This window comes from Halorubrum sp. SD690R (assembly GCF_005435035.1).
GTDB lineage: Archaea > Halobacteriota > Halobacteria > Halobacteriales > Haloferacaceae > Halorubrum > Halorubrum ezzemoulense.
On sequence record NZ_SGTV01000007.1, the window covers coordinates 1 to 57,671 of the forward strand.

44 protein-coding genes and 5 pseudogenes (1 of these 49 running past the window's edge) are annotated in these 57,671 nt (G+C 57.4%); 24 read left to right on the forward strand and 25 right to left on the reverse strand.

Going from position 1 to position 57,671, the window contains the following annotated elements; genetic code table 11:
- Positions 1-221, forward strand: a 221-nt coding sequence (locus EXE41_RS05895; RefSeq protein ID WP_199240857.1) for a transposase, incomplete at its 5' end; no start/stop codon positions are given.
- A gap of 243 nt (positions 222-464) precedes the next feature.
- Here EXE41_RS05895 and EXE41_RS05900 read toward each other — a convergent pair.
- On the reverse strand, positions 465-1,991 hold the full coding sequence (locus EXE41_RS05900) for a DUF6498-containing protein (RefSeq protein ID WP_137690514.1): 1,527 nt from the start codon (positions 1,989-1,991) through the stop codon (positions 465-467).
- Between the two features lie 1,122 nt (positions 1,992-3,113).
- Here EXE41_RS05900 and EXE41_RS05905 point away from each other — a divergent pair.
- Positions 3,114-3,530 carry a hypothetical protein gene (locus EXE41_RS05905; protein ID WP_199237905.1) on the forward strand — a complete coding sequence of 139 codons (417 nt, stop codon included), beginning with the start codon at positions 3,114-3,116 and terminating at the stop codon, positions 3,528-3,530.
- Positions 3,531-3,663: 133 nt separating this feature from the next.
- Positions 3,664-4,419, forward strand: a complete 756-nt coding sequence (locus EXE41_RS05910; protein ID WP_094494286.1) for a hypothetical protein — start codon at positions 3,664-3,666, stop codon at positions 4,417-4,419.
- A 92-nt stretch (positions 4,420-4,511) separates the two neighbouring features.
- Here the strand turns inward: EXE41_RS05910 and EXE41_RS05915 are convergent, their stop codons facing one another.
- Together EXE41_RS05915 and EXE41_RS05920 are read right to left on the reverse strand one after the other, a co-directional pair.
- Positions 4,512-4,727, reverse strand: a complete 216-nt coding sequence (locus tag EXE41_RS05915) for a hypothetical protein (protein WP_137690515.1) — start codon at positions 4,725-4,727, stop codon at positions 4,512-4,514.
- A gap of 69 nt (positions 4,728-4,796) precedes the next feature.
- A pseudogene (locus tag EXE41_RS05920) lies at positions 4,797-5,060 on the reverse strand (zinc ribbon domain-containing protein); the annotation flags it as partial.
- A 115-nt stretch (positions 5,061-5,175) separates the two neighbouring features.
- Here EXE41_RS05920 and EXE41_RS05925 point away from each other — a divergent pair.
- Positions 5,176-6,450, forward strand: coding sequence for an IS4 family transposase (locus tag EXE41_RS05925; protein WP_137690516.1), 1,275 nt, complete (start codon positions 5,176-5,178; stop codon positions 6,448-6,450).
- 13 nt (positions 6,451-6,463) lie between these two features.
- On the opposite strand, the pseudogene EXE41_RS05930 reads toward EXE41_RS05925, so the two are convergent.
- The 3 genes and pseudogenes from EXE41_RS05930 to EXE41_RS05940 form a co-directional block, all read right to left on the reverse strand.
- Positions 6,464-7,522: pseudogene (locus EXE41_RS05930) on the reverse strand (RNA-guided endonuclease InsQ/TnpB family protein); the annotation flags it as partial.
- 111 nt (positions 7,523-7,633) lie between these two features.
- Positions 7,634-7,867: a hypothetical protein gene (locus tag EXE41_RS05935; protein ID WP_137690517.1), complete on the reverse strand. Its 234-nt coding sequence runs from the start codon at positions 7,865-7,867 to the stop codon at positions 7,634-7,636.
- A 361-nt stretch (positions 7,868-8,228) separates the two neighbouring features.
- Positions 8,229-8,480, reverse strand: coding sequence for a hypothetical protein (locus EXE41_RS05940; protein WP_137690518.1), 252 nt, complete (start codon positions 8,478-8,480; stop codon positions 8,229-8,231).
- Between the two features lie 193 nt (positions 8,481-8,673).
- Between EXE41_RS05940 and EXE41_RS05945 the strand changes: the two genes are divergently transcribed.
- The 5 genes from EXE41_RS05945 to EXE41_RS05965 all read left to right on the forward strand — a co-directional run bounded on the left by EXE41_RS05945 (position 8,674) and on the right by EXE41_RS05965 (position 21,271).
- A complete protein-coding gene (locus tag EXE41_RS05945) occupies positions 8,674-9,111 on the forward strand; it encodes a hypothetical protein (RefSeq protein ID WP_094494283.1) in 438 nt (145 codons plus the stop codon).
- Between the two features lie 286 nt (positions 9,112-9,397).
- A complete protein-coding gene (locus tag EXE41_RS05950) occupies positions 9,398-10,390 on the forward strand; it encodes a hypothetical protein (RefSeq protein WP_094494282.1) in 993 nt (330 codons plus the stop codon).
- 93 nt (positions 10,391-10,483) lie between these two features.
- Positions 10,484-11,119, forward strand: a complete 636-nt coding sequence (locus EXE41_RS05955) for a hypothetical protein (RefSeq protein ID WP_094494281.1) — start codon at positions 10,484-10,486, stop codon at positions 11,117-11,119.
- 2 nt (positions 11,120-11,121) lie between these two features.
- Complete coding sequence (locus EXE41_RS05960; RefSeq protein ID WP_094494280.1) at positions 11,122-12,507, forward strand: hypothetical protein; 1,386 nt, start codon at positions 11,122-11,124, stop codon at positions 12,505-12,507.
- A gap of 13 nt (positions 12,508-12,520) precedes the next feature.
- Complete coding sequence (locus tag EXE41_RS05965) at positions 12,521-21,271, forward strand: hypothetical protein (RefSeq protein ID WP_137690519.1); 8,751 nt, start codon at positions 12,521-12,523, stop codon at positions 21,269-21,271.
- Between the two features lie 286 nt (positions 21,272-21,557).
- Here EXE41_RS05965 and EXE41_RS05975 read toward each other — a convergent pair.
- The 5 genes and pseudogenes from EXE41_RS05975 to EXE41_RS05990 all read right to left on the reverse strand — a co-directional run bounded on the left by EXE41_RS05975 (position 21,558) and on the right by EXE41_RS05990 (position 27,026).
- A pseudogene (locus EXE41_RS05975) lies at positions 21,558-22,607 on the reverse strand (RNA-guided endonuclease TnpB family protein).
- A 73-nt stretch (positions 22,608-22,680) separates the two neighbouring features.
- Entirely contained in the window at positions 22,681-23,295 is a 615-nt protein-coding gene (locus tag EXE41_RS05980) for a hypothetical protein (RefSeq protein ID WP_241987193.1), read from the reverse strand.
- 153 nt (positions 23,296-23,448) lie between these two features.
- Positions 23,449-23,643: pseudogene (locus EXE41_RS20015) on the reverse strand (HNH endonuclease); the annotation flags it as partial.
- A gap of 48 nt (positions 23,644-23,691) precedes the next feature.
- Positions 23,692-24,552, reverse strand: coding sequence for a hypothetical protein (locus tag EXE41_RS05985; RefSeq protein ID WP_094494275.1), 861 nt, complete (start codon positions 24,550-24,552; stop codon positions 23,692-23,694).
- Entirely contained in the window at positions 24,549-27,026 is a 2,478-nt protein-coding gene (locus EXE41_RS05990; RefSeq protein ID WP_137690521.1) for a tubulin-like doman-containing protein, read from the reverse strand. Before EXE41_RS05990 ends, EXE41_RS05985 begins: the two co-directional genes overlap by 4 nt.
- A 339-nt stretch (positions 27,027-27,365) precedes the next feature.
- Between EXE41_RS05990 and EXE41_RS05995 the strand changes: the two genes are divergently transcribed.
- Positions 27,366-27,740: a hypothetical protein gene (locus EXE41_RS05995; RefSeq protein WP_094494273.1), complete on the forward strand. Its 375-nt coding sequence runs from the start codon at positions 27,366-27,368 to the stop codon at positions 27,738-27,740.
- Between the two features lie 78 nt (positions 27,741-27,818).
- Here the strand turns inward: EXE41_RS05995 and EXE41_RS06000 are convergent, their stop codons facing one another.
- Positions 27,819-28,529: a hypothetical protein gene (locus EXE41_RS06000; protein WP_137690523.1), complete on the reverse strand. Its 711-nt coding sequence runs from the start codon at positions 28,527-28,529 to the stop codon at positions 27,819-27,821.
- 789 nt (positions 28,530-29,318) lie between these two features.
- On the opposite strand from EXE41_RS06000, the gene EXE41_RS06005 reads away from it, so the two are divergent.
- Genes EXE41_RS06005 through EXE41_RS06025 form a run of 5 tightly spaced genes read left to right on the forward strand, consistent with a single transcriptional unit; the run spans position 29,319 to position 32,830 of the window.
- Positions 29,319-29,549 carry a hypothetical protein gene (locus EXE41_RS06005; protein ID WP_094494271.1) on the forward strand — a complete coding sequence of 77 codons (231 nt, stop codon included), beginning with the start codon at positions 29,319-29,321 and terminating at the stop codon, positions 29,547-29,549.
- Positions 29,546-30,061: a hypothetical protein gene (locus EXE41_RS06010; protein WP_137690524.1), complete on the forward strand. Its 516-nt coding sequence runs from the start codon at positions 29,546-29,548 to the stop codon at positions 30,059-30,061. Before EXE41_RS06005 ends, EXE41_RS06010 begins: the two co-directional genes overlap by 4 nt.
- The gene (locus tag EXE41_RS06015) at positions 30,058-30,456 is read left to right on the forward strand and encodes a hypothetical protein (RefSeq protein ID WP_137690525.1); all 399 of its coding nucleotides are present in this window, start codon (positions 30,058-30,060) and stop codon (positions 30,454-30,456) included. Before EXE41_RS06010 ends, EXE41_RS06015 begins: the two co-directional genes overlap by 4 nt.
- Positions 30,457-30,458: 2 nt before the next feature.
- Positions 30,459-30,878 carry a hypothetical protein gene (locus EXE41_RS06020; RefSeq protein ID WP_094494268.1) on the forward strand — a complete coding sequence of 140 codons (420 nt, stop codon included), beginning with the start codon at positions 30,459-30,461 and terminating at the stop codon, positions 30,876-30,878.
- A gap of 2 nt (positions 30,879-30,880) precedes the next feature.
- The gene (locus EXE41_RS06025; RefSeq protein ID WP_137690526.1) at positions 30,881-32,830 is read left to right on the forward strand and encodes a ThiF family adenylyltransferase; all 1,950 of its coding nucleotides are present in this window, start codon (positions 30,881-30,883) and stop codon (positions 32,828-32,830) included.
- A 452-nt stretch (positions 32,831-33,282) separates the two neighbouring features.
- Here EXE41_RS06025 and EXE41_RS06030 read toward each other — a convergent pair whose 3' ends face one another.
- The 3 genes from EXE41_RS06030 to EXE41_RS06040 all read right to left on the reverse strand — a co-directional run bounded on the left by EXE41_RS06030 (position 33,283) and on the right by EXE41_RS06040 (position 35,147).
- The gene (locus EXE41_RS06030; RefSeq protein ID WP_094494266.1) at positions 33,283-33,510 is read right to left on the reverse strand and encodes a hypothetical protein; all 228 of its coding nucleotides are present in this window, start codon (positions 33,508-33,510) and stop codon (positions 33,283-33,285) included.
- Positions 33,511-33,682: 172 nt separating this feature from the next.
- Positions 33,683-34,069, reverse strand: a complete 387-nt coding sequence (locus tag EXE41_RS06035; protein ID WP_094494265.1) for a hypothetical protein — start codon at positions 34,067-34,069, stop codon at positions 33,683-33,685.
- A gap of 316 nt (positions 34,070-34,385) precedes the next feature.
- The gene (locus tag EXE41_RS06040) at positions 34,386-35,147 is read right to left on the reverse strand and encodes a CPBP family intramembrane glutamic endopeptidase (protein ID WP_094494264.1); all 762 of its coding nucleotides are present in this window, start codon (positions 35,145-35,147) and stop codon (positions 34,386-34,388) included.
- Between the two features lie 107 nt (positions 35,148-35,254).
- Here EXE41_RS06040 and EXE41_RS06045 point away from each other — a divergent pair, with 107 nt between their 5' ends.
- Together EXE41_RS06045 and EXE41_RS06050 are read left to right on the forward strand one after the other, a co-directional pair.
- Complete coding sequence (locus EXE41_RS06045) at positions 35,255-36,160, forward strand: winged helix-turn-helix domain-containing protein (protein ID WP_137690527.1); 906 nt, start codon at positions 35,255-35,257, stop codon at positions 36,158-36,160.
- Positions 36,161-36,279: 119 nt separating this feature from the next.
- A complete protein-coding gene (locus EXE41_RS06050; RefSeq protein WP_137690528.1) occupies positions 36,280-36,840 on the forward strand; it encodes a hypothetical protein in 561 nt (186 codons plus the stop codon).
- Between the two features lie 43 nt (positions 36,841-36,883).
- Here EXE41_RS06050 and EXE41_RS06055 read toward each other — a convergent pair whose 3' ends face one another.
- Complete coding sequence (locus EXE41_RS06055; protein WP_241987194.1) at positions 36,884-37,381, reverse strand: hypothetical protein; 498 nt, start codon at positions 37,379-37,381, stop codon at positions 36,884-36,886.
- Between the two features lie 646 nt (positions 37,382-38,027).
- Between EXE41_RS06055 and EXE41_RS06060 the strand changes: the two genes are divergently transcribed.
- The gene (locus EXE41_RS06060; protein ID WP_158294392.1) at positions 38,028-38,822 is read left to right on the forward strand and encodes a CPBP family intramembrane glutamic endopeptidase; all 795 of its coding nucleotides are present in this window, start codon (positions 38,028-38,030) and stop codon (positions 38,820-38,822) included.
- 141 nt (positions 38,823-38,963) lie between these two features.
- Here the strand turns inward: EXE41_RS06060 and EXE41_RS06065 are convergent, their stop codons facing one another.
- Complete coding sequence (locus EXE41_RS06065) at positions 38,964-41,876, reverse strand: PAS domain S-box protein (RefSeq protein WP_137690530.1); 2,913 nt, start codon at positions 41,874-41,876, stop codon at positions 38,964-38,966.
- A 1,466-nt stretch (positions 41,877-43,342) separates the two neighbouring features.
- Entirely contained in the window at positions 43,343-43,762 is a 420-nt protein-coding gene (locus EXE41_RS06075; RefSeq protein ID WP_080508647.1) for a DUF5518 domain-containing protein, read from the reverse strand.
- Positions 43,763-43,942: 180 nt separating this feature from the next.
- Between EXE41_RS06075 and EXE41_RS06080 the strand changes: the two genes are divergently transcribed.
- From EXE41_RS06080 to EXE41_RS06095, 4 genes are all read left to right on the forward strand, one after another.
- A complete protein-coding gene (locus EXE41_RS06080) occupies positions 43,943-45,487 on the forward strand; it encodes a bacterio-opsin activator domain-containing protein (RefSeq protein ID WP_089309348.1) in 1,545 nt (514 codons plus the stop codon).
- A gap of 147 nt (positions 45,488-45,634) precedes the next feature.
- Positions 45,635-45,979: a winged helix-turn-helix domain-containing protein gene (locus tag EXE41_RS06085; protein WP_049933035.1), complete on the forward strand. Its 345-nt coding sequence runs from the start codon at positions 45,635-45,637 to the stop codon at positions 45,977-45,979.
- Between the two features lie 28 nt (positions 45,980-46,007).
- Entirely contained in the window at positions 46,008-46,931 is a 924-nt protein-coding gene (locus tag EXE41_RS06090; protein ID WP_080508648.1) for a CPBP family intramembrane glutamic endopeptidase, read from the forward strand.
- 293 nt (positions 46,932-47,224) lie between these two features.
- Positions 47,225-49,018: an ATP-binding protein gene (locus EXE41_RS06095; protein ID WP_137690531.1), complete on the forward strand. Its 1,794-nt coding sequence runs from the start codon at positions 47,225-47,227 to the stop codon at positions 49,016-49,018.
- 34 nt (positions 49,019-49,052) lie between these two features.
- Here the strand turns inward: EXE41_RS06095 and EXE41_RS06100 are convergent, their stop codons facing one another.
- From EXE41_RS06100 to EXE41_RS19035, 3 genes are all read right to left on the reverse strand, one after another.
- Entirely contained in the window at positions 49,053-49,325 is a 273-nt protein-coding gene (locus EXE41_RS06100; RefSeq protein ID WP_080508784.1) for a hypothetical protein, read from the reverse strand.
- Positions 49,326-49,471: 146 nt separating this feature from the next.
- Positions 49,472-50,818: a hypothetical protein gene (locus EXE41_RS06105; RefSeq protein WP_137690532.1), complete on the reverse strand. Its 1,347-nt coding sequence runs from the start codon at positions 50,816-50,818 to the stop codon at positions 49,472-49,474.
- A 421-nt stretch (positions 50,819-51,239) separates the two neighbouring features.
- Entirely contained in the window at positions 51,240-51,404 is a 165-nt protein-coding gene (locus EXE41_RS19035) for a hypothetical protein (protein ID WP_155120059.1), read from the reverse strand.
- 511 nt (positions 51,405-51,915) lie between these two features.
- Between EXE41_RS19035 and EXE41_RS06115 the strand changes: the two genes are divergently transcribed.
- The gene (locus EXE41_RS06115; protein ID WP_137690533.1) at positions 51,916-52,953 is read left to right on the forward strand and encodes a HAMP domain-containing sensor histidine kinase; all 1,038 of its coding nucleotides are present in this window, start codon (positions 51,916-51,918) and stop codon (positions 52,951-52,953) included.
- 93 nt (positions 52,954-53,046) lie between these two features.
- Here EXE41_RS06115 and EXE41_RS06120 read toward each other — a convergent pair whose 3' ends face one another.
- Positions 53,047-53,619: a response regulator gene (locus EXE41_RS06120; RefSeq protein WP_137690596.1), complete on the reverse strand. Its 573-nt coding sequence runs from the start codon at positions 53,617-53,619 to the stop codon at positions 53,047-53,049.
- A gap of 107 nt (positions 53,620-53,726) precedes the next feature.
- On the opposite strand from EXE41_RS06120, the pseudogene EXE41_RS06125 reads away from it, so the two are divergent.
- Positions 53,727-53,927, forward strand: a pseudogene (locus EXE41_RS06125) (aldehyde dehydrogenase family protein); the annotation flags it as partial.
- 93 nt (positions 53,928-54,020) lie between these two features.
- Here the strand turns inward: EXE41_RS06125 and EXE41_RS06130 are convergent.
- The 3 genes from EXE41_RS06130 to EXE41_RS06140 all read right to left on the reverse strand — a co-directional run.
- A complete protein-coding gene (locus EXE41_RS06130; protein ID WP_137690534.1) occupies positions 54,021-55,694 on the reverse strand; it encodes a hypothetical protein in 1,674 nt (557 codons plus the stop codon).
- A gap of 260 nt (positions 55,695-55,954) precedes the next feature.
- Positions 55,955-56,845 carry a DMT family transporter gene (locus tag EXE41_RS06135; RefSeq protein WP_094521370.1) on the reverse strand — a complete coding sequence of 297 codons (891 nt, stop codon included), beginning with the start codon at positions 56,843-56,845 and terminating at the stop codon, positions 55,955-55,957.
- Positions 56,846-57,035: 190 nt separating this feature from the next.
- Positions 57,036-57,671 carry the 3' portion of a restriction endonuclease gene (locus tag EXE41_RS06140; RefSeq protein WP_137690597.1) on the reverse strand. Its footprint extends 729 nt past the window's final position, so the window shows 636 of its 1,365 coding nt (coding positions 730-1,365); its start codon lies beyond the right edge, outside the window — the gene reads right to left on this strand; it ends in the stop codon at positions 57,036-57,038.

Genomic DNA, 57,671 nt, shown 5'->3' on the forward strand with positions numbered 1-57,671 from the left:
CGGCGAACAAGGTCCAAGAGTTTGCTGAAGGTACACCGATAGAACTCTGTTACCTACCGCGGGGTTCACCGGAGCTGAACCCCGCGGAAGAGTGTTGGAGACAACTTGATCAAGAACTTGGGAACCGCCTGTTTGACACACTCGACGATCTCCGTGAGGCTGCTCTCTCTGCACTCGACCGGGTCGAAATCCCAGATGTGTTTACGTATTTATGTCCGTGAGTATGAACAAATATCCGGTCGCTGGGCCTCTCCCATCGCTCACCTCCCCCCCAACGGATGGGAGGCTCACCTACTCCCCCCGCGACGCTTCATTGATCACCCTCCGCTGGAAGGACGGCCCTCCACCCCGTCCACCAGTACTATCATTCGTCAAGTAGATGTATCTAGTACCGACACACCACCAATAGAGGTTAGTGTCCCAAATTGGTGGAACCGCAGCCTAACACTGGAGGGCCAACAGCATTAGTTATTGCTGATCTGGTAGATTATAAGTCCGACGAGCGGAATCACAGTGAACAGAAATACGAAGACACCCGCTGCTGCGCCGCCTTGAAACTGAGCAGCTATCACCAACGCAATCAGTGAGACGACTCCGAACAGAGTCATCGACACAAGCGACATACGGGGTGCTGTACTGTCTAACCGCAGCAGTTCGATACTAACTTCCACCATGGTGTCTGGCTCGTCTGTATTCGCATTCCAATTGGCACCAGCGTCACTGTCAGCGGTACTCACGTCGACAAGAGAGTCCGTGATTGGGGTCGTATCTTCGAGTCGTGGTAGCTTGGTCGGTCTGTCACCGCGGTCAACAAGTACCGTCGAGGTGTCTAACCACCTGTCGACGGCGTCACGTTCGATTCGGACCTCATGATCAGCTAGCGATTCGTACCGCCAAAGAGGGGTTTGAAACAGGGTATCAGTCGCAACAATGGTGTCCGAATCTAGCCGGTATTCAACACCAGCGTACCGGATCCAGTAGTCGAGATGGATGAGACCAAGCGGGACGCCGGTCCCAAGAAGCATGATGCCACCCGCTATTTGGGTAGCACCATCAAATACAGCAAGTGATGCGGCGAGAAAGGCGAGTGGTGTCAGCAACCATAGTCCAGGGTGTGTCCGGAAATGTGAGGCCGTAGGCAGTAGCCGTCCCGACAGCGACGGCCGCAAAACTGTGGGATTTCCTGATAGCGTTGTCTCAATTGTCTCACGCTCCGGGGGACTGTATGCGTCTCCACGACCGACAAGTGACCACAATCCCGCACCGAGACGGCCATCGTAGTAGTATTCTGCGAGATCGGTGAGGAGCCTAATTGAGACTACCACTGCGACGAGTGGTCCCGTCGCAACCCGTTCAACCGCACGAGAGGTCTCTCCACCCCCGCCGTTAGAGACAACCAGAGCTGCGGTGAGCAGCGCGATGATGCTCGCGAGGAGTACTGTTGCGCCTTCCGTGACGACACTCTGAAGAGCGGTTGCGACGTTGTGATCTTGGTAATCACCATCTCGAAAGTACGTAGTGGCTGTTCGCCATCCTGCTGCGATGAAAATTCCAAACGCACCAGCGATAAGCCACGACGAGATGTTGGCATCCGGATTCACATTTGCTACGGGGCCGACAACTAATGCCCCGACGAATAGCCACAGTCCGATGAGGATCGGTACCACGAACAAAAGTGTCGGAATCGTCAGTAGTCGGACGTTAGCACCGATCAGCGGGACTGAAATAGAGGTCTTTTTTGTGGCAATCGCCCCCAACAGGATTGGATCCCCATTCCGTTCCATTGGCCGCCCGGCAAACGTCGCTCGAACAACCGCCCAAAAACAGACAACACCGAACTCAAGCCAATATAAGGTCAGCAGTTCTAAAACCGATAGGTTGAACACAACAATCCCGACAACCGGAACCAGATTCGCCACAAGGAGGGCCGATAGTTCGGGATCCGGGAGGCGACTATCCCCCGTATTGTGAGTTGTGGCTGCTGAGCTCATCTACGGATGTGGTGACAAAGCGACCCGCTGCGCGTACCCTGGGCGTGGAACACAGACCCCTCAGGATCAATCACAGTTCTGTCTCGTGACTTTTGAACAGATGCTGTGGAGGGCATTCATGTACCTAACCGGTAGCGGATATAATAGTAGTAAGCCATTGTTGCTCGAGTCAGTGTTGATCACTGAGTACGGATTTATATCGACTGAGAGTACTCCCAATTGAAGTGAGGATGACAAAGGCCCCAACCACGACGAGCAGCCCTCCGAGGATCGGCTCAGATGAATAATAAAGCAGCCAGCCTATCGCAATGTTGGTACTGGCCAGTCCGATCGGATAGAGTGTCTGTTGTAAGTACATGGCTCTCAACGCTATTGTTACTGAGTTGCCACAGGTAGCACTGAAATATCTGTACCGAGGGGGCGACAAGCAGCGTGATTTCCGGAACTAGCTCCTAAATGACCTCTCAATCGTCGAATTGAGTGTTCTGTTCCCGACAACAGCCTGTCGAGGGCTCTTTCGCGCCAGTGCTCACAGATGCTGAGTTCGGGTTGCTCGTAGAACCCGTGCCTCACTGGGATTGAATACTGAAATACGCGCACCATCGTCTTCTGTAGTATCTGTGCGCTGGTTCTCCCTGTAACCAAGAGCTGATAATACAGACCCGACGAGAAGTACCGGTCTAAGCATACAGAGTGACGTGTTCCCTCTGCTGATATCATGGGATCCCCCTGATCACTATGTTACTCCCGTTGATTCGGGTGGTTGAGGATCTAAGCTTTGTGGACTGTCGATCTCTGGCTCTGCCACGAAGCCGTTACTCGTGCCCAAAGGGGATATTAGAATACGAATACATTTTTCAAAATAGAACGACAAAATTCTTGGCCATAATTAGTTTTACCAATGTCGCGTTAAAGACAGGTCGAAATTGGCCGGGGGGCTTCGCTGTCTCCTATATCTCACACCGAGCTTAATCCGACCGGCTAGTGACCGCCTAGCGCGACGGTCCGTGGCGCAATACCTCTACTTTCCGGGTACAAACTCTCCTTTGTGCCCGGAAAGTCCGCCTCTGTGAACGCAAGATTCTCGGCGCTGCTTTACCGGTTGCTACGCTAGGCGGGTGTGTGGACATGACGCCACAACTACGCGAAATCGTACGCACGGAACTGTTACGAAGTATCGTCTGGTTCGGAGCCGGACTCGTCGGCTGGCCGCTAGTGACGATGGAAGTCAGTTGGCTCAACCCGACACCCCTGACGGTCTTCGGACTTCCCGTGATCACCTGGGCCGTGTTGACGGCAAGTGCTATCGGAGTCCGGAGCGTGACCGAATCGGATCTTTGTGTCCAGACGACAGGCGGAATATCCGTGAGCCTCGCCCTCGGGATCATGCTCGGGGGTGTCGCCGCGGTGTATCTCGTCACAAGAGGTGGTTACTCCGCTCAGTGGATCACGCTCAGTTACGTCGCGGTCGCGGCCGTGACTTCCCTCTGGTACTGGTACGTTCACCCGACGGACAGGGGCTCGACAGCGACTACCTGACGCTTCGGGCCAGTCTCAGGGTCTCCGAAGCAGTTTCAATTGCTGAAACAGCACCGCACCGCCCTGTGGCCCCAACAGAGCAAAACATACAATTTGACTCGATAAGATGTTGTGCGTGACTGACTGATAACACATGGCCCTCCCACCTTGGATAACAGAAAAGCTGCCTCAGGACAAGCGGGTAAACACCAAACTCACCCGCCGCCACGTCGTCGAAACGATGTATCGAGCAGATCGGCCGTTCTTTTCGCTCCAGCAAATCCAACAGCAGATCAAGCCAGACGTCTCTAAGGTGACGCTCCGGAACCGGTTAACAGAACTCGAGGAAAACGGAGTCGTCACGACGGAGTCGTTCGCTGATTCACTAACCTTGTATTATCTCAACCACCCTGAGTCGGAGTGGCCGCTATCGCCGGAAGGAAAACAAGCGCTGACAGCCGACAAGACTACTTCGACGCATCCCCTCCGCGAATTCCTTAACCACCCACGCGTCCGTTCAATCTTCCGCGAAGAGCTCTTTCGGAGCATTGGCTGGGTGGCACTCGGGATAGTCGGGTGGCCAATACTGCTCAGTGAGTCTCCACAGTTACCGGTCAATATATGGACCGTGTTCGGGCTCCCAGTCTTGACCTGGGCGACACTTACTGTGGCGATGGTCAGCGTCCGGCTGCTGACAGGGAGCGACATTCAAGTTCAGTCACAGGAGGGATTACATGTCGTCTCACTATGTGGGATTCTATTAGCCGGATTCTGGGTAGCGTTCGCGATTTTTATTTTGAACTGGCCGCCACTGCCGACAGTCGGTGTGTATCTGCTTGCGACAGTTTCCTACTTGATCGTTTATAAACGGGTTGTCCTACCGGAAACTAATCTTCCGGTCACCACGTGATCTCTCGCCGACGCTGCTCGCGCTGGCGACGTACAGTAACTGACTGCCTTCAATATTGGCGACAGACCGTTTGAGACCCAATGTGAACTCTCTTATTCTCCGGTCACAGGCTCACTATCATCTCTGGTGGGCGCCACCGTGGCGCGGATTTCACGGACAAGGCTGAGGACAGATTCCCACTGCTCTCGAGACCCGGGGATTGCGTACTCTTCATTACCCATGTACTCCGCGAGCGTCGTCTGGACGTTCTTCGGGTTATCAACCCGCCGAAACTCTAGGTCGCGTCCTCCGGCGACCTCAACGGACACTCTCCCTTGACATCCTCCCCCGCCTGAAGGAGGAGGAATCCCACGGCACCGCGCCGCTGGTTTGGGATATTAGGGTTTACAGTCTACCACTTGATCCCGCGGTTGGAATCCGCTGGACAAGTCATATAGGTAGACTCCGGGCTGTGCCAACCAGCCGGTACTCCTATCCTCGTCCAAACTGGCCGAAGACTCGGAGTTACTTCCGTTCATGTTGAGACGGATGTTCTCCGCCCCATTCACGTCAGCGTTGAACGCCGCATCACACTCCTCGCAGACGTATAGACCGCGCTCAACACGCTGACTACCATCTTCTCTCCCACACATACAACACGTCCATCCGTCTTTAGTTAAGCGAGAAACCGCGTGATAGCGGCGGCTTATCGAGGCATCTTTCGGAAGGAATGAGGAAGTCCTGTCTGTGCACGACAAGGACTCCTCATCTCGGATTATGCGTCGGCTCACTACACTGTTTCCCTCTGAGTTCCTCGAAGAGCACGCCGAGGAACTCGGCGTGGTCGAACGTGACCGCAAACTCCAGATCCCTGCCTTCGTTTGGGCGTTCGTGTTCGGCTTCGCCGTAGGCGAAAGCCGAACACTCGCCGGGTTTAGACGCTGTTACAACTCTACTGCCGATGAGACGATCTCTCCGGGCGGATTCCATCAGCGGTTGACACCGACGCTTGCGGAGTACCTCCGCGACCTCGTCGAGCGCGGTCTCGACGAGGTCGCTGTTCCTAACGCTGTTGACGCTGATATCGACCGATTTAGAGATGTGATGGTCGCCGATGGAACGGTGTTGCGGTTACATGAGTTTCTTTCAGATCAGTTCGAGGCCCGCCATGAGGAGCAGGCTGGAGCGAAGCTCCACCTGCTCCACAATACCACAGAGCAGACGATCGAACGGATCGATACTGCCGACGAGAAAACACACGACAGCACCCTGTTCAAAACAGGGCCATGGCTTGAGAACCGCCTCATGCTGTTCGATCTCGCCTACTTCAAGTACCGCCGGTTTGCGCTGATCGACGAGAACGACGGCTACTTCGTGAGCCGGCTGAAACAGAATGCGAACCCGGTGATTACGGCAGAATTACGGGAATGGCGCGGCCGCGCCATTCCCTTAGAAGACAGGCAGCTCCGAGCTGTTCTCAACGATCTCGATCGGAAGTACATCGATGTAGAAGTCGAAGTAGAGTTCAAACGAGGGCCGTACAATGGGACGCAGTCGTTAGATACGAAGCGATTTCGCGTCGTCGGCGTCCGCAACGAGGACGCCGACGACTACCACCTGTACATGACGAATTTATCGAGGAAAGAGTTCTTTCCGGCGGATTTAGCGGAGATATACCGTTGTCGGTGGGAAGTTGAGCTGTTGTTCCGTGAGCTGAAGACGCAGTACGAACTGGACGAGTTCGACACGAGTGACGAACACGTGGTGAGGATCTTATTGTACGCAGCGCTGCTGTCGCTGCTTGTAAGCCGTGATCTGTTGGATCTCGTCACTGAGCAGGCGGATGATGAGCTTGTGTTTCCGACAGAGCGCTGGGCGGCGACCTTCCGGTCGCACGCCCAGCTCATTCTCCGCGAACTCGGTGAGTTCCTCGGCTACTCACCACCGCCGCTGCTCGACCGGTTGATCGAAGACGCTCAAAAGATCCACAAGCAACGACCAATCTTACAAGAGACGCTCGCTACCGCTACACAACCGAGGTGTGAGGCTTAACTAAAGACGAATGACAACACGTCTTGCTCGTGTCGCGCTCGGACACTTCTACGACCTTGATTCCTTCCACTTTCGCCTTGTATTCGAGCAGGTCCGTGAAGCGGTCGAACGCCCACCCGTACAAGTCGAGGTTCCCGTGCCGACCCCAGTTCTTTGAGCTACCATCTTCGTCCTCTCGGATACCCCCCAAGTCCCCCACGTTGATACGACCAACTTGGTTTTCAACACACCGTTGAACGATATGTTTGGCGAGACTGTGGAAGAAGTGAGTGCGCCGCTCCGACCATTTCGCGTGTAGACGGGTGGCTTCTTCGCCACCTGAGTCGTCGCACTTGGCGATCTCTTTTGGGAAGTAGTAGCCGTCCTGTTTCAGCCGGTTGCCGGGGTAGAGGTCAGCTTCCTCGGTACTGTACGCAACCGTGGCAAAGTTACAGATACCGAGGTCAATACCTGCCGTCTCGGTGCCGGGAGCGTCAGGAGTCTCAACTTCGTCTTTACAGACGAGGTGTAGTTCCCATTGCCCGTTTGAGTTGTCGTGGACGGCGCGAACCTGTTGTAGATTTTCGACGGTGACGCCGGGTGTGGTTTCGTACTCAACGAGGATGTACTCTCTCGCTCGGGGGTACTCCTTGTGATTTCGACCTTTTGAGAGGCGAACCCGATCGTTCTTTGAGTCGTGACGGATGCCTTTTTGTTTCCACGTCACCGTGCTACGCGGGTGTTCTTCGTGGACGCGACGACCCTGTTGGTCGTAGTAGTTTTCTTTGCGGTAGCCGGGTGGGTTATCTCTGTCATCATCGGAGCCGTACCACGAGTTGAAGGCTTCAGCGAGTTCCTCCAGAACGCGCTGACTGGACTGACTGTGCAGTCCTTTGTACTTGTTGTGGGTCTTCAACTCGTCTTTGAGGTCTCCGTGATCGGGGATTTCACCTGTTTCATCCCATACTTCGCGGGAATAGTAGTTAGCGACGTTCCAGAGCTTGCTGGCTGACCACCCGTGCCTGTCAAGCGACTCCACTACCTGACCGTGGTTGAGAATTTTCGCTTGGTGGGTGCGGTGGACTTCCAGCATCTGAAACGTTCTATAACAAGTTATAGTTAGGTCGTCAATAAAAGATCTGGCTGAGAACAGTAGAATATCCAAGCTTGCTATCGATAGCAGGGTGTGTCAGAGTTGTCGGATTCATCCCGCGCCTGGGCGCGGGTATTCTCCTTGTATTCTATAATATCCCTGCCCGAACTCGGTAGTTAGTGTATCGTGTGTCTCTGATGAGATAGTGACCGATGCGTCATCGACGGCCCCCTCAACGTGCTCTGGATCGAAGCCACCGAATACCTCGTTTTGCTCACGGTCGAACTGGAGTCCGAGGACCTCGGTCCAAACAGAGGAGTCCGCTTGAGTGAGTTCGACTTCCACTGCCTTCTGCTAGACCAGCCCACTCGCTGACTGTATTATCTCCGGTGTCGGCGTACTCTGCGTGTCGTTCGATGAGTCAATTGCTCCACATCCTACAAGGGAGGCGACACTTCCGGTTGTACAGAGAGAAAGGAATCGACGACGCGAGGAGGGAAGACCCATAGCGAACCGGAATATGATTATAAGTGTATGTTTTCCATCGTGAATTTGAACCGATAGACTCGCAGTTCTCACCGACCGGCTGTTTCAGGCGAGAATATATCTGAAGAATAGGATTTCAACAGAGCCTTGTGACTCAGAACCTGTTCAACACAGCACTCTGGAGAGGATTCGAATAAAGCTACAAAAGAAACCACGCCCGCTACTCGGCGAAATCAAGAATGAACAGCCACGCGGCTACGATCGCCTCTTCAGGTGGAACATCCTCCGTCTCAAGCTCGTTCATTAGGCCCGCAATACACGTGTCCCAATTGTGCTCGCCGGACACGTCTTCAAACGCGCTCTTGACCACGTGGCCGATGCGAATGAGGTCCGTCTGGAAATCCTCTCCGACGGGCGGGTGTTCATTAGCCCCTTCGACCGTGGTCGAATTCGCGTGATTATCGATGGACATCCAATTAGACCCAACGGTGACACCCACATCTGACCGTCGTAGACCGTATGTTACGTTCCATTTATGTATAGGAACCGCCCGGTCTCGCGTATGTGTCCGCTAGGACGAAAACAACTCGAGATTTTATATAAAACCGACATCTCAGAGCACCTTCGTTAACTCCCCTAGCAAAGGGCGACAATGACGAGACGTCATGGCGACCGACGGAGACCAGACGAACGCGAACGAGGCGGAACAGTCCGATAACGACCAGCTCAGTTTCCAAGAGGAAATCGAGATCAAGCGCCAGATGGACGCCATCGAGCGCGAGGCGGAATCGCTCAGTGGGTTCCAGAAATTTGTCCGTATCAAGAGCAACCGGGATCCGGACGCCACCGAGGAATTCCACGGTCAGATGGTGACGTTCATTGGCCAGCAACTCGAAGAAACAGACGAACTGGGCATCACTGAGATCAGCGCCGCGCTGTGGAACGAACTACTCCGCATCGAGCAGAAGGCTCAGAAGTCTAGTGAGGAGCAGCCGTCTGAGAAGACCCAAGTTGACTCGCAGGGGTCCTCGGAGCCGGCACCGGACGCGATTGAGTCCACGTCGGCGAGCACGGAGCCGACGCACGATCCAGCGTTCCAGTAGATCTCGACCGCTTCCGTGGCGAAACCGCCCGGAACGCGGATCGTCGAACGCCTTCGCCCCACGACGTTTCCCAAAGAGTACTGGGGACAGGGTCGGCGGCTAAATCCACTCTCCATAAACTTTACGTATTCTCCTCTCGACGTGAGGACCATGCGAAATCACATCTCAACGACACTTGGGGTGGCTGGATGAACGAACACGAGACATTCGAGATCCACCGTCGATCAACCGCACAGAACCCCGGACAGAGAGACCAGAACCTACGCGGTCAACAGACAGCTTAGTCATGGGTGAAAATGCAATTATCCCGGAGTGGTGGACCGAGTTCAGCCAGATTGTACTCAGCAGTCCCAAACTGACGCAGGTCGTCATCGAGATGGTCGAAAGCGAGGGGACTGCGTTTCTGGCTGAGCAGTTAGCTACCGACGTGACAGAACGCCGCCAAGCTATCGACAGCGAAGGCGGCCTCCCAGCTGACGAGCGGTATGAACAGTCGACACTAAGCGCGGACCTCAAAGCAGCTCTCGAGCCGCTCGGAATCGTCATTCGCCCGGCGAAAACCGAGCGAGACGATCAGTCGATTATCTACGGTGTCGGCTGGATCCTGGACTATCTCGCGAAACAGGATCTCGAAGCTGGCAGACCGGTCGAATGGTCCGGGAACGCACAGCAGGAGTCGATGATGGAGTACGTGCTTGACAACTCCCCCAGCGGGACGGTCAACTATCGCAATCCGGTCCCGCTCGAAGCGGTCATCTACACGTACACGAAGTCACACGCCACGCTGTCCGGTAAAGACGTCCACATCGAAGTCGGCGACCCCGGATCGTTCTCACAGAAGGCCACCGAATTCGCCGAAATACTCTACCGGGAGGATCACGTCGGACATCCGCTTCCGCGGTTCCCAGAACATCGCGACAAAGACCCGTTTAGCGACAATTACCACGACTACGCGATCGTCGGTGCAGTACACGACGTCGACCAGGTGAAGAACTTCGGTGACCTGAAGATCGATATCAAGTCCGAATTAAAGAACTGGGCCGCGGCCGCCATCGAACTTTACGTTCGTGATGACAGTGACGAGATCGACTCGCGGGCGGTCGAGGATGCCATCGCTGAGCGGGTGAACGAGTTTTCGAAATTTGAACGTGACACTATACATAGTCGATTCGGGACACGCGTCGTTCCGAACGACGACGCGATCGTGTTCGGTCTCTACTGTCGCCACGATGTAGCGACCGGTACGCATGAAGCCATCGAAGAGGTTCCGAGTGAGTAGTATCCAAACTGAGGACCCGAGAGTTAACCGAATAACTGCGAACGAAGACATCCAGACAACCCAGATACACCACACGCAATGACGAACCACAACATGAGCGTCAATTCGGAGCAGAAATCAGTCGAACAGCAGTGGAGAACATTACTGACGGATCGCGGCATTTCGGAATGGCAAGCAGAGGAGATCATCTCCGGACTCGAGGCACATCCACAGTTGCGAAGGCGGAATCCAGGTGCCGAAGAGGCTCGGAAATATCTCGGCAAGGCGATTCGGGACCATCCGTTCGAGACGTACGATGAGATCTCGGATCCAGAGTATATCCGCCGCGCAATGCTGGAGGTACTCGACGAGGGTGTGGACGGCAATCGCCAAGGGCCCCTCCCGTTGAAAGACGACAACACCCAGTACACACCTACAGAAACCGCGAGCATCTCACCTAACGAGGATGCCTTCGGGAGTATGACGGTGAGTTCAGAGCCGGTTCCTGCATTCAAATTTGAATCAGGAGGGGCGACTGCTGACGATGTTGACCAACTCAAACAGGATCTCGAACAGCTCACCGAGGAAACGGAGCTAACCCTCGATGATATAGCCGAATTCGTGGATACAAGCTACGAAGACGGCCATGATGCCATTGTTAGTCTGTTGGTGAACTCAGAAGTACATCTGAATGCACTGGAAGTAGCTCTGGAGGATCTTGGCATTCAAACCGCGGACTCTGACAAATAACGATGGAACAAACAGGCCGAGACGAGACTGTCGATGGACTACAGGCACCGAGTAGGAGCTTCATGCACAGTACCTCAGACGGGGAAATGCTCGCTCAAACAGCTCCTTCCACCAGCACGCTGAAGATCGAGGCGGAACCCATCAGGGGAGCGGATCTTCAGCGTGACCTACCGATGCTGAAGCTGGCGACGTTCGGTTTCCCCGAGGAGCTGATGCATGGCGAACGCCAGAAGTTCGGTCTTGCCCGGAACGTCCGACTGCTCAAGGCGGTCAGTCGAGCTCGATTCTACGAGTACCTCCGTGGCGACGTCTCGGCTAAAGAGACTGCGAACGATATCTACCTGTGCCAACTTGCCTGTGATGAGACTAACGAACGACGTCGTGATTTTCTTGAGACCGTAGACCAGTTCAGGATCCAATCGGTCGTAGATCGAGACTATCTGGAGGAGCACGCCCACTCATACGCGAGCACCTACGGACACCACAGCGACGACGTGCTTCGGGAGTTAGAGACCGAACAACGGCTTCTAAAAAAGAACATCGAGAACCAGTTGCTCTACGACGAGGTCTACAGGCCGTTAGAAGAAATTGCCGCTAGCTACGCGCCGAGTGTTGCGGAAGCAGTTGCACACGCTGCATTGGATATCCAAGCAGTGGTCCATCCACTTGATCAGTATATCCAGGACGACGTCCCGACGATCTCGACCGATGAAATCACGACAGAGCTGTTCCTAGAACGGTTTGAGCAGGCCCGCAGAGAGGTTGGGCGACTGAACGCGAGTCGGCCACTCTCAGAGATCGATCGCGTTGCCCTTCGACGTCGGTTGCTTCAAAAACTCCCGCCGAAAGGGCAAGGTTCGATCCATCCCGACCCACTACGAAGCGTACCGTTACTGGACCAGCCCACTGAATTGGTCGAAGACGATGAGACGATTCAGCAGGGTAAACAGAGTATGGACGAGGCCGATACGTTCGTTGATAGAATCCTCAACGGTGCGTTCAGGGTCGTTGGAAACCTCGGTGGCGTCGTCTATCCTGTCGGACAAGACAGCTCCAATGTACTCGTCAATCCGTGGGTTGCTGACACCACGATCGGAGAAATCTCCTATCAAAAACTTTGGCAACGAGAGTTCTTCGGCGACCACATCGTCACGAGCATCTGGGACGCATTGAAACACGAAGCGGCCCCGGAAGCGGTTTCAGTGAATTGCCCGTTCTGTGTAATATCGCCCTCGCTCCGGTGCGGCGACGGACTGGTCTGTGCGAGCGAGGACCTCCTCTTGGATATCAACAACCGTATCCCCGATTTAATGCGCGAACTATGGCAGATTAGAGCTCAATACGATGGCCCCCGCGAGACCACAGATTCGCCGGTAACTGGTAACTAACACGACACCGATTATGAATCCGAACGAAACCCCAGACGACGAGGACCAATCCACGAGCCAGTCCACGGAGCCGAATGGTTCCCGCCGCGACGGTGAGACAAATCCACCAGTAAGCTCTGTTTCGGGTACACCGAACGGACAACCACAGTACGAGAGCATCGAATTCGATCGCGATGTCCTCGAAGACGAATTCGGAACCGAATCCAGTCCGCAGCGAAGTGAGTTATCTCTTGAACCGACGGTCGGGACACCCGAGGATCAAGGCATCAAGAGTATCCAACAACAGCGGGACCGTGCCCGAGAATACAGAGAGACGGCTAAGGACACCCCGGAGAAAGTACTGCGAGCATCGGAAGAGGTTCGTAACCTACTCACCCTCCCAATCTCGGAGGAGAGACTTGTCCCGGAGCTAGAACGGAGACTACACGCCACACATGCCCTTTCTCTGTGTTTGGATAAAGAACCGCTCAAGTTCGTCCCCACGGAGTTGGCTGATAACCCACTAAACGTGGACGGCAATGCGCTGGCCGACGACATTTGTACGGTTCTAACTGAAGAGCGAGACCGACGGGGGTTCGGATCGGCCGAGTACACCGTCGGGAAGCCGCAACTCAACAAACAGATCGAGGCGAACCTCGTAAAACTTCTCGCGGATCTGGGTGTTGAAATGAGCGACGTCTTGGAGGACCGCTTTGATATGATAACACGGACCCTCCGGTCGTCGGACGCGGGTCTCCAAAAGCAGGGAGTGAGGGCGATCAGTGCGCTCGTTAAGGGTGAGGTCGAACTCACACCCGAGGCCATTGACGAATGCCAACGTGTACTCGCTAGCGGAGCGGACGAAATTCAACCAGCGATCCTCAACGTTCTCGCGAGGGTTGCGGAACAAGATTCGGATCTGGTCATCGACACGTTCGATGACGTTCACGACTTGTTGGTCAACTCGCCGTCCAAACGTGTCGTTCAACAGGCGCTCAATGTGCTACGGCCCCTCTCAAATGACCATCCAGAGGTGGTACTCGACTGTCTTTCGGTTCTCAACAGAGAACTTGATACCAACAGCCAGAGACGACCACTGGCTCTATTTGTGCTTCAGAATTTAGCCTCTGAGTACCCGGAACAAGTCGCAAAAGCGATTTCCCAGTCCCGCATTCGAAGGCTCGCGTTTGAGCGAACCGATCCGCGGACGATCGGTTCGGCCTTGCTTCTGATCGACCATATCGGGGAATACGCAGAACTACAATTCACACAAGACCAGAAAGATCGGCTCATCGAATATCTGACCAGTGATGAAAAAGCCATCTTCAAAGGGGCTAAATCGGTCGTGCTGTCCGGTGTCGGGGATGATCCCTATCTACTGAACCAGCTAATCTCACTCACGGAAAGCGAGGAGACGACAAAACAAGCGAGGGCAACGGAAACCCTCGCTACGATAGCCAACGTCTACCCGAACGACCTTCGATCATCTATCGGTGACACCCGAATTACGGAGCTCATCTCTGAGGGGAACGAGGAGGTCTGTAAGCACGTGTTCGCTTTCCTCCATTTCCTCGTTGAACTCGACGAGGACAACATCCCTGCGAACATCATGGACAGTATCGAATATTACCTCGTCAAGAACGAGGAGATTCCGGGAATGTTTTTTTCGCTTCTGGTGAACATAATTGAGGCGCAACCGAACCGGGTTCTCTCCTCTGATGTCCCAGGTATGCTGCCCGACCTCTTTGAAAAAGGTGACGTGACTACTCGACGGGGGTCCCTGAGAATGGTTTATGAGCTACTAAACAGTGCGCCAGAGGACGCAGAGAATCCCTTCGAAGTTTCGAAGATACGTGACCTCTTGTCCGCTGATGAAGAAACCATCCGCGACGCCGCAGCGCAACTCTTCGGGGCGACCGTTGCAACAGACCAATCATACCGCGAAGAGGTGTTTGGGAACGTCGGTGACTATCCACAAATTGACCTGATTCTCACTCACGCCGTGCTTGTGGACGAGGATCTCATCGATTCAGTCATATCCCTCCTCTCGGAGCAAGTCGATCAGTCGCGCATCATCGGGCTCCGAGCACTGAATCGGATTTGTACACACTCAGAATCCTCTGTTTCGCTCAGTGACCTCGATTGTCTGGAAGCGATCATCGACTGCTTTGAGTCCGACCAGGGCGTTGAGGCGGTGTCCCTGCTAGCTGCCTCTGTCAACGAGGACCCTGAACAGCTCTCACAAACGGGGATCACCTCCGAATTCGTCGACCGAATCACGGCAAACCCCTCAGAGGATATGCTGGCCAACATCGCAAAGGCGATGAATGCGTTCGCGAAGATCGAGGACGCAAATCTTGTCGCGACAGAGGGGTACGAGGAACTGATCGACGTTATTACAGACGCGAACACAGACACAGAGGGCGGCACGTCAGCTCTAAACTCAGCAGCGCTAGACGATCCCAACGTTCGACGTGATCTACAGGAACGGCTGACAGGGCCCGACACAGAGCAGGCAAATCTCAGCATATCAATTCTCGGGAACCTGATCGATGAACAGCCAGAGTCGGCCCTGGAAATTGATCTTATGACGTCGCTCTCCGAGGTGATTACGGAGCGACACGGTGATATCGGAGAATATGCCGGTCGGTTGCTTCTTTACCTGGCTGACGAGGACCTTTCCGCGCTTGATGATCCGGCCGTATACGAACCCATCATTGATCACCTCACCCAGGTTCCTGCCGATACACGAGAGATGTGTCTCCGTCTGCTCCTCAGGATAGCAGAAGAGAATCCTGAAGAGTTGACCGGAAGTGGACTCGATCAGCGCCTGTTGTCCCTGCTCTCGGAGGAATCTGTGTCCGTCCCCGGCCTCCTACTCCTCCGGGAACTCATCCAGTCAGTACCAACACACTGGATGCGCGAACAGTACCTCGCGAAGATCGCACGGACGATAGACCACGACAAGGTGGATATTCGAACGATTTCAGCACGTCTCATCGCGACCTACGCGAAAGAGGTACCCGAGGAAACCTTGGAGTATGTCTCCGTCGGAGATCTCGTTAAAGTAGCACTTCACACCCGGAGTGATGAACAGAATTTGGACAATCTCTCGTATGCCATCTCCGAACTGGTGAGGAATGATCCCGCCCGTGTATACGAGGAGGAAACATTCGATGATCTCGTCACGTTCCTGTATCAGTGTCCTCCAGGTTCGGTGAAACAGGTCTCCCGAACGGTTCAGAGTCTCATTATCGAAAACGAGGACGCTGCAGCCAGTACGCTTGAGTACTACACTCAGAATTGTGCCGACGCAGCCGTCGAGGTCGAGAGCTTCTCGACTCAGACAGGGTCCCCCGAGAGTCGGCAAGACACGATCGATAAACTACTCTCTCTTCTGGAACCAGAGAACGCGAGCGTTCAGAGTGTTGTTACGTTAAGCTTGTGCCACACTCTTCGAGTCAACGATCATTCCATCGGCCTGCTCAAGCCGGCGATGACAGATACAGAGGGCCGACTCCAGTTGTCACTCGTCGATGCGGTCGGATACGTCACAGAGTCTAACCCGGAGGCCACGATCGGCTTGGAAGGAGCATTAGAAGGGATCTTTATCAGCGAGGCCAATGAGAAGGTGCGCAGCTCCTGCCTCGAGACGCTCAGGGTTCTGGCGGTCAATAATCCGAACGTCATCCACGACGCGGGTATTCACCAAACCGTTCTCGATCAGCTCTCCGGTGATGTTTCCGAGCAACTACGAAGGGTCGCGCTTCTGCTCGTTCAACAAATCGCTCTGGACTATCCGGAGAGCTTCGACGGATTCGACCTAACGACGACGTTGCTCGAGCTGGTCGACGAAATTGATGCCGAGGACAACCAGCAGACTGAAACGCTCGCATCCATCATCACGCCCGTTGCGCTCGTGGACTCTGGGGCGCTCACACCAATCATCGACGACCCTCTTGGGGAACGCTCTCCGCCTTCGCTTGGGGTGCTACTGGCCCACGTCATCAGTGTCGACGACAGTATATTAGAACAACTGTTGTCTCGATTTTCATCGGTGCCACGGCGTGGGAAAGTAGTGATCGACTTAGCGCTGGTGAAACTTGCTCGGGAATCGCCACGGACCGTTACACGGAAAGACATCGTCGAAACGCTCCGGGATCAAATTGCCGACTTGGAGGCGGACGTCGAACATGACGACCAAGAGTCAGCTCGTGACCAACAGACCGCCGTCGTGGCAATAAATGCGCTCTGTGGAATCGGACAGTACGATCCAAGCCAACTCGAAGGGCCCGTCGTACAGGAACTGATCAAGGCACTTTCTCTCATCGAGACCTCCGTTGCTGAAGTCGCTCAGACCCTTCAGGCCGTAAGTAGGCATCAACCGGGTCTCTTAGCCGACGAAACCACCGTTGATACGCTCGTCGAAAGTGCGGCTACTCTCAATGACGAGGCGGGGAGAAACCTAGTCGCGACTCTCGGCAACCTCGCCACCAGCGACCGTAACATCCGGGAGTACATCGTGACACAGGTCTTGGATGCTGATGGACCCCGAAGAGAGGTTCTCGTTGCCGCGATTGGATCCGGATCGGTCAAGCTGGAAGCGGTGATGGCGAGACTATTCGACCACCTGTCCGAAGCGGATTGTGAAGTAACGGAGAAGGTGGAGATACTTACGACCGCGTCACGGTATAGCGCGGCTGAGGACCCGGCAGACCCTGCTGAAGAATCCGTGGTCACACTTGCTACGCGAGCACTCAAGTCTGGGCGGCAAGTAGCTCGTGAGTCTGGTATCTTGCTTCTACATTCGATCGCGACCGAGGCACCGGAATTAGTGGCGACCGAGGAGACTGTACAGCCCCTCATCGACGGCCAGCCCGAAGAGGACCTCGCACTCCGTGAATCTGCTATCCAGATCCTTCTCAAAGTCGCTGAGGAGTCACCCCAGCTCGTTGCAAGTTTGGTCTCTAAGGACCAGCTCATCAGTATCCTGGATGCTGACTACGGAAACGCATCTGACGCAGTCGGCCAATTGTTGCTGCTCATTCTCCCGTACTCCCCGCAAACCCAAGAATTTGTCAAAGAGTCGATCTCGACTTGCCAGTCAGAGTTCGATGATGAGACCGATCTTGACTATGGGATGGACGACAGTTCGGATCCAGCGACTGAGGCCCAATCTACCCTAGCGACCGCAGAGAACGACAGCAATCCACAAACAGAACCCGCGCAGGATAGGTTACATGACTCTCCGAATAAGACTGATAAGTCAGATCAAAATAACGGACAAGAAGCTCTAGAGCACGACGAGACAATCGTCTCTGGCATCGTGTCTCTATTGGCCGAAGACCCGGAGATAGTCAACAGGTTCTCCTTGTTACTGCTCAGTGACGACGAACAACTTCGAGAATCGACAGCAAAAATACTGCTCAGGTCGACGACCAGCGATCCGGAGGTAGTCGGGGATGCACTTGCTCCCGAAACGGTAGAGCAACTCCTAGATGGAGAGACGTTCGCTCAGGAAACAACCCTCAAGATGTGGCGTCTGCTCTCGGTCCGCACCGATTGGGGGCTGTCCACCGTCGCCACCGCCGACCAACTCCTCAAACTACTCGACAGTAGCGACGATCAGATACAGAGAGTCGCGGGCACAATCCTCCAGACTTACGCCGAAGAATCCCAGTACGTACGGCGATCGGTTGCGTCTCTTATTGAGACTGGAACTGATAATCAAAAGAATGAATCGATCACCGTTCTCTACAGACTACGGAACTCGGATCAGATTTCACTCGATCTTGATGAGTTAGGCATCGCAGAGACACTCACGAGACTATTGGAGAACGACACGAATCGAGAATGGGATGATGCGGGAATACTTCTGGCGGAATTCGCGCAAACACACGAACCTACCCAGGAGTGGGTCACTGAGAAGCTTACCAGTGGGGAAGGACCGGTACTGGACCATGCCTGTGGGATCGCCCAAAACCTGGCTCAGGATCACCCAGAGGTGGCGTTTGATCTCGGATATCATGAGCTGTTACTCGACATTCTCGCCCAAGACGATCTCCCAGCCAACGCGAGTGAGGTGGCGCTCACTTCCCTCTCGTCATTCGTTTCCAAACGGCCAGAATCATTTGTCGACAGGGAGACGGTCGGAATATTCGAGGATCTACTTAACGATCAGTCAGAGGACATCATCACACATGCGCTTCTGTCATTAGCGAGAGTTTCAGATGGAAGCCCCTTACAGGCGTCAGAACGGATCGACCACGCGCACGTAGCGAGTTTACTCACGCGTGACGACTCGATAACACACGGCGAGCAGGTCGCCACCCCGCTACTCGCGATACTCAAGATGGAATGTGACCAGCGCGATGCATCGCCAATCGAGCCAGATCAATTTGACGCCCTCATAGAACTACTCAAGATAGATATCGAAGTCGTTCAGAAACGTACAGCGATGCTGATCAAAGAGATTGCCGTTCGAGACGAGGAATTCATCAGAGCGGTAAACGGATTCGAGTCGATCAGGGAACTGTTCGGCAGGGACTCAGTCAACGAACCCACTCTGGGAGCGATCTTTGCCAACGCCACGGAACAGAACCACTCCTACGCGGATGAGGTGATCCCGCTAGTCCTGGCCGACGATCCAGAGGTGAGACAGCACGGATTTGGAGTTCTCAAGGCGGTGACGGACGTATTCAAGCCCGATATCAGCGACGTCCAGGTGCTGAAAGAGATCCTCGCAGGCTTCGATGCCGATAGCGAGGAAGTCCACGCATATACGAATGCGATCCTTCGTCGGATTTTCGGGGACAAGCCCGAGCGGGGATTACAGGAAGAGTTGATCGCTGCCCTCATCGACCGGCTCGACGCGGACACCCCGGTTGAGCAAAAATTCGCGATCGATACGCTCCAGCTGCTGTACGTGGAAGACAACGCCCAGATCGCGGTGTCCGTCGCAGTCCGAGACTTGGTCCCCTTACTTGCCCTTGAGGATGATCGGGCCCCGATCCGAAGGAGTGCACGTACTCTCCTGAGCGAGCTGATGGCACGGCAGGAACCGGACGAAGACGAGATTGTAGCCCTGTTCGAGGAAGAATCGATTCCGACTGCCAGATTCGGGTCTGCGGTGGTAAACGCCGCAATTCAGAACCCATCTTTACTCTCGGCAGTCACGTCGATGTTTAATACGGATGCCGAAGAGGACGAAGTGAATCTCGTCCACCACGGGATCGGGATACTCCAATCGGTCGCCAAACGTGAGCCGGAGCCCGTCTTCGAACTGTTCAGTCTCGAGCAAATCATCTCTCACGTCGATCTCGACGAGAGTGAGGACAAGGTCCACACCGCGAGTCTGTTAGATTCGTTACTCCAACAGGACCCGGACCACTATCAGAAACTGACAGACCTGTATGGAGCAAACGATGATCCGCTGAATCTAGCGATAGAGAAGGCGGTCAAAAAAGCCGCTCAAAGCAGCAAACAAGTCAGAGACGCCCTCATAAGCGATCTGCACGAGGGTTCGAGTGCGGATCAGCTCCTGCTTTCGCTCGAAGTGCTCCCAGAGGTTACGATACTGAATTCAAATCCGAAACTACCTGACATCGACGATGTGGGAGGGCAGAACGCTCCGATCCCGCTGGATCGAAACCACCTCGATGCGGTTATCGCCCTTATGACACACGACGAAGTGGGGGTTCGAGAACTGGCAGAGAGATATCTCACGGTCTTACTGAGCACCCACCGGAACGAAATCGACCTCGAGTTTGCATTACCGGTCGCAAGAGAAATATTTGTCTCAGATACGAACGAGCAGCACGACGCTGCGTTCTTTATTGCTCGGAACTATGCCTCTAACAACCCGTCGAAGACATTCGATAACGAGTTGGTAGAGTTCCTGCTCGGCAACTACGATCAGCTCTCGGAGGAAGCAACGTGGGAGGCCACGAGCTGTATTAAAATACTCACTCGTGAAGCGCCGGCAGAAGCCTTCACTCGAGACCTTGTCAAAAGATCACTACAGCTTCTCGATGACGGTGGAAAACACGCCATTAATGCGTGGTCGATGATTAACAAGCAATCAATACAAGAGGACTTCTCGATTTATGCTGATCCAGAGCTGATTAGCGACATTTTCGAGGCGTTCGAATCTGAAAACGAAGCCGCAGCGGCAGTGGCGTATCAGATACTGATACAGATCTCGTCGGAAGAACCCGAGATTCTGACCGATACCCACCTCATAACCCGTCTCGCGGGGCTCGTTGATGATGAGCGGCGGGTGGTTCGGTGGCGATCTGCAGACATCCTCGGAAGGGTCGCGAGCGATCTCCCAGAAATGGTACTTGAGTCGCTGGGTGAGCAGATTACTCTCACGCTGGACGAAGTCGTCACCGAGTACCACCAGACCGACCCGAGCGATCGGGCGCTGGATAGCTACGATATAGACATAACAGCAACGGAGTACCCCGGGCTAGCGGGAATCGTCGGGCTACTTCCGCACTGCGCTGATAGTGTTGCCCAGTCGCTGTCGCTTCCGGTCTACATGACGCTGGTCCCGCACGAGTCAGATCTCGTTCAGTACCGAGCCGCGAAAGTGTTGAACGGAATCGCAGTCAATGATGGGGAAGAGCTTGCGCCGTATCGGAAGGATCTCAGACAAGCCCTTCGCGGCGGGATCTCTGACACGCAGGTACAGCGTCTCCTGTTCGAAGCGCTTCGAGAGACCGGTTCCGGAGTCAGTATCGGAAACGTAGCCGACCCGTCGCACCCGATTAACGAATTCTAGGGACGGATAACTTCTGTACGCTCATGTTTCATCGTCTACTTCTTGACATCCTCCCCGCGCTAAAGCGCGAGGATTCCCCGAAGGGGATATTCAGGTTGCGCGTTTCCTCGGGCCTCAAGTACGCTTTCGCGTGGGCCGTCAACGGTCGCCACCGAGTTGTGACCAACGGTGTGCTTTTCAGCGCGTGTAGCCCTGTCAATGGGGCCTTCCTCCCCGCATACAGCGAGCGTCGAAGACGGCTGGCTATTCAACCAGCGAGGTAGTACGGTTCGCGTCAGCCGAACTGCTACGCCGTACATGGTTCACCCTCCCGTTGTGCGATGTTCTCTGAAGCGTTCAGGTCGGCGTGGCGTCCTCGACCGCACTCCGAACATGAAAAGTGGTCGCCATCACGAGTTCCCATCGAACCACACGCCGAACACCGCTGGCTGGTATGGTACGCATCGACCTTCTCGACGCGTATCTCAGCCCGCTCGGCTTTGTATGTGATGAACTGTTGGAGTTGGTGGAAGTGCTACGAGTGAACGCCCGACCACGAACTGTCCCCACGGATACCTTCGAGGTCTTCTATCCGGATGACGGGGTTCTCGAACTGGTCCGCGAACGTGATGAGACGACGGGAGAGTTTGTGATTCAGGTCTTTGATTCGACGCTGTTCTTTGTCACCTACACGGTTACGTGCGCGAAGCGCACCCGCTTCCGAGAGCGAATCGCGTAGGGAACGATATTTGCGTCGAACGTACTTCGCCTCAGCACCAGACACCAGCATTGATTCGTCCTCGCCGTAGGCTGTCACAGCGAAGATGTGCTGTTCGCCAATATCGACACCGATAGGCGTCTCACCCGACGTGTCGGTGTCGTATTCCACGTTGAACGTACAGTACCAGTCGTCGCCGCGACGGTAGATCTGTAGACGGGTCTTGTCAGCGTCACCCTCCACCAGCCGCTCTACGGGGTCGGCAATGTCGTCGTACACCTCTATCGGTGTGTACCACCATCGGGAGACGCACGGGAAGCCAACGACGACTGTGCCGTTCTCGGTCGTGTCGAGTTCCCAGTTCTGGTTGTTGATGGCGAACGGTTGACTCTCTCGGTAGCGAACTTCCCCGTCCTTCTTGTGGTCGGATTTCGCCTCACGGATGGCTTGGTTCTGAATGGCCGAGTAGAGGTCGTTGTCGATGGTGGCCGTGGTCACGGACTTCCCGAAGTCGCCGTTCTCCCATCCGTCGATACAGAACTGCTTGGTGTCACGGTAGAGTCGAGTGGCGCGTTGCCACTCTTTCCGCCGTGAGAGGGATGGATTGTGGAACTTCGCGGTGACAGTCATCGTGACCATTACGGCTGTAATTAAGTATGCTATACTAACTATCTGTTGGAATATCAGGCCGTGCTATTGTCGGTGGTTTGTATCATCGTTTGTCGGATTCATCCCCGCCCTTCAGGCCGGGGCTTTCTCCTCGCACTTCCGTAATCAACGCCGCCAACACCGTACAAGCACACACTGGGGCAGTCACGGCGAACACCGGCCCGCCTCCGGAGACGGGGCCCGTACCGACTGCCGTGGCTCCGAGTACCACCGTGAAATGTAGCAGTGCTACTCTGTACCACAACCACGTGTCAGACACGCCGTCGCGACGGCCGAACAGATACGTTCCGGTGACGGTGAGCGTGGCGGTGAGAAGGCATAGCGCGTAGATACTACGGGGGAGGACACCTTTCTCAACCGTCGTTCTCCACCAAACAGCATCCCCCCACAGCACGAGAGCCCAGGCACAGACTAACACGGCCGTCGCCACCCAGACGTACGGCTTCCACCCACCGAAGGGAATCACGGTATTGAATCCCTCTGTCGATCGAACGACGTTAGCGAGGAACTGGAGGTACCGGAGCCCCAGCAGACCGGCGATCCACGGGAGAAGGCGGAAACGTTCTTGACCGACGACGGTCCCGACGCGCCACGTTGCCGCCACGGTCGACGTAAGCGAGACTCCGTCAAGAGCGATACTCATAATTCCCCCAAGCATGGCGACCACCAGACCCGCCAGGGCAAAATCTGACACCCTGGTGAGACACGCCAGTACCGGCCGTCCGATGACGTCGCTAGCCGACCCGCTGATAATTGCGTCCCACGTGGAGTGAGAACACACTCTGTCAGACTCCTGGACTCGATGGAGCTCGGTGTGACAGACCTCACACAGCGTTATCAGATTTCGAGGGTGATCCGACCCGTCCATTCGCTTCGGCACAATATGGTGGCACTCGAGATTCGCGGCCCCGAACCGACCACCCTTTGCGCCACAGTGACGGCACTGATATTCGTCGGACAGAAACACCAGGCGCCGTCGCGACTCCCAATCACCGGGGTAAGACATGTTGTACACTCAGGTTAGTTAGCGCACGAAAACGGACGAGCGAGAGCATCAGAGGTTTGGTCCTGAGGAGTCTCGCTCGCTCTCGGACCCACCAAGCCCGATCCGGTTCAGGATCGACCCGATGCCTCCCTCGCCGCCGGGTTTTGTCCCGTCCGACGTATCCGAACGGTCGTCATCCTCCTCGTCGAGATGGAGCTGAGTCGCCAACGTTTCGAGCAGCTGATCGACCCGGCGTTCGACCGTCCGGTTGCCGGCGCGACTGACGAGACTCGCCTCCTCTTCGACCGCCTCGTACACCCGTGCACGCCGCGTGCGAGCTCGCCGATAGAAGACCGTCGCCACGACCAGCGCGCTCCCGGCGGTGACGATTGTGGTCGCCGTAATCATCACGAACGAAGCCCGGTCCTCGGGCGGGTCTATCCACGGGTTCGTCGAGAGATCTGCACGCTCGCTCACGGTGTCTTGGACCTGCTGCCCGTAGCGAGTAAACCGGACCGTCGCCGTCGCCGGGACGACCTCTTCGTACGCCAAGGTCCGCGGGACGACGTCGAATGCGATCCGGACCTCTTCGCCCGGCTCCAGTTCGGGGATGGTGAAGCTGTTCGCCCCCGCCGGAGTGACTTCGATCCCCTGATTACTCGGCTGAACCCGCGTCGCATAGCTGTCGGCTTGGATATGGGTACGTTCGCCGCTCGCGAGCCCGATGTTGATGTCCCGGAGCGTCGTATCCTGCGCCTGAACGGTAACGATGACGTCGATCTCCTGTGAGGGGGTAGCTCCGTCGTAAGACGTCTTCACGGAGACGGCATCTTGGACCGGCGACGCCGCCGCGCTTCCAGCGAGCGACGTGCTAACGACCAACAGTACGAGGACGCCGGCGAGGACCGGATTCCGACGCCCGCGGTTCATAGCGTCACCCCCTCGTCCGAGTCGTCGGCTTCGATACCGTCGTCGTCGCGGCGATCCGCGGGTGCCGACAGCATCGGCACGAGCTCAGGGTAGGCGAGGTTCTGAACTAGGTCCACCTCCTCACCGAGCAGCCGCTGGATGTCACCGGCCTCCCACCGCTCGCGGAGCACGCGGTACTCGGAGGTGTTCGCCAACCGGACGTTACCGTGGAGCATGACGTAGTCGATCCGGAAGGGATCGGCGATCGTTCCGGTATCCAGCTGGGTAGTGACATCGTTGTTGGCCATAATAGATCCCATGCTCGGCTGGGTCGTCCCGGTCATGGTGAGCACGGGCTCGTTACCCGGATTCGCCATCGGGATCAGGAGACGGTTGGGGTGGTTGTCGGCCATCTCGTGGAAGTTGTCCTCGAGCGGCTCCCGGATGAGCCCCATCGCCCGATCGATCTCCCGCAGGATGCCGTCGCGGGTCAGTAACCCCGACTCGACCAGGTCGAACAGCGTGGAAGCGTTCACCAGCGTCTCGCGGCTCAGGCTGTCCGTCGACTCGATGTCCAGCGGGATCTCCGTGATGCGGCCACTGGTCGTGTCAGTAACCCGATTTCGGAAGGTCTCTCGGGTCTGCTGGAGGCTCTCGAGGCGATTCCGCTTTGAGGTGAGCAATTGCGTGCCGCGCTCGCTCCCCTTCTCGACGAGATCGATTGTGGTCTGTAGCTCCGAACCTAGCGGGGGCAGCTCCCCGCTGGCGATACGTTCCCGGAGCTCCCCGAGGTGCTCGTACTCGTCGAAGAGCTGCTTCAGCTCCTGACGCGTCTCGCGGACGGACTCAAGCTGTCGCCGTAGGCGACTCCGCTCCCGGAAGGAGAACATCGACGTATTCGACAGCTGGTTCTCGAGGTCCTGCTCGTGGGTGGCTAGGAACGGGTCGATAGCCTGCTCGTACTGCGTGGCCACCTCGGCGTCACTGAGCCCGGCGAACTCCTCTTCGAGCTCCTGGGCGTTCTTCTCCCAGAGATCCTCGACCCGATCCGAGAACGGATGCGCTTCGATCTCAGCCAGGAGCCGGGCCCGCACCATCTTCAGGAAGAGGTACCGACCGACCGTCCGGTGGGGGACGAACTGGTCGGCGGCGAAGTTCCCCAGCTCACTCTCGTGGATCTCATCTGGGAACGGGCTGTCTCCGACAGCGCGGGTCGGCACCTCGGCGAACACCCGCTCGATCTGGGTCTCGATCTCCTCGAACGACGACTCGGTAAGGTCGATCGCGGAGACGCTTTCCACCAGCTGTGACGCACGCCCCGCGAGGGGCGCGCTCAGCGCTCCGACGATATCGGGGACACTGCCCGCGTCCACGTCGGTAGACCGGAGGGACGACAGCTGATCGGCGAGCGACTCAAGATCGTCGACGCACGCTTCGAGCTCGCTGATCTCCGATTCGACAGCGCCGATCTGCTGTTCGGTGTTCAGCAACTCGAGCGCCGGTTCGACGCTCGCCCGGACGCTGGCCGCATCGATTGTGTAGAGGCGGTCGTCGAGAACCGTACTGTAGAGATTCCCGAGGTCGTTGTCGCCACTCGTCGTCGACAATGCGAGCACGGCGGCGGCCAGCTTGTAGTTCACCCCAGCGAGGTAGCTCGTCCGCTCATCGCCGTCCCAGGACCCGTCTTCGGCCCGATCCTCGTCGATCGGCATGAGAAGCATGGCATCGAGCGGCGGCTCTGTAATCTCGAACGACGGGTCGAGCAGACCGTCGGCACTCTCGACGTCCGGAGCGGCCGGCATCTCGAGACGGGTAGGCCCGTTGACCTGGGGGCGGCCGTGCGCGTCCGGGAGGTTGAGCAACGTCGACAGCGCGTGCAGCGAGTTGTTCGTATTGACGAAGTACTCGCTGATCCCGCTGGGAGCGACGCGCTGGTTGGCCGCGCGCAGTTCCGAGACGGTGCCGAGCCCGTTCAGATAAACGTCGATGTTGTAGCGGGCGCCGATATCGGTCGCGATCTGCCCGGCCATCGCGCTCACGAGCGGGAACATGCCGGGCGCAGTCCCACCCGACAGCGACGCGAGGACCCACACGGACAGCTCCGAATCGGTGGGCCCGACTGCCGTGCCGATCTCCTCGGACAACATCTCGTGAACGCGCCGGCTATGATGTTCGAGCAGGAACCGGCCGACGTTCGGGACCCGGGAGGTCCCCTCGCTCGGTAGGGTGTGATTCTCGTCGAGGTACGGAACGGCGGGATCCGTCTTGGCACGCTCGAACCGCCGCTTCACACGGGAGTCGGTGTCGAGCGGGATGTTCCGGAACTCGTCCGGGACGTCCCCGCCATCGATATCGGTTGACTCGATGGACACGAACCGGAACTCCGGGTCGACATCGTACTGGTTGGCGAGCTCGTACAGCCACTTCGCGGTCCGCCTCGAGCCAGTGCCGAGGGAAACTACGAACACCGTTCGTGAGCTGGGATCGTCGGTCATGGTTGGTAGGTCGCGCCCCGTCGAGTACGCATCGACCGGTGCGCTCACCACACGCTTAGGCACAAGGGAGATTGAGGCCTATCGTGTGACCTATCTGGTAGCTATCGGGTCACCGGAGACGAAACGAGTCTCCCGGGGCGGACAGAGTGGAGTCGGTGTCAGGCGGTGGGGCCGCGCCCACATCGTTTTGCGAGGCGGGTATGAGAACGCGCCCGAAGAACAGCCACCACAGCCGTCCGGTCGCCCCGCTCGACGTGTCTGCTATCTTTCGGCGTCACACACTGACATTGCGTCTTGCCCGAAGTAGAGTCATGCCGGTGTCGTGGGACAACTGAGCCGATGCCAGCACGCGAGCGAGTGGCCGACCGGCTTGCACGCCACCACGATCACGATCGAAAAATAGCCAGCGACGAGTTCACCACAGGGAAACAGCCGGCGACGTGTGAATTTATGCTGACGCTCGCCACGGAGACGGCGGGCGGGTTTCTCGTCAGAGCGACTGGCACCAGCTTGGGAGCCATCGAATCGGAGGGCTGTCGAACCGTCGTCGAGCAGATCGCACGCGAGCAGGGCTGGGCGGTCGACGGGAGCCAGGTCGAACGGTTACGGGCACGCGAAAACGAGTATACGCGATTGTTCCTGTTTCAGGAGCGGATGACGGAGCAGGACCGCGATCAAAGAGTTTCGAAGCCGTCCGAGGCCACCACCCAGTAGTCTCGCCGAAGCAGATCGACCCGGTTCCGGTCTACCAACTGCGCCGTCAACGATTCTGTGAAAACAGGGCCAGAGACGTCACACTAGGATCGGTTCTAGCTCCCACTGGAAGGTAATGCAGCCGCCACACAGATCGAAGTCGATGGTCTGGAAGGTCGCGTGCTCTTTGATAGCGCGACGGCGCACGTCACGTTCGGTCTCCTCTTCGTTCGGGCTGTAGAGCCCGATCCGGAAATGGTTTTTTCTGTGACCAGCCTGGTCGACGAATTCCGTGAAGATGTCCTGAAGCGCATTTTTAAGCTGACTATCAGTGACGCTGGTCGGCGTCATGAGCTCGTCCGCCACGATCTCCCCCGTGATTTGAAATCCGGTCGCGTGGCGAGCGCCGAAGTCATGCGGCCGAAACGTGGAGAACCGCACAGACGGGTCCTCACACTCCAGCTGCTGGCTCAGTCGGACGTACGTGTACGCCTCCGCAGAGAACGGGTCGATGGGCAGCTGGTCCGTTCCACCGCGATCGGCCGCGGTCTGAACGTCGCGATTGGCAGATACGTACTCGATAGCTGCCCGAACCCGATCATCCGTCGGGACGTGATACGGGTTGACGGCGAAATCACACACCGGCTCGAACGGGCAGAGGTACTCGAACCCCGGCCGGGCCACCCGCGGGACAGCCACCAACGCAAGGATCTCCTTGAGGGGCTCGAGGTCGCCGTTGTCACTCAAATCGGGTTTCCCGCTCGCTCCATCGAAGTGTGGGAAGGCGGCCGCTTCGGATGCGATGTCCACCTGCGCGAGTGGCTCCTCGGACCCTGCCAGCTGACGCACGGCGAGCAAGACGTCACGCTTTCTGGACATCCCGAGGATCCGCCATACCTGATTCCGAAACGCAGGTGACGTGGTCCCTGAGAGGTTCCAAGCCACTGACGGAGGCGAACCGGCAGACTCGTCCCCGTCATCAGTGGACCCGGCGCCGCCAGAGCGTTCACGGTTTGGTTGGTGGTGGTCTGCCATCTTGTATCGACGTACGAGAGACATCCCGAATGACATGTCGTCGCGCCAAAACTAACGTAAACTATTTACCAAGACGTGGCCGGCGGGTGTAGTCAGGCAAAATCGCAGATTCGGTTATCACCGTGATACCGACTAGAGTCTGGATGCCTCCCCGAGCCCGACTCGGTTCACTTACCGTAACGAACTAGACCCCACTCGCATCCGGACACGCTTTCCACTATCAATCGGACTGCGGGGTACACTCCGACTCTCATCGGTGTCGAACGATGGGCGGTTTCGAAACCGGTCTCGGGACCGGGACTCGTTCGATAGTCGGATATCGCTTCGTCGTCGGATCCACCCCTCAGTAAGGAGGCCCACCGAACGATACAGCGGTCGAGCAGCCTCCGCGATGGAACTCGCGGTCAGGTCCACGGTGCCAGGGCCCGGAGAAGGAACTGGCATGGACGTCGGCACACCGACGACCTCACCTCGACACGACAGCGTCGCCAGGCGAGGCACAGGTCTGTCAGATACCGCCGACCGGACGGATATCCGGTCACCACCGACCACAACGAGGCAACCATGGGAATGACCGTCAACGTCGAGAATCAGGAGATCCCCGTCGAAGAGGACACGACCGCAGCAGACGTCAAAGCGGAAGCGAATCTCAACGATGACGCGGTGCTCACGTACCGCGGTGAGGACGGATTCGACTCGCTCAACGACGACGACGTCGTCGTCGAGCACGTCGACGAGGGAACGCGACTAGAGCCGCAACCGCTCGCCGACAACAACGTCTTTGGAGGAGCATGAACATCCACCGCGCACTCGCGGAGGTACAAGACCTCAAAGAGCACCTCGGAGAGGAGTTCCGCGGCCGGGTCGCGTATAACTTCACCGACACTCCAGAGGTTCGATTCGAGGGGTTTCAGTTTCCGCCCGGCTGGAAAAACACGCGCGGGAGTCGACACGGCCGAGTCCTGTTCGAGCTCCCAGAGTCGTATCCCGATCACCCACCGCACGTCTACGTCGACGGAGAAATGCGGTTCGAGGGCGGCCGCCCGGCGGCGATGGCACCGGCCCGCCAGGATGGGGACTCCAAGTGGGTCCCTCTCAGCGTGTTTCCCTCGGAGCGGAACTGGGACCCGGAGGCCAACTCCCTGACGACGGCAGTCACCCAGCTGATGGAGGTTCTCCAAGCTCCCGACAGGGAGATCCCCATCGAATCGGACGCTGAGCGGACCAATGACACCGACGAGCACGCCGAGCCGTCGGAGGCCAACGACGACCGCACGGACGAATCGAGCGAGGGTTCCGAGCAATGACCGGTCCCGACCGGACGAGCCAACAGCGCGTTCGGCCCGAGCGGGCGACGGAATCGGAGAGCGAAGCCGAAAGCCAGTCGGCAGCCCCGGCGTCGGAAGCTGACACCGACAGCGAGGAACCCATCGAGCGCCCCGACGGGAGTGCCGAAACGGGCGATGAACCGGCGCTAGATGCCTTCGTCGTCGTGGTCGACGGCGAATCGGTCACGATCGACGCCGAGACCACAGCCGCAGAGCTCGGCCAATCGGTCGATGCTGATCCGGACACTGTGTTCACCTATCGAACGTCCGACGGCGTCAAGGCGCTGTCCGGTGACCAGACCGTCGCGAACGCGATCGACGACGGAGCCGAGCTGCGGACCCAGCCGCTCGGCGACGGGGAGGTGTTCGGGTAGCCATGGATCCCAAACGCGTGATTCCGGAGGTCCAGAACCTACACGCGCTCATCAAGGAGCGACAGAACCCCATCATGTCATACGACCTCCTCGACGACAAGACCGTCACGATCGAGCTGCTGAAGTTCCCCGACGGCTGGGAGAACGACGAGGGGACGCACTTCGGCACCGTCATCTTCGACCTCTCCCGGTCGTATCCGAAGAAGCAGCCGAAGGTGTACGTGAGCGCTGACCTGCGCTACGAGGGGGACAGCCCACACGTCCTGTACAACCAGTCGGCCGCGCCGGATGGGTTCACCAAGTACTGCATTCACCGACTTTCCGATTGGGACCCGGACCAGCACAGCCTGACCACAATGTTCAATCTCCTCGAGGTGTCCCTCGAGCATCCGCGTTCGAAGAACCCACTCCAGGAGGCCTAACCATGTCACGAATACAAATCAGCGACGTCTCAGACGAGCTCGAGTTAGTGATCACCGCCCAGCAGCTCCGGGAGATCCGCGAGTGGACGCTTCAGGAGGACGGCATCGAGCGGTTCACCTACCTCTACTGTGAGGAAGTCGATGGACGGCTGTTGACCCGGACCGTCGACCCGGTCCCTGCTGATCAGTGCGAGGTACAGGAAGCCCACGCGGTGCGGCCGTCGCTCGAGGTCGAGCGCGAGCGGTTGGGCGAGGCCATGGAAGACGGCCTGGTCCCGATCATGGTCCACAGTCACCCGTTCAGCGACGTGCCCAGCTTCAGCGGGTTGGACGACGAGATCATGGAGGCCTACCGGGAGTGGATCGGAAACCTCTACCCGGAGATCCCACTCGGCTTTGCGGTCGTCGGCCACGAGGGTATCGATACGGCAGTGTACGTCGACCCCGACGACGATCGCCGCGTCCGGCTCGGGGTCGACGTGGTCGGCGAGTGGAAACTCGAGCAGTCGTTGGAAATGCCGGACCGGGAGACGGCCACCGCGATCGACCGGGACCGCTACGACCGGTCGATCAGAGCGCTCACGGCGGACGGACAGCAGTCGATCGCCGAGACGCGGGTCGCCGTCGTCGGTCTGGGTGGGCTCGGGTCGATGACGGCCGTCCAGTTGGCCCGGTTCGGCGTCGAAGACTTCCTGTTCGTCGATCCGGACGTCGTCGAACGGTCCAACCTCCCGCGGATATACGGCGCGACGGAAGCCGATATCGACCGGCACAAGGTCGACGTCGTCGGCGAGCACGTCGTGCGAGCGAACCCCGACGCGACGGTCGAGGCGTATCGCGGCCGCGTCCAGGACGTCCCCGAGGAGACGCTCGCCACGTGTGACGTTATCATCGGAGCCGTCGACCGGCTCACGGCGCGGCAGTACTGTAACGAGTTCGCCGTGCGGTACCTTCGGTACTACATCGACGGCGGCGTGGCAATCGAAACCGCCGACAACGGGTCAGTCACCGACGAGCGCGGGCTGATCCAGCTAGTTGCCCCCGGCGTGAGCGGCTGTCTAGACTGTCTCGGGCGCAATGATCCGCAACAGCTCCAAGTGGAACAGTCGAGCGAAGCGGAGATCGAGGCGGACTTGGAGCGAGGCTATATCGACGAGGACGTCGTCGCGCCCGAACCGGCGGTCACGCCGCTGAACGGGATGGCGGCCTCGAGCATTACTCGGCTCTTCACGAAGGTAGTGACGGGGTACGCGGCCCCGCCGGACTACCTGCGACTCGACGGCCTGAACGACGAGCTCGTCGCCGTCAGCACGCACACCTCGGACGACTGCCTGACCTGTAACGCCGACGCACTGCTCGCCCGCGGGCCGTTCGAGTTCGACGACGACCTGCTGGTCTCCGAACCGAGCGACAGTCTGGACACAGAGGCCATCAGCGACCACGTCGCCGACGACAACGAGATCAGTTCTCACCTGATCGCGTCGGAGCATCGTCACTCGCCGTCCGAGCCGACCGGCGCGCAGCCGGCGTATCCGCAGCTCGATGTCGAGGCCGCTCCGGGCGCAGTCAGCTGGGGCGATGGCAACGGTACAGTCGCCGACGCGACTCCGGGCGAGGAGCTGACGGGAAACGCCTCGGACGGCCAGCCTGACGTGGACGGCCCGTCGTCGGCAGTCGCGAACCGAGCGGCTACCGAGCGGCCAGCGCCGGCCGAGGCTCCTGACGCAGGGGCTGGAACTTCGTCACTGAAAGAGGATTCGGTAGCGCAGCCTCTCGACGCCGATCGTGCGGCTGATCAGGCCCAGACCTCCGGACAGGAGGAGTCGGGACAGAGCGAGCGGTCCGTGCCCGGGTTCGGACGGAGGCTGCTACGCTCAAAGCGCGGGATACTCGGACTCGCACTGGTGTTCCTCTGCCTTCTTGGGGTGAAGTGGGTGCGCGAGCGCTCGTAGCACCCGCGTTTTTGTCGTACTGCCGTGTTGTGTGGTCAGCGACTGAGTAACCAGTAGCAGCCGAACCCCTCGGACGGGTCTTCTGCTGTGTCGTTCGAGACGTTCACGATGCGGGTCGATTTCTCCCTCGGCTGATTGCCCTCTCACTGGTTGGCGACTAGATCTGTGAGGGCATAGAAAGCCGTCGATGAACGGCCGATCGCAGTGTACGATCCCGCTCTCGAGGCCTCGATGTAGCTCAGCGACGAAGTAGTATGCCGTCGAAAGCCTCCCGCCCGGTTCCGGTCAGTCCAGGGGCTCTGCCAGAACTGTGGGGAGATCCCTGACCTACTTTACGTGGACGGAACCGTTCCTATGCGAAGCAAAAATGAGTTTGTCACGATCATTCGTCCAGACAGCGCTCGCGGTTAATCTACTGCGATACCTCGACAGGAGGCCCGAGCAGAGGACCCTTACTCGGTGAAGCTCAGGATGAAGAACCACGCGCCAACGATCGCCTCCTCGGGGGGGATCCCGTTCTCCTCGAAGTGGTCGGTGATGGCGCGGGCCGCACGGGTCTGGTCCGCATCGTCGTCGAGGTTCTGTAGGGCGGTGCCAACGGTCTGGCCGACCCGCTGGAGATCGGCCTGGAAGTCGTTCCCGACGGGGGGCGTCCCGTCAGCTGAGTTGTCAACGGACATTGCAACTGGTCGTATGGGTGCCCGGATGGTCACGTTCACGTAGCGAGCGCTGAATCTCCGATTTATATAGCCATTCCAAGCGACGTCGTGAACGAAACAGATACCAACAAAATGAAAAACAGAACGGGTGGATCCGGGCCGGCGAAATAAACCAGAGCAGTCAAAACGACCGCTACCGGGTCATCTCTTCGTGCTTGAGCAGGGCGGCCAGCATAGCGAGCGACGCGTTGTGTACATCGTTACTCGACTCGACGTACTCGTCGAACCGCTCGGCGATGTCCTCGAACAGCATCTCCACCTCGTCCTGGTTCTCATCGAACCGCTGCGAGAGGAACAGCCCGTACCGGAGAAGCCGCGACTCGAACGCGTCGTCGGACATGTTGACTGTCACCACGTCATCGTCCGCGCTCGGGGAGTCGTCCTGTAGCTCGAGAATCGTCTGCTCGGCGTCCTTCAACTCCTCGGTGAGGAACTGAATCCGGTTGTGGAGCATGTCGATGTGCTCGACGACGGCTTCGTCCGCGTCTTCGGTCAGCGTCGGCGGCGTCTGAGAGCTCATTACAACCCTGACTTCGCTCCCCGGGGCCAGGGTACTGACGTAGGGAGTAGAACACATTCTTTTTATAACCGATTACACGTCATCGCCTGTCTGAAACACCCGGTTACTGAAAAATGCGAATCTAATGCCATCGATGTCTAGTAAACTGCCCCGCCCTACTCCCTCGGCGCATACGCGCCTCGGTCCTTGAGGGTGGAGGCTCCACCTCGAAAACGCTGAATACCGCCTCCAACCGGCGGCTACCTCAACGGTGTACCCTTTCGAATGTTAATCCCAGAGCAGTGTTTCAAGCCTCAAAGCGCGAATTCACCGGATCTCAGGTGAGTAGGGGCACAACAAAGACCACGGCATTAAAAATACCATGAACGAGGGCGGGCGCGACGAAAGTACCCGTCCGTTCGAACACCCACCCGAATATCCCTCCCATCAAAGAGTAATAAAGCGTCATGTGAGCAACTGCGGCCATCGGCGGCGACAGGAGAAGGACCGGGTAGACGTGAAACAGCGCAAACACGAGGGCGGCCGCACCGATCGCGGTTCTAGCCGAGAACGACGCACGGAGCCGCTGCTGGATGACACCCCTGAAAAAGAACTCCTCGACAGGACCGATCAACGCAAGTGACAGGAGTGCCGCGATGACGAGGCCGACACCCGCCGGTGCCGCGAGGTTTGTGTACTCCATAAATCCAGGAGAGAGTTCGACGCTCGGAAGAACCGTATCAGTGCTTACAAGCGAGAGGAACGCGGTTGCGAAACCCATCCCCAGTCCACCGACGAGAGCAGGGACGGTGTCTCGGTCTGGAACGTGAATCGGAACCTGAAACGACGAGCGAAATGAAACGTACCCGATGCCAACGAGCAAGAATGAGAGTTCAGTCGCGATGCTTCCAGCGAGAAATATGAGCGTCGCTCCGGCATCGGAACCGACGGCTGAGACAGCAGCAAGTGAGGCAGCCAAATTCAACACAATAGTTATCGGTATCGTGAGAGCGAGAAACGCCACCGCACTGGCGACACCGGTCTCATCATCAAGGTGATTCGGAACGGTCGCTTCTAGCGTGGAGGGCAAATCGACCATAGATACGGAACGGGTGGCTGAGTGGTAAGTGTTATCTGGACGACTATTAAGTTGGTTCAGTAACAAATCAAATACCCGAACGGAAACAACAACACTGTGATACACCAATGACGGGTGAGCGTGAGGCGAGTGAGTCGGCGTACGCGGCGTTGACCGATGAGACTCGGGTCCGGATCCTGCTAACTCTCGCAGATCGCTACGACGAGGCGTGGTCGTCAGGGTGGCCAACGTTCTCCGAGTTGCGAGAGCAAGTGGGCGTCGAGGACACAAGCCGGTTCAGTTACCACCTGTCTGAGCTTCAAGACGGCTTCATTCAGAAGGTGGACGGGCGGTACCGTCCCCGGATAGCCGCCTTGGAAATCGTCGCCGCAATTCGGGCGGGGAGCTATACGACGCAAAATGGCGATAAACAGTACGAAATCCAAGAGCAGGAGACGGAGTACGAGTGTCCCCACTGCGACCGGAATCTCGTCGCCGCGTATCAAGAACACCACCTGTATATCGGCTGTCCGGACCACGGCGCCGCTGTGGCGTACCCGACGCCGCCGCGAGCTACTGAAAACCGGCCACTAGACGCAGTTATCGACGCCACGCTCCGAAACCACGCGTGTGATGTCCGGCTCTTGCGTAACGGGGTTTGCCCACACTGTTGGGGAGCAGCGGGGTTGTCGCTCTCCCGTGACTCCGCTCCAGAGACATATCTCCACCAAGACGTACCGTATGCCACCGCGGCATGTGACACCTGCTGGCTGTCGTATCCGATCCCGATCGCACAGACGATTCTCGGCCATCACGCCGTTGAGGCACTGTACGCGACACACGGCCTGCGTCCGCGTGATGCCCAGATTGGGCCGCACAGTCTTACGGAGGTCAGTAGCGTGCGTACTGATGAAGCAGTGTCGGCCGCCGCACGGGTCGAAGTCGGTCTCGCTGACGGCTCGGTCGAGTTCGATCTCGATGAAAACTGTCGCATTCGTCGCTACGACGCGAGCGATACGGAACAGATACAGTGACCGCGGCAGCACGGCCGTTAGAAGCTTCACGGAGATAACATAGAGACGCAAATTTTGGCCGTGTTTCTCCGTCTGAGACACGGAACAGGAGGTATACGGGAGACAACCAATCCACCGGTATGACAGACGATACCTCAACGGGTGGACGCAACCCGGAGATTGAGCGGGCCACGTCCCATCCCGACGCTTACTCAGATCGGGCGTACACGTGGCTTTCACGGAACGGGCTCTACGTCTGGGCCGGGATTTCCGTAGTGGTGATAGCGCTCGCAGCACTTGCTGTCCCGCTTTTGGCCTTCGGATCATTAGCAGCGATCGGCGGAGAAGGGTCGATACTCGCTGGCGGAACCGCCATCGTTCTCCTCTGTACTGCCTTACTACTCGGTTTGGCAGTCGTACTACTCAGTTACGCATACTTAGAGGTAGATCGTCGGGGTATCCCGTTCGTCGGGGACCGCAGTACGCGGACGCTAGCGTATGATAGCATCCGAACGATGGAGACGGTCGCGGCGGGAACGTTCACCGGCGGGCTCGTCACAATGCTCGGACTAGCGGTTTCAGTGGGTAATGTTCCGACAATACTCTCAGTAACCGTGTTAGCTGCCGCAATCGGACTCCCGGTGACAGTGTTAGTACACGCAGCCGGGCGCTTTGTGTTATTTGTAGTTGACGCGAGCTAGGTACCCGCTGTCGAGCGAATACTCGCAAAACCCTTAGCCCCGGCTAGCCGGTCTCGTTTGTCTGACCGAGGTCCGAGAACGACTCTCCAACTCGAAGCGCGATCGGTTCACTTTCGTCGCTTGAGCCAATGGAGATTGCGACGATTTCTTCTTCAGTACTAGTGATCGAAAATCGCTGATTCAGCTGTGAAGTCCCTGCTATCACGGTATCCGCGAGCTCCAAGTCAACTTGATACTCGCCGGTGGTGGTCCATACGTCGGCATAGGCGACGATATTACTCTCACCGTCTGACTCGGTCGAAGGAACGTCGAACGAAGTATCGAGGACCGTCTCGCCCTCGGGATCCACGACTTCGATCGACCCGCTGACCTCCTGATTCAACTGGTTGAGGAGGTTGACCTCTTCGAAGACTTGGTTACCGATCGCATTAAGCACAGTCGAGCAGCCGGCAGTGGACGCTATGGCGGCGCTAGCACCGATTGCGAGGGCTCGACGTCGCGTGACGGAGCCGAATGACGAGGGCGTGTGTTGATTCATCATTGGAGAGCGTATCACCGTTGACATTATTATAAATTAAATCTGTTCGGAGTGTTTCTAGCGGTGAAATCGATCGATAGAGTGCTTTTGCGACACCGCTGTGATTCCGTCCAAGAACAGAAGTGTACCGTTCTGCTGTATGTAGATCGCGAGTCGAACGAGGTGACCCAATGGCTCGAATCTCGATTGAAGATGATCGCTGAACGCGTCCACTGTTTCCGTGTAAATACCGGTGCCGTAACACCTCAAACCGGCGCGTTCTCAAGTTGGGGGTCCACCGCGTGTCGGGTGTAATCTGTGAACGAGCGGCTCTGTTGAAATGCTATTCTTCAAATATATTCTCGCCAGAAACAGCTAGTCGATGAGAGTTGCTCATCGTATATGCGCTGTGGGCACCCCCCGTTAGGACTTCGAGTATATTGCGTTTCAGAAGCTGAAACGCCCACTCGGTATTTATTTTTCACCAACAATGTCACTCACCCATGAAAATCGCACATCAACCGCCAGTTCAGCAATGTTCGCTGCCCGTCGTTTGGGCGTCCAGCAGTATGTATTGGACTACGAGATTTAATAGTAGTAAGAGAAAATGAATTGCGTTGACAACCTCAGACGAAAGGCATCTCACCGGCCAATTGGAACTTTCCTAGCTGTGCTTACACTCTATTCCGGACTCGTCTTCGCGGGGCTCTACGGGACGTTCGGATCCACTATTCCGACACTGGGAGTGATGCTCTATGCATGGGCTCCGATGATTACTGCGGGAGTGACGGTCTGGTTACTCGATGAAAGCGTTCGAGACTGGCTTGGACAACTTCGCAACCTGCGAGTTGGCATTCACTGGTATCTCATCGGTATCGCCATCATGATGCTCGGGACCGAAGCCGAGACGATAGTTGCGGTGCTTCTCGGTGGCGACGTAGCAGTTCCGTACGCTCCGATCGGCAGTTACATCTTCACTTTCGGCATCACACTGTTTCTAGCTGGTGCGTTAGAGGAGTTGGGTTGGCGTGGCTTCCTACAGCCCCGTCTCCAGCAGCGATTTAGTGCGCTCCGCGCGAGTGTAGTGATTGGCGTCGTCTGGGGCCTCTGGCACGTCCCGATGATACTCACTGGCACCGGCGATTTTACCGTATTCTGGGAGTATATGCTGAATGTGATAGCGATGTCGGTCATTCTCGGATGGCTGTACAACAACACTGAGGGTGCGTTGCCAGTCGTGATGATCGCCCACGCTTCGCATAATATGCCCCGTATCGGGGACGCTGCTAGAGACGTGCCTGCCGTGTTTGACATCCTGTCGGGGGACGCCGTCTTCTATCTGCTCTGTGCGTCGATCATTGCGCTGTATGCCGGGTCACGGACCTTGACACGGAATGGAACTCTTCCTGCGGTCCCCGGTCAACTCAGAGAGCATATACCGGAGCAGGAGGAGCCTGCTGACTAACGACCTGTTAGGCTGGTTGCGGTCCAGGTAGTATACCACTTGTATTGACCGTAATCGAAGCAGAACATATCACTTACTGAGGATTTCAACGGAGCCGAACGAGCCTGTTCAGAGCCAGACGTGCTACCTCAATCACAGCCGTCAACGCAGTACGTTTGGCAAAGAAAGGTGAACGGCAGTGCCGCCATCGGCGGGCCGCTCGAACTCGATTCCGCCACCGAGCTGCCGAACACCCCAGTTGACAAGCCAGAGGCCAATTCCGTGATTGTGCTGGAACGGCGACTCACCATCAGCTCGGAACGGAGTAAGTACGCGGTCGGGGATCCCGGGTCCGTCGTCACGCACCGTGATTCGCGTCTCATCGTTGGCCGTAGACGGCGTCGTCTTAATTTCGACTTCCGGGGAGTCCCCACCGTGTTCGACGGCGTTCTCGACGAGCTCGCTCAAAACTAGCCGAAAGACAGCCGTATCAGCCGGTGCGGGAGCCTCCGCGGAAGACAATTGAATCGTCGCTTCGTCGTGAGACTCACGGAGGTCGGCGACGGCAGACTCCAGTACCGTACCGACTCTGCGGTTTTCTGGGTCGTCGTTGTCTTGGAGCATCTGACTGGCGGCACGCGCCTTACCGCTCAGTTCCAGGAGGCCGTTCGCAATGTCGTGAACGCTTTCGGCGTATTCTCGGACGACCTCGTCTTCCGCCGCCTCCTCAATTGTAGCCGTGTATCCCAAGACAGCGTCCATATCGTTCCGTACATTGTGTCTCAGTACACGGTTCAACACCTGTACCCGCTCCTCGCGGTCGCGCCGTCCGGTGACATCCCGAGCGATAGTGACCACACGCTGCTCGCCGCCTATCTCTGTCAAGGTCGCATTGACTTCAAGCCATACAACATCGCCGCTGGCGGTCCGCAACGCCCACTCGATGTCTCTCGCCGGGTCACCGGATTTGGCCACGTCGCGGACAACCTCCCCGATTGTGTCCGCATCGAATCCGAGTGCCGTCGCCGTCACCTCTTCCGGGTCCATATCGATGATTGTGTCACGGTCATATCCGAGGAGCTCACACATGGTGTCGTTGACATCGAGTAGCTCCGCAGTCTGCGGGTCGTAGACTCCGATTACGTCCGTCACACCGTTGAAGATCTGTTCGAACTCTCGTTCGCGGCGCTTCCGCTCCGTGATATCACGCTGGATCGACAGAACTCGCTGTTCACCACCGATCTCGGCCGTCGCCAACGTGACCTCGATCCATGACTGCTCTTCGTCCGGCGGGGCGAGTTTCCACTCGATGGTCTTCGGTTCACCCGAACGGGCCACAGTCTGAATCAGTTCTTTACCGCGTTCCGCTGTGTACCCGCCCTCAGTTTCGCTGAGACCCTCGATACCGAGGTCGCGAATACGCTCAAGATCGTCGCACCCCACGAGCTCGTGATACGAGTCGTTCACACTGACGAAGGAGAGCGTCTCTGGGTCGAAGATGGCGATAGCGTCGTTGACTCCGTTGAATATCTGCTCGTACTCCCGCTCGCGGCGTTTCTGTTCTGTAATATCACGCATCAGCGAGAGGACACGTCGCTGACCACCTACGGTCGCGACTGTGAGGTTCGCTTCGACGAGACGGTTGTCGCCCTCAGCGGTCTCAATTCGCCACTCGACTGTTTCATCTTCCTCGGTTTCGCCGACGTCGGTGATAAGCCGTCTCGCGCGCTCATCGGTGTACCCCTCCTCGGGAACACTGAGGTCATTGATTCCTTGTTGAAGAATCGTGTCGTAGTCGTATCCGAACAGTTCGACGTAACTGTCGTTCACGTCGACCATTTCACCCGTGTCAGGGTCGTGAACTGCGATCGCAGTGGTCACGCCGTTAAATATCTGCTCATACTCGCGCTCGCGGCGTCGCGTATCGGTAACGTCCCGAATGACTCCGACGATCCGATCGACGGCACCGCCTGGACCGCGGCTCGGATAGCCGCGTACCTCAACCCAACGTGTCTCACCGCCAACGCGGAGTCTGTGACTGAATGTGTACGGACCCGACTCCTCCTCGCGGATGTGTTCGCTCATAGCGATAAGATCCGAGCGGTACGCCTCGCGGTCCTCCGGATGAACGGCGTCGAGAACGGCCATCGGGTCGTCATACAGGCGTTCGACCGGTTGGTCGAACAAATCCGCGTAGGCCTCGTTGATAAAGAGAACCTCCGAGAGGTCCGCACGTGCCAGATAGACGACCTCATCGATATGAGTCGATATCTCGCGGAACTGACGACGCTGGCGTCGACGGTCGGTCACGTCCGTGGCGGTCGCCAACACCAGTTCCTGATCGTCTATCGTGACTGTCGTCAGCGTCGCTTCGACCCAGACGTGTTCGCCGTCAGCCGTCTCAAGCGGCCATTCGATTGGACCGACCGTTCCGCTCTCCGTCGCAGAGGTGATAACCTCCATGGCAGCGGCCTGATCGTACCCGTCGATACTCGCAGTGTAATCGCCGACCTGCATAGAAATGAGTTCCGCTCGATCATACTTCAGCAACTCACAGAGCCGCTGATTCGCATGAATCAACTCTCCCGTCTCGGGGTCATGAAGTGTGAGTGGCTCAGAGACGTTGTCGTAGATGGTCCGATAGTCGGGAGTCGGCTGTACCTCTGTCGCGGTAACCGCTCGCTTGAGCACGGTCGTCGGAGATTGTGCGAGCAGTTCCCACGGGAGATACTCCGTTACACCGGCCTCAAGCGCCTCAGCGATTGATGCCTCTGTAGGGGCGACGTACACCACCGGTGGGGCGGAGTCACGGGTGGCGTTCTGGACCACCCAGTTGCTGACCCCGGTCAGTGACGCGGCTGTGTCAGCGTCTGTCCGGTCGGCGCTGCCCGACTCAGGTGTTACCGCGGCAACCACACAATCGAACTCCTCAACTGAGCCGGGAGCGTCACGTCCGGCAGGCACTATTGAAACAGCCACGTCAAGCGAATCCTGCGCGTCTTGGAGGGTCGTTTCGACCGACGCTGGCCCCACCACGCCAATCGTCGGGTGTCGTTGCGTGAAGCCCTCGGCCATTTTCTCTGTGAGTTGAAGTTTATAGAACAATAACGCTATGGTCGTGCTACCGGTTGTTTGGGCCGGTAGACGGCTAATTTATTGAACCCCTTGGTCGCTGATAGTTTGTCGAGGCTGTGCTACATACAGAGCGCGTATCTACCCCGAGACGCCCTTTCGATAGCCTTTCCGAAGAAGTTGCCCCGTACCTACGACAGTAAGTACTACTGCGCCGGTTACAACCGCTGAGTGGACGATTTTATACGATGGAAACGGCGTGTATCGGCCGAGAATGAGCAGCGTTGTCGCTATTATCCACAGAATATACAATCCGATACTAGTTTGATGAAGCGTCTTGCGGATCATTGGTCTTTGGAAAGCAGTACACCTCTTTTTACAAGTGTCGTGGACAGTTGTCGCCAAGATAGAAGTAAGACAATCGCCCAGAACACGGTCCAGATGTTCACAAAGAGCGGTGAGCCGAGTAGCCCCTCACTAGCCAAGAACCCAGATGCGAGCAGTGGGTTTGCGATTCGCAGTACGACAATTAAGAATAGAACAAACGGAAGGAGAAGCATCCCGGTAAAAATGATCCACCGCCGTTGCTGTGAGAGCACACTAGCGGCTCGGTATAGTGGGGGACCGATAAGCAGCAGAACGATGCTGAGGCCGATAGCGAGGCGCACAGTTGGATCAACAGTCGGGAAGGCTCCACGCAGGATGACCATTTCGTCACCCCCGGACTGCGCCACAGTATACAGCCGACCGAAGGGCATTGTCGCGAAAACAAGGCAAAATCCTGCGGACCGTTTGGCCGGTGACTCTGCCGGATTCAGTAACCGATACCCGATCCACATCAACCCGTAGCTCCAGAGGAGTCCTGCGAGCGGTGCTAAAACAATCTCGGGCGTTTTCGAACAAGCGAGCTGCCAACTGTTGAAATTTCGTGGGCCCCACGCACCACAGATGAGACGACCGACCCCCGTGTGCGCGATCTCGTGGATCTCGTTGTGTACGAAGAGCAACGCCACGAACGCGACTGCCCAGCAGCTATCTCCGTTGAAAACTAGTGGTTGCTCAGAGTTCATCGACGGTAGCCGACCCACGGCACTGTTCCTCCGTTAGAAACGGTCTGTCCATACCGAGCTCATATGATCTTCGGGTGACAGCGGCACAGTAGTTAGCTCGATTGGAATCACAGCGACCCGCGTAACTTATCAAGTAAAACACTTTTTTGCGGAGAGGCGATCGCTGATGATGTTCCAGCGCCATGTGTTTCTATACGATGGTTGGGTTAATAATGGCTAATAGGGTGTTTCAGGAGCAGAAACGTACGATTCGGTAGGTGAATCTGACCTGATAAGAAGCGGGGTGAGCGAACTGTAAACCTGAAGTTCCTACCGGTCGGGATTCCTCCGCGTTCACGCGGAGGAGGATGTCAATAACAACGCCAGGAGCAAACCAGGCGAACAACGCAAATCAGTTGATCACGATGGTTGGTCGACTCCGAAACCACCGACACTGCTTGCTGCCCAGCCACCAATCCGACCGAAAATCAGACCGAACACCGGCGAGAGACACAGAAGCATCACGACGGCGATAAGGAAGAACACTGTCGTGTTGAGTGACCATGCTACGCTCGTGGCTTCTGTAAGCATAAATCCAGATACCGCAACTATACCGCCTAGAAAGCCAGCACGGAGCCCAACAGCGTCCGGTTCTACCGACCGCTTAGCTGCGATCGCGCCAGCGATCATTGGCCCAACTATTATCGCCCCGCCACCGGCGGTCGCTTCAGAGTTCGGAAGCCAATTTATTACAGCAGTTGCGGGTAGTGAAGCTATGGTTCCGAGAATCACAACGTGCCAGACCTGAGGAATTCGACGGCCCCGGGTGTTCGAGGGCATACGCTGTATTCTACAACTGTACGTATAATCCACTTCGTGAGTTGCTGACTCTGAAACGGCGACAGAACAACACCGATATTAGTGACCGGGATATAAGCTTGTAAACTGCGGTTCAACCGGACGACACGTATATACTGGCTGACGGGAAAACATCGATAGAACGAGGAGGCCCCTACGTGAATGGAGTTGGAACATCGTCTCGCAGAAGCACCGATAGGAGTTATCACCGTCCGAGACGGGATGGTGCGCGCGTGGAATGATCAGGCGGCCGATATCCTCACAACCGACACGCCTGACGGTGAGCCGATTGCTGAGGTGTTTCCCCAGTCGGTCGAAGGGTCGCTCACAAAGGCGTTTGAACGGACATCGGTATCTGATGTAGCATTCGAAGAGTACTATCCAGAAGTCGACCGCTGGCTGTCAGTGTCAGTTGTTCCTGATGACGATGCGGCAACTGTCTACATTACCGACATCACTGAAAAACGCACCAACAAGCAAACGATCGAACGGCTTCGTTCGGAGTCTGAGCGGGCCGAGATGGTCGATACTCTGATCGCCGACGTGCTTGAGGGGTTGGTCGGAGCTACGTCTCAAGACGCGATCATGGAGACAATCCGGGACCAACTGGGGACATCGGACCAGTATCGGTTCGTATGGACTGGTGAGTGCGCTGTCGACAGTGACGAGCTGGTCATCACCGGTGTTGGGGGTGAGCAAGGAGAGCTGTTCCCGGCTCTCCGTGAGGCGGTGAAGCAGGGACAGGCTACCCCCGAACGGCGAGCAGTCGAACAACAGCGCCCCGAGTTGGTAGAGTCGTTAAGCGAGAATCCGTCAGTCCCGGACGCGGTTCGTGCCGCTGGGTTCGCGGACGGAGTCCAATCGGTGTTCGCGCTGCCGTTGGTCTACGGCTCCAGCGTGTACGGCGTCGTCGGTGTCTACGCGGGAACCGAAACCGCATTCAGCGATCACGTACAGGCCAGCTTTGAGACGCTCGGCGAACTGGCCGGGTACGCGATCAACGCGACACAGAATCGGAAGCTGTTGTTTTCCGACACCCTCACCGAAGTTACGTTCGGACTCACGGAGAACTCCCCGCTGGTACGTGTGAGCGACACCTGCGACGCGGAACTCGCGCTTGAGGGGACCGTAATGCCGAGCGATACTGGTCTCACGTGTTTCTTATCAGTCACGGGTGCCGATCCGGACACCGTCGTTGAGACCGTCGAAGCGGTTCCGAGTGCTCAGGCCGGTCGTGTGGTCCGTCAGTCGGACACTGAGCGCGGCCGGATTCAGGTGACGCTGGGTGAGGAAGTCCCGCTCGTTGCGGCAATCAACCGTGGTGCGACGATACAGACGGCGGTGTTTAACGGCGATGACAGCCAGCTGATCGTCGAACTGTCTCCCGACGCGAACGTGCGTCGGCTGGCAAACGTGCTCGGTGATGACGGACCGACACCCGTTCTCGCACGACAGGACAAAACCCGCTCACCGACGACCACGCGAGAATTTCGAAACGAACTCAATGAACGGCTTACTGACCGACAGGCGACCGTCTTGCGAACGGCCTATCTCGCGGACTACTTCACGTCCCCGCGTGGAAGTACGGCCGAGGAGGTTGCGACGTCGCTCGGCATTACCGGATCGACGCTGCTCCACCATCTCCGGGCGAGCCAGCGCAAGCTGTTGGACGCATTCTACAACGAACACGAGGATAGTAGCGGATAGCGGTCGCAATTCGCCGTGTCAGGCCCGATCGACATGCGCCCGATTGCTCTCACACGAAGGCGAGTCTGGATAGTTAGATATCCTCGCTGCGGAGACTCTGAATACTGAGCATATTCAACCAAGTGTGTTCCGTTACATCGTCATCACATGGCAGTGCGACACAAGTCGCGCGGCGAGCAGACTGAGGAACCGACCGACGAGCTATCGACGGAAGAGCTACTCAACCTCTTCGGCGACGAATACACCCGGCGAGTGTTCGAGGCGGTTTCCGAACAGCCTCGCGGCGGGCGCGCCGTCGCGCAGGCCGCTGATGTTTCTCGGCCGACGGCTTACCGGCGTCTCAACGAGCTTCAGGACGCCGGATTGGTCACGAGCGAGTGTTACGTCGCATCCGACGGCCATCACCGAGAGCAGTTCAGCGCCTCCGCACAGCACCTCTCCGTGTCGCTCGACGGTGGCGACATCGAGGCGTCGATCAGTCTGAGCTGCTAGGACCGAAGGAAACGCTTGGTCTGCCCAGATGAGTACACGCTTGCGGCCAGTCAGTCGTATCGGGTCTGAGGTCTCGATCAGCGGGGCGGCGGTGCGCGTAGTTGTGACAGCGGTAACGTTCATCGCTACACTTGCTGCTGTGGGGCTGGTACTCGCGCAATTCTCAACGCCGGACGTGTTGACCAACCTCCCAAATCAACTTCCCACGCTCTGTGGGGTAGCAGCGGTGATACTCGTCTTATACTATCTGTTCGGAACCAGTCCCGCCGCGTACGGACTCTCTCTGGGTCGACGGTGGCTCGGTGACTTCGCCGGCGGTGCCGTAATCGGCGTGCTGTTTCAGGCCGTTTCGACGGCCGCGATTCTCGCTACCGGGAGCGGGAGGATCGTTGGTTCGTGGTCAATGGGAGTCTTCAACGACCCCGTGACCGTCGGACTCGCGATCGGAGCGACGGCCGCTGCGTTCGTTATCGTCGGGTTGTGGGAGGACTTTCTCTTCCGAGGCGTACTGATCCGTGAGCTCGTTGTCGGGTTTACGTCTCGCAGGGTCTCAAGGCCGGCTGCCACGGGGAGCGCGGTCGTCGTATCGGCTCTCGTGTTCGGAGCGCTTCACTTGAACGCTGGCGCGGCGGGACTCTCAGCGTCGGTCGCCGTGACACAGGCGGTGGTTGGGGGGCTGTATTTCGGCCTCGCGTACGTCCTCACCGACAGCCTCGCGCTCCCAGTCGGCATCCACTTCTCGACCAATCTCTGGACGACGGTCGTGTTCGGGCAACCGGAAAGCGGATATCCAGCGGCGTTTCGGCTCACCCGACCGTTCGATCTCAGTGCCGACCTCATCGTCGTCTTACTTCTCCCGACGGCCGTACTCGTCACGGCGGTTGTTTTGTGGGTTCGCGCAACGCGGGGGGAGATTTCAGAAGCGTCACTCCAGAGGGTCGGAGAACAGTGACATCAATTTCGAACAGACGATTTGTATGACGAACGAACAAGCCGCACTTCGGTCATATCTCCGTTCAGTTCGTACAGCACTCCTCGCTGTGGCAACCGCAGTTCTCACAGCAGGGCTTGTCATCGCCGGTGAAGACGGACTAGGATTTCCGATGTTTGTTCTCACGCTCTGTATCTGTGCGTATGCTTTTGTTTCGCCGCTACTTGGTAGAGTATAAGCGGATAGCACGCCGTGTGCTAACCGGATAAGGTTTCGACAAAATAATTTCATCAAACGTATGAATTGATCGTACCATGCTCGCCACGGTCGGGGGTGTAAATGTTACTTTGGGAATAGTGCTGCTACTCATCGCAGCTCACACCAGCCGACAGTATTCGGGGGTGGGTACACGGAGTTTTGTTGCTTGTATAGTTGGGCTGGGAGTGTGGACAGCCGCTGGCGGCGTCAACGATATTATTAGTGTCTACGAATTGGGGGCGTCCAACGGAGACGGCATGTCGTCGGCGGTGGAGTCAACGCCGTCGATCATCGCGTTCGGACTCCAAGGGCCCAGGATCGCAGAGTGGGTGCTTCAAACGGTAGTTCCAGTGTTGTATGCTCTGTTTATTCTCGCGTATACGACTCAAACGGACCGCCGCGAGCGGCTATTGTTGTTCGTGCTTGTTCCATTCGGACTACTGTACACTGGTGGAACCATGTCCTCTACACTAGTCTCACTAATACTTGACAACCTCCCAGCTGGGTTCAGCGAGATGCTACTTCCTCTCCTACAGTTCGCTATATCAATCTCCTTCTTTGTAACTGGATCAATCGTGCTGCTCAGCCTTGGACAGTTGTGGCGAACGCTACACCGATATCAGCACGTCTCAACGCGATTGACACTAGGTCTAGCGGTGATTGTGCCGCCGGTATGGTTCGCAGAGAGGTTCTTCATCGCCTTGGCTGAGACTCCGCTAGCGAGAGCAGCCATTCCCGTCCCGTTTGTGATCCTGTCGACGTGTACAGCGTGGCTGGCAGTCACCCGATTCGGGCTGTTTGAGGAGATACCAGCGGCCTTGGCCGTCGCTCGACAAGACATCGTCGCCGAAATGCCAGACGCGGCCATCACAGTCACGGATGGACATTCTATCCTTGACTGGAATGCTGCTACAGCAGATCTGTTTGAGCGGGAGTTTAATACAGTAGTCGGTCAGGACCTTGCCACCATACTGCCGGATACATTCGACATCAAGAAGTTACTCGCGGGGGGACAGACAACGTGTCGGCTGCCAGGCAGCGATCGCGTGCTAGAAGCCTCATCGAGCCGGATTACCGACAGCGACGACCGCACACTTGGGCACACCCTGATCTTCCGCGATATAACAGACAGCCGACAAAATGCACGTCGTGCGGAGGTTCTGAGTCGCGTGCTTCGGCACAACATACGAAACAGGGCTGACGTGGCAACCGCGCACCTTCGACAGTTGACCGACAGTCCCACTCCCGACACGGCGGACAAGATAGCGACGACGGTCGAGGAGGAACTGTCGGCGTTGCGTGATCTTGGAGGTACTGCCCGCGAGATAGAGTCAGTGTTACAGGCCGACAAGCGTACGGGTAATCGGTCCGTCGAGGAACTCATCCGTCACGCCATCGAGGAGGTCCAGCACGCAGAGGTCGTCAACGATGGCCACGAGTGTGCTGGTGGCGTCTCGTCCGTCCCCGTCGTGATAGACACACCACCGGCAGAGACACGCGCTAACGGGGAGATTCTGATACCAGTCATTCGTGAGCTGGTGTCGAACGCAGTCGAACACGGGGGGTCCGCTCCGGAGCCGCATGTCAGCGTACGGGTGAAGGAGACCAGCGATACCGAGGGAGTAGATCAATGGTGGATCGATGTCGCTGACAGCGGCGCCGGGATCAGCAACCACGAGGTAGAAGTGTTCGAAGACGCTGAAGAACAGCCACTACAGCACGGCAAAGGCCTCGGGCTCTGGCTCGTCTGGTGGGGCGTCGACCGGCTCGGCGGAGAGGTCTCGTTCGATATCGACAGGGGGACGACCGTCACCGTCGAACTGCCGGGATCGCTGCTCAGCTACGAGTAATATTCTCTGACTAGTTGCGGTCAGTACAGGCCACTCAGAAACTGCCCATCGCAGAGAGTATTGTTCCGAGAAAGGACAGACAGGCGGAACCAGCCAACACGAGAAGGACGATAGCAGAGGTAGTAAACTCCTCTGGGTCAGTTCGAAGCAAATCGTAGCCGGCAGTGGCAAGCATTCCAGCTCCACCGATCGCCATGAGCAGTATCGGGATACTACGATCGCCAGCGATGAGCGAACCTACCGCTGGCCCCCCTATTGAAGCTCCAATTACGACGAATGAGCCAGTGTAGATGTACAGATCTTCCATAGGTGGTATAATGACACGTGACTAATTGTAGTTTGGATACGATGTCCGTCTTGTTACCTTTACGGTTCTCATCGACCGGCTGTTTTAGATAAACATCTATCTGAAGAATAGGGTCTCAACAAAGCCGGTGAAGTCGTTACGGCTCGTCACGAATGGGAGCTGAGCAGTTCACCGGCACGCTCGGGATCCGGAACGAATGCGATCGATGACCTCGGTTCCTGGGCGGAGTCGCCGTCCTTAGAGTTGTAAGTCCGATCGAAAAACACCGTTCCAGCGTCCAGCCAGAGCGGACTTCCGAACAGCCCACGCTCGACCGAGACGTCCCGGACACCGTCGTATGACGCCGACCACTGTGGTCGTCCGAGGTATCGGTCGTACGCCACCACTTTGGACTCGTAAAATTCGTATTCGACGCCACCGAGCGCCAACAGCAAATGTACCGCGCTTATTGTCGAGAGGCTTCCAACGAGACCGAAGAAAATCGCAGCCAAGCTCGCGGACACGACAATAGCACCGTCCAACAGGGCAAAAACGGCGACAATCATCAACCCCGCTATACCCACCCGTATCGTGAGCTGTCTCCAGTGGCCGAAGCGGTTATCGACGACACCACCAGTCGTCATCGCGTTCACCACTCCTGCGGCGAGGATAGAGGAGCGAACCGGCGCCATCGTCTCGCGAGGTTCTCCATCCGGGATCGACGACTGAGACGGAACGGGTACGTTCTTTTCCGGTTCGGAGTCCGACCACCCTTGAGATATCGTTTCATCGTTGCGGTCGGACGTCGAGTCCGACTGCCAGCCCTCGGGGCGAGCACGCGCCGCGTACCAACCGTAGGCGAGCCGAGACACGATTAGCACGGACGCGGAAACCGTCATCCCAGCACGTGTTATCTCCAAGCCCTCGCCGGAGAGGGTCGTAAGCGTCCACCGAGAGACGAGCCATAACAGCCCACCGTAGACAGCGAATATCAGTACTCGCTTCCGGGGGACGACCGCCGAGGCAGAGGTGATCTCGTGGCCCTCTGAGGCCACATATGCCCGCAGCACCAGCCACGATTTCGTCGCTGCCGCGACGAGACCCCCACCTAATAAGAGCAGTGTAGCCGGCGAGCGCCACAGCTCTCTGGGGATGTCGACGGCGGCGACGTACGCCGTTGTGCTCGCTGAAAAAACAAGTATGAACACGGCTCCCCAGACCACCGGAATGTTTCGAAGGTGAATTCCCGGAAGGCGGTCAGTAACGGCGATTGATCCATGCTTGTGGGATAGAAGCCGGAACGGACGTTGAAAAAGAGTCGACTGACGATCCGGTTCGGGCTGCGAGAGCAGCTGTTGTACCGTTGTCCGGAGGGTCAGAAGGAGGAGATCAATCCAGTACAAGACGGTGACGGCTAGCAGCGAGAGGTGTCCGTACAGGAGGACGAGCACTGCGGCGACGGCCTCGACGCAAGCTGACCCGAAGAGTATTCTGCGATCCCCGATCAGACGCATGGATGGCATGACCCGAAACGTTCGAAATCGCGTACAGACCCGCGTTGGCGGGTGACGTGTGAGTCGGGCGTAACGCGCGATATCGGTCGAACGAGCAAGCGAGTGGCGGCATCGTTACTCGAATGCGCACCGACAGACGTGTCGTCGGTGGAGGGTGTCCTGATACCAACGACGGGGTCACAAAACGGTACAGCGATACTGGACAGCAAGTCGGGGGTGAAGGGCGCTACCGGTAACGCGTCTCGCACGGACAATCATAACTCGACGAGTCAAAATAAGTGTGGGGGCATGTCTCGCGACCCGAAACATCGAATTGTCCAATATGACGAGACCCTGCGAATTTTCCTTACACGTGAATTTAATCCCACTGTGGGTGAACCCCACGACTTTAGCCGTGAGAAGAGGTCAGAGCAGCATCTGATCACTCCTCTTTTCGACTAATAAGCTGTGGAATAAGCACACCAACGACAATCACAACAGCGATAGTTATCCATGTGGGCAAGTCGGTGAAGCTACTCATTGACACGAGAAGGATAACTGTAGCTACCCCAAGCAGAATCATCACCTCATTTTCGTGCGAGATCATACCAGTTGAGTAGCGATTGGCTGAGAAATACAATCATTCTACCGGGTATGATTCTAATTCAGAAACACGCCAGTATCAATATATAATCGCATACTGATGGTCTGGTATGTCGCAATCAGCGAATGTATTCCGCAGTCCGGTCGTCCGTTGGGGGATGCCCGCTATGACGGCCGCTATTATTGTAGCTATCGCGTTCCTCGTTATTGAAGATCAGACACTTAGATTAGCGATGTTGGGGGTTGCCGTCGCTGACTTCCTTGTCACGCCACAGATACTGAAACGCGCTGCTCAGAGCGCATAGCTGGCTCCCAACAGAAAGAGGGTCACTTGATTATAAGAGCTAACATAAAAAAGAGTGTTTCTGGCCTAGAAGCAAGAAATAATGTTAAACAGGTAGCCGGGCCAAAGTGATGATAGGTGTTGTATCGGGTGGTGGTCCAACCAGTTACCATGCGTACTCGCACGGAGAAACGGGCGCGGTAACAATGCCAAATAGAGATGTGAGCAACCGATGAGTGATGGTCGTCACACGGCGATTCCGTTACGTGAGTTTCCAGACCCTGCGCTCGCATACACCGTCGACGGTGACGATGCTCGCGTGACCGCCGCAAATGACGCCTTCGAGCGGCAGTTCGAACAGGAGCTGGTGGGCGGACGCGTGTCGACGATATTCGACCGGTTCAACAGCTGCGATACGACCGGTGACCGGGAGCCAGTCTCGCATCTCGTCCGCGGCGATCGGATCGGCATCCGGCTGGACGGATACGGCAACCGAGGCCCGTTCTTCGCTCGCGTAATCCCGTCGGATGACGACACCGGGTACCTGGTGTTTTCAGACCTCCGCGAGTGTCCCGACGAAGGCTATTCACCGGGTGTTGATCAAGTGAGCAGCGTTATCAGCCACGACCTTCGGAACCCGCTCGACGTCGCGAAGGCCCACCTCCGGGCAGCAGAGGAGACCGGCGATCCCGAACACTTCGAGTCGGTCGCAGACGCACACGATCGGATGGAACAGATTATCCGTGATGTCCTAACGCTGACGCGCGACGAGGCTGTCGTTCAACCCACAGAGGAGGTCGCAATCGAGACCGCTGCGAGAGACGCGTGGGAGTCGATCGATACCGAACAGGTCGAACTGACGGTTTCGGAGTCGCTGCCGACGGTTACCGCGGACTCCGATCGGCTCCAACGGTTGTTTGAAAACGTGTTCCGAAATAGCGTTGAACACGGTGTCTCAACCGATGAAACGGGTAGCGAACAAACCACAGAGTCACCAGCAAACAGCCATCCGGGCGCCCGAGGCGAGCAGACAGGCGAGAGCGCGACTGTAGTTGTTCACCCACTGGAAGGGGGGTTTTATGTCGCAGACGACGGCCCGGGAATCCCGCCCGCGAAGCGCGACGTCGTCTTCACTCCCGGATATTCAACGCGGAGTGGTGGAACCGGCCTTGGCCTAGCGATCGTCGACCGAATCGTCGAAGCACACGGCTGGAATCTGACGCTCACAGCAGCGGATGACGGCGGTGCGCGGTTTGAAATCACCTTTTAATTGACGGGGGAGCCACCAGAGGCCTCCTTGACTGGTGTAGTTGGGAGACGAGTCGGGTCAACGATCAGCCCGGGTCGCGGCTCTTGCCGGAGATCAGTACCCTTCGCGCTCAATACCGGTGAACTGATCTAACAACTCGTCTGCGTCGGGAAGTAGCCGACAGATGCGGTCCCGCAAACTGTCGGCCTGCTCGTCAAGCGACGAAAACTGATCGTGGTCCTCGAGACGGTCCTGTGGCAACTCAGCGGCGATAACCGCTCGCTTCGATTCGACTCCGAAGTACTGACCGAGGAGTTCGTATGCGAGGACCTGACACTGCTGGTCGACGGCGGCTCTGATATCTTCACGGTCGACTGGTTTACAGAGGTAGTCGTCGAACGGAAGTTCGAGAAGTTCTAATCCCGGGTCGATGGCGGTCACCATGATAATCCGAGTGTGAATGTCGTGCTCTCGTAGCTCACGGAGGATGTCGTCACCAGATCGATCCGGCATGTGCCGGTCAAGGAGAATTACATCCGGCGGGTCAGACTCGTCGACCGCAGACAACGCCTCGGGACCGCTGTAAGTGACTGTGACATCAGCCACTGCGTCCAGCCGGAGGGCGTACGCGTCGGCGACCTCCTTCTCATCGTCAACGAGCAGCACCCGCGGCCTGTCAACATACATGTCGGCCGTCACGTGGTGTTAGTACTCACTACAGCATTTAATAACCCGGCTTCTAAGACAGTTTCTAGTGGGTGTACACGCCGGGCGACGGTCTGCTTGGTTTCTGAGCCAGCGTTTGGACGCAGGACCGCGACCGCGGTGAACGTGTGGCAAGCCGTATCGACGCGGGCTGCGTGTACGTGAATCAGTTGGTAAAGTCCGACCCACGGGTTCCGTTTGGCGGTGTCAAGGACTCAGGCTATGGCCGGGAACTCTCCGAGGCTGGGATCAAGGAGTTTGTCAATCGCAAAACCGTTTGGATCGAATAACATCGGACAAGTTGGGTAGCGGCTTTTAGGGGTGCCTTCGTCAGGTGGACAGCATGCCGAAGTCAATAGCGCCCACATTACCGAGCCATTTCCCTAACTGCCGAGGGCTTGAGCGGTCGCGTTCTCTGTACCAACGGAGGTGTTCGTGGGTGTCCGTATTTCGAGCGATTCGTCGTCGTACACTCTCATGGTCTCAATTACAGTACCGTTCTCGGCAACTCGTTGGACGATAACCGTCGGCGTCTCCGTAGGCGTCACTGGGTCTGTTTCGGTAGGATTCTCGACCGGTGTCTCGCCAGCGAGGAACTGCGAGATCGCGTCAGTCTCTTCGAACGACTCGACGTTCCCGGACCGTGCGTCTACAAACGCGACGTACGCGATCCCGCTGTTATCTTCGGGGACGACGCGCACTTGCCAATACTCTCGATCGTCGATGACTGTGAGAATGGGTTCGGCTGGCGAAAAGCGGTCCCAGTCTGTCTGTGGCGCTGATTGCCGCACGAGATCTGCTGCTCGCTGTGGGCCGAACAGCGAGTCAGTTGGGATGTAGCGTTCGAAGGTTCCGGTTTGGCCGTCGATTGTCCACAACTCTTGGAGACCCTGTGCGTCGCCGTACGGTTCGACAGCAACAACGTACTGCGGCCCCGACTCAGAGAGAATGAAGAACGGCTGGTCGTTTCCGTCTCCGGGAAGCGGCGCGATCTCGATTTCATCTTCGTGGCTCGTATAGGTGTTGAGGATTCCATTTCGGTACTTCGTTGCCGCGACCGATTGAAGCGCCAGTTTCTCTGGATACAGTTGCTGAGTGTCAAGGATTGGGCTAGCCGCAGCCTCAGAGGGAGAGAGCATGTCGATCGAACCGCTTGGATCAATGACGGCGACGCCTCCCCACTGTGGTGTCGAGTGTGGTAACGGCGTCAAGTGGAATGTGGGCTCAGTGTATGGGACGGTGATGTATTGAGTCTCATTGTGGATGACCATCTTCGGATCACCGTAGTCCACGAGATACGCCTGCGATTTGAGGAGCTTCCAGCGGTAGTTCCGATAAAAGATCGTTCCGACGCCAGTTTCGAGCTCGCCGTCTACGGACCGTACATTCGCCTGCTGAGTTGTCATATCGACAAGGACAGTTCCGGCTTGACGCTTTGTGATCGTGTTAAATAGGCCATCCGGAGCGAGCGGAGCAGCCCAGTAGGGAGTCCCATTCACCACGCTGATATCGGTCTCCCCGACGCGGTACTGCGGCCGGTTGAGTGTGTTCGATGCGTACCGTTCGGCGACCGCTCGCGTGACAATTCGGGGATTGTCGGCGTCAACATCGTCGAGTTGCTCAACAGTAGCCGTCTGGCTCATTGTTTGGTCGCTTAATGTGACGCCAGCGACTGCGTTAGCGACGGGCATCAGCGCGAACGCAGCGATCACGACGACGACTACACCGACACGAAGTGGGGTAATCGTGTGGTCGCTGCTGGAGAGCGTGTTGATGACGGTCTCAACGCGGTCGCCCGCACGTACGGTAACCCACGCCGCGATACTACCAGCAATGATGCCAAGCAACAGTAGCGGCGTCGTATACACCGTGTAGATGAGGCCATGGAGCCACGGCCGGAAGAACCAGCCGACGGCAACAGCAAGAATCCCAACAATGCCAAGCGGAATCCACGGTGGCGCCGACTGGTCTTGATCCGAGTCATCTGATGGCCAGTCGGCCAGATCGGTATCGGAGGGTTGCTCGTCTGAATCATCGGATGGAGGGCGTTCTGACATTCGTATGGGGCGTGAAATTATGATCTCGAACCTTGTATGTATGAGTTGCGAACCAACCCGCAAATTAGGTAGTAACTTCGCCGAATTACGAATTGACACAAATTCTACCAATAAGTAAGATCTTATCCTCGCTTGGGAGGGAGGCGATCCACTCAAAATCGGCTCGTGAGATGATCCTTTGATCGTGTACCGCACTTGCCAACCACTGGGACCCCAGCGAAGTGTTCGGAAGGTCTCCCGAAGTCACCAATCACGCACCACTATGTTCCACGCAATGTCCGCCACTTCGCGGCGACGAACCCTGCCACGATGAACCCGAACCCGGCGACGGTCGCCGGCGTCACTTCCTGCCCAAGCACGAGCCAGCCGGCCAGCGCTGCGAACACGGGGATGACGTACTCAATGAAGCTCATCTCGATGGGTCCGAGGTCGTCGAGTAACGTGAAATAAAGCAAGAAGCCGCCGACGCCAGCAACGGCAGAAAGGTACGCAAGTGCGGCGAGTGCGGACGGGGTCCACGTGGCGGCCGCGAACGATTGACCAGGGACTGCGATCACAGCGGCGTGGAGCACGACGGCGCCAATAGCCATCATCCACGCCTGCGTCGAGAGGAACGGCATCGACGGCGACCTGCTGTGCGTGACGACCGCGGCGACGGCGAACGCAAGTGCGGACGCAAGCACGAGCGACACTCCGAAGACGCTGTCCGCGAGATTCGCGGGGTCGGGATCAGCGATGACGACGACGCCAACGAATCCAAGCACGACGCCGAGTGCGGTGGCAGCGGTAAACTCTTCCTCAGTAGAGACGAGCCGCGTGAGCGCAGGTGTCACCACGGGGACGAGACCCAACAGAACGGCCGCGACACCGCCCGTGACGTACCGCTGGCCCGCGAAGAGGAATGCGTGGTGCGCACCGATTGTGAGCGCGCCACCGACGAGCACATAGACGTAGTCGTCCCGAGTATGGGGACGGATATCCGCATCGGAGGCAACCACAGCGACAAACAACAGTGCGGCAGCGATGTCGAAACGCACGGCCGCAAACGGCACCGCAGGGAGATCAGCCAGGCCGACGTCCGTCGCCATGAACGCGGTTCCCCAGACGGCACACAGAAGCAAGAATCGGCCGGCCGTCCCGTAGCGACTCATTCACGAGGAGGTCGCCGCCAACAGCAAAATATCCGTCGGACCGCGCCAACTCTCGAGTGACCCGATGCGCCTAGCGACGGCGTCGACTGCGAAGTAGATGTAGACAAACAGACCTCAACGCTGGGTTAGCGCCCATCAGGGCTTCTAGGGTGATATAAATACCACCAGTCTAGGTGATCAGCAAGCCCGTTCAGATGACCCCGCCGATAACGAGCAGTCCAATGATGAGCAGCAGCGCCGCGACCACGCTGCCGCCCGCCAGTAACGGGTTCTCCATCGCCTTCTCGTGAAGTGGCATCTCGGCGTATTCCTCGCGGAACGTCTCGAGATTCTGTTCGCCGTAGAAGTACTTCGGCTTCAACGCGAACCGTTCGGTCACCGCACAGCCCGTACAGACCGGCTCACCTTCCACCCGTTCGGTCTCGATGTGGCTGCGGCAGGCGATCGCCCCGCAGTTCGGACAGTAGGTGTAGGTCTCGTCGATACCGCTCGTCTCGCAGTGGACGCACCGATGAATCCCGTCCTCCAAGGTGACCCGTGAAGGGCCAGCAGCATAGTATTCGTACGGATACGAATACTCTTGCAGCTCGGTCGTCTGCCGAACCTCAGGGAGATACACCGGCTCGATCGATTGCACAGAGATATCCGAGAGATTCGGCTTACACGTCTTGTTGTAGGTGACGTTGTTGTCGCCGGTATAGGTCACCGTCGTCGTGTGATAGTCCTGAAGCCGGTCAACAGCCCACTCCTTGTACTCTGTTTGGGTCTGCCCAAATCGGCGCTCCTCGACGTCGTCGAATACCTCGGTTAACTGTCCAATATCGAG

Coding starts and splice junctions, on each gene's coding strand:
- EXE41_RS06065 (WP_137690530.1), bottom strand. CDS start 41,876: ATGGCCGAGGGCTTCACGCAACGACACCCGACGATTGGCGTGGTGGGG.
- EXE41_RS05965 (WP_137690519.1), top strand. CDS start 12,521: ATGAATCCGAACGAAACCCCAGACGACGAGGACCAATCCACGAGCCAG.
- EXE41_RS05900 (WP_137690514.1), bottom strand. CDS start 1,991: ATGAGCTCAGCAGCCACAACTCACAATACGGGGGATAGTCGCCTCCCG.
- EXE41_RS06105 (WP_137690532.1), bottom strand. CDS start 50,818: ATGCGTCTGATCGGGGATCGCAGAATACTCTTCGGGTCAGCTTGCGTC.
- EXE41_RS06030 (WP_094494266.1), bottom strand. CDS start 33,510: ATGTCCGTTGACAACTCAGCTGACGGGACGCCCCCCGTCGGGAACGAC.
- EXE41_RS05940 (WP_137690518.1), bottom strand. CDS start 8,480: ATGTCCATCGATAATCACGCGAATTCGACCACGGTCGAAGGGGCTAAT.
- EXE41_RS06050 (WP_137690528.1), top strand. CDS start 36,280: ATGACAGACGATACCTCAACGGGTGGACGCAACCCGGAGATTGAGCGG.
- EXE41_RS05925 (WP_137690516.1), top strand. CDS start 5,176: ATGCGTCGGCTCACTACACTGTTTCCCTCTGAGTTCCTCGAAGAGCAC.
- EXE41_RS05960 (WP_094494280.1), top strand. CDS start 11,122: ATGGAACAAACAGGCCGAGACGAGACTGTCGATGGACTACAGGCACCG.
- EXE41_RS06015 (WP_137690525.1), top strand. CDS start 30,058: ATGACCGGTCCCGACCGGACGAGCCAACAGCGCGTTCGGCCCGAGCGG.
- EXE41_RS06115 (WP_137690533.1), top strand. CDS start 51,916: ATGAGTGATGGTCGTCACACGGCGATTCCGTTACGTGAGTTTCCAGAC.
- EXE41_RS05950 (WP_094494282.1), top strand. CDS start 9,398: ATGGGTGAAAATGCAATTATCCCGGAGTGGTGGACCGAGTTCAGCCAG.
- EXE41_RS06090 (WP_080508648.1), top strand. CDS start 46,008: ATGAGTACACGCTTGCGGCCAGTCAGTCGTATCGGGTCTGAGGTCTCG.
- EXE41_RS06020 (WP_094494268.1), top strand. CDS start 30,459: ATGGATCCCAAACGCGTGATTCCGGAGGTCCAGAACCTACACGCGCTC.
- EXE41_RS06010 (WP_137690524.1), top strand. CDS start 29,546: ATGAACATCCACCGCGCACTCGCGGAGGTACAAGACCTCAAAGAGCAC.
- EXE41_RS06045 (WP_137690527.1), top strand. CDS start 35,255: ATGACGGGTGAGCGTGAGGCGAGTGAGTCGGCGTACGCGGCGTTGACC.
- EXE41_RS06080 (WP_089309348.1), top strand. CDS start 43,943: ATGGAGTTGGAACATCGTCTCGCAGAAGCACCGATAGGAGTTATCACC.
- EXE41_RS06120 (WP_137690596.1), bottom strand. CDS start 53,619: ATGTATGTTGACAGGCCGCGGGTGCTGCTCGTTGACGATGAGAAGGAG.
- EXE41_RS06130 (WP_137690534.1), bottom strand. CDS start 55,694: ATGTCAGAACGCCCTCCATCCGATGATTCAGACGAGCAACCCTCCGAT.
- EXE41_RS05980 (WP_241987193.1), bottom strand. CDS start 23,295: ATGCTTGGGGGAATTATGAGTATCGCTCTTGACGGAGTCTCGCTTACG.
- EXE41_RS05910 (WP_094494286.1), top strand. CDS start 3,664: ATGGCCCTCCCACCTTGGATAACAGAAAAGCTGCCTCAGGACAAGCGG.
- EXE41_RS06055 (WP_241987194.1), bottom strand. CDS start 37,381: ATGATGAATCAACACACGCCCTCGTCATTCGGCTCCGTCACGCGACGT.
- EXE41_RS06005 (WP_094494271.1), top strand. CDS start 29,319: ATGGGAATGACCGTCAACGTCGAGAATCAGGAGATCCCCGTCGAAGAG.
- EXE41_RS05995 (WP_094494273.1), top strand. CDS start 27,366: ATGCCAGCACGCGAGCGAGTGGCCGACCGGCTTGCACGCCACCACGAT.
- EXE41_RS06035 (WP_094494265.1), bottom strand. CDS start 34,069: ATGAGCTCTCAGACGCCGCCGACGCTGACCGAAGACGCGGACGAAGCC.
- EXE41_RS06095 (WP_137690531.1), top strand. CDS start 47,225: ATGCTCGCCACGGTCGGGGGTGTAAATGTTACTTTGGGAATAGTGCTG.
- EXE41_RS06085 (WP_049933035.1), top strand. CDS start 45,635: ATGGCAGTGCGACACAAGTCGCGCGGCGAGCAGACTGAGGAACCGACC.
- EXE41_RS05990 (WP_137690521.1), bottom strand. CDS start 27,026: ATGACCGACGATCCCAGCTCACGAACGGTGTTCGTAGTTTCCCTCGGC.
- EXE41_RS05985 (WP_094494275.1), bottom strand. CDS start 24,552: ATGAACCGCGGGCGTCGGAATCCGGTCCTCGCCGGCGTCCTCGTACTG.
- EXE41_RS05945 (WP_094494283.1), top strand. CDS start 8,674: ATGGCGACCGACGGAGACCAGACGAACGCGAACGAGGCGGAACAGTCC.
- EXE41_RS19035 (WP_155120059.1), bottom strand. CDS start 51,404: ATGATCTCGCACGAAAATGAGGTGATGATTCTGCTTGGGGTAGCTACA.
- EXE41_RS06135 (WP_094521370.1), bottom strand. CDS start 56,845: ATGAGTCGCTACGGGACGGCCGGCCGATTCTTGCTTCTGTGTGCCGTC.
- EXE41_RS06025 (WP_137690526.1), top strand. CDS start 30,881: ATGTCACGAATACAAATCAGCGACGTCTCAGACGAGCTCGAGTTAGTG.
- EXE41_RS05955 (WP_094494281.1), top strand. CDS start 10,484: ATGAGCGTCAATTCGGAGCAGAAATCAGTCGAACAGCAGTGGAGAACA.
- EXE41_RS06075 (WP_080508647.1), bottom strand. CDS start 43,762: ATGCCCTCGAACACCCGGGGCCGTCGAATTCCTCAGGTCTGGCACGTT.
- EXE41_RS06100 (WP_080508784.1), bottom strand. CDS start 49,325: ATGGAAGATCTGTACATCTACACTGGCTCATTCGTCGTAATTGGAGCT.
- EXE41_RS06040 (WP_094494264.1), bottom strand. CDS start 35,147: ATGGTCGATTTGCCCTCCACGCTAGAAGCGACCGTTCCGAATCACCTT.